This window comes from Rhodanobacter thiooxydans LCS2 (genome assembly GCF_000264375.1).
Lineage (GTDB): Bacteria > Pseudomonadota > Gammaproteobacteria > Xanthomonadales > Rhodanobacteraceae > Rhodanobacter > Rhodanobacter thiooxydans.
The window spans coordinates 1-48,223 of record NZ_AJXW01000062.1; the positions used below are offsets into that span (position 1 = coordinate 1).

A 48,223-nucleotide genomic window follows, 5' to 3' on the forward strand; every position below is an offset into this window, starting at 1 on the left:
GGCGAGTCCACGCGATTACGAAACTTACTGGAACATCGCCCGCGAGTGCACCCCTACAGCAGCCGGTTGACCAGCCGGTCCAGCCGGACACGGTTCACCCGGCGCAGCAGCCGGCGCACTTCGGCCGGGTAGCGCCGCGGGCTTTCCAGCGCGCGGTCATCGCTCAGCCGCGTGGCATGCCGGCGCAGCGCCGCCCACTCCGCCGCATGTTTCGCCTGCAGCAGGTGCGCGGGATCGCGCAGCACCAGGCCGTTTTCCAGGTCCAGCGACCAGGCGCGCGGGTTGAGGTTGTTGCCGGTCAGCACGGCCACGTCATCGTCGATGAACAGACCTTTAAGGTGGTAGCTGTTGTCGCCGTCGCGCCACAGATGCAGGTTGAGCTGGCCGCTGTCGAGCTGCCGGCGATGCGCCCGCGCGAAGCGGCGCAGGTTGTTCTCATACAGGTACGGCAGCAGGCCGATCGCCTTGAACGGCTGCCCCGGCGGAATGTAGAAATCGTTGGCGGTCTTGTCGCCGACCATGATGTCGATGCGGCAGCCGCGCCGCAGCAGCTGGCCCAGCAGCACCCGCACCGGCCGCGGCAGGTTGAAGTACGGCGTCAGCAGCACCACCCGCTCGCGCGCGCCGCGCAGCAGGTCGAGCAGCGTCGCGTTCAGCGCGTTGTCCGCGCGGCCGAAGCCCAGCAGCGGCGTCACCGCGACCTCGCCCGCGGCCAGCGTCGCCGGCGGCACCTCGTAGCCCGCCCGCTGCAGCTGCTGGCGGAATTCACGGATCGCCGGCTGCAACAGCCTCGTCGGCGGCACTCCGGCCACGTCCAGCCGCTGCACGGCGTCGCTGCCGAGGAAGTGCCGCTGCACGAACCGGGCCATCGCCTCGGCCAGCCCCGCATGCTGCAGCAGGTGGTAGCGATCGAGCCGGTAGCGCCCATGCCGCGCCAGGTAGACGTCGTTGAGGCTGGCGCCGCTGTACAGCACCGCGTCGTCGATCACGAAGCCCTTCAGGTGCAGCACGCCGAACAGTTCGCGGCTCTGCACCGGCACGCCGTAGACCTCGACGCCCGTACCGAACCGCGCGGCGGCCTCGCGGTACATGCCCGCATTGCCTTCGCTCTTCTGCTTGCCGATCAGGCCGCGCTGCGCGCGATGCCAGTCGACGAACACGGATACCTGCAGGTCCGGCACGCGCCGCTTTGCCTCATGCAGCGCCTCGAGCACCTCGCGGCCGCTGTCGTCGTCCTGCAGATACAGCGCCACGATCACGATGCGCCGGCGCGCTTGCGCGATCAGGCGCAGCAGCTCCCGCCGGAACGTGACCGGATCGGGCAACACGTCGATGGCCTCGGCCGGTACCGCGAAGAACGGCAAGTCTGCATGTGTTTTCGGCCTGCGCCGGAACGGCAGCATGCGGCGCGCGAGACGACCCGGTGCGGCTATCAGCTTGTTCATGGCGACATCGATGTGCAACAGCGCCCATCATCGCAAACCACAGCGCACACGCCTACCTGCAGCTCCTTGCTCGCATTGCGGCAACGTAGATGGCCAGCAGCGATTTGCCCACGAAGATCCACGCGCACCGTGCATTGGCAAGCCCGGTCAGCCAAGGCCAGCACGAGGAAAGCCGCTGCCGGTTCGGGGACGAGGATGGGGCGGGGCCGTGCCGCTCCTGCCCTCATACGCGGTGAACCCAATGTAATAGAACTGTGGCTGCCGACTTCCGGCAAGTTGCAATGAAGGGCATTCGACACAAGGGATCCGGCAGATGTCACCATCACCCGAACAAAACGCATCACTGGCGCTAAGATCGACGCTGGCGAAAAGCTTGCAACGGACTACGACACTTCGTGATCGACCCAACACTGCGCCGGAAGCGCCCGCCACCAGTGACCGGAAACTTCCGAAAACTCCCGCACCAGATCGCCGTGTCGACGGCGATATGCCTCGGTGCACTGCTCGGTGCGCCAGGCTATGGTGGAACTCCGCCAGCCGTGGGTAAATGCCCCTTGCTGGTCCTCGCCGCTTCGAACAGGGCACCACCGTCATCTGCGCCGGATGTTCCCGGCGGGAAGGGAAGCTGCCTGGTCAAGGCGCATGCGCTGGATAGCCACGGCACGGATATATTCGACCTGCGCGACCGGAGCCATTTTCTCGAATTCCATGTCCCCGGCGCCCGGCAGGCCACGATTACCGAGCTGGTCACCAGACCGGGAACAGGTAGCCGTCCGACAGTCGTCTACGACGGGGGGCGGTTCCGTTCTGATGCACTGCAGCTGTGCGACCGGTTGCGCCATGCCGGTTTCCATCAGGTGCACGTCGTCGACGGCGGCATCGCGGCATGGGCGCAATTGCACGGACTGCCCGAGGCGATGACGTTGAACCGCCTGTCCGATACCGACGTGGCCGCCGCTCTGGCTGAACCCGGCAGCCGACCAGTGGTGCTGGATGAATCGCTGCGTTCGGTACTGCCGGTTCCAGAAGATGCCGCCCCGGCCAGCGCCGAACGCGTCATCGTGCTCGTCACGGCCGCCACGGCGCAGTCTGCCATCCGAGCGCGGCTGAAGAAGGGCATCACCACGCTGTACTGGAGCGGCACTGCGGAGCGGCTGCGCCAATTGCTGGACACGCAATTGGCACAGAACCGGAAACGGCTTGATGGTCCCGCGGTATCGAAGGCCTGCAACGCGCTGTGAGTCAGCGCAAACCGGAGTCGACGGTGGCTTCGGGCGTCGCCCGGACCGGACTGAAGATCCAGTCGCTGTAGTGTTCGGCACCTTCCAACCCCGCGTCCTCTGGATCGAAACCAGCCACTTTCAACGGTTTGCGCTGCGACTTCGAGTACACCCCGATGATGCCACCGACCTCGACCACCACACCCCAGTCGCGCGTCCGCGTTATCGGGTCCGCGTAGATCTTGCGCAGATGGCGGCGCAGCACGCCCGCGCGGCGATCCAGCACGAGTTCATCCAACGAGGTCGGGTACGTCCGTGGCTCGACAGCGTTGCGATAGCTGGCCAGAGCATGCCGGAACTCCGCACCGACGCGCAGCAGTTCGACTTCGTCGGAGCGAACCTTGGCGTAATACTCCAGCGTGCCCATCGCCAGCATCGAGATCGCCAGCAGTGCGATCAGGAACAACATCAGCAGATAGGCGAAGCCGCATTCCCGCCGCACGGTCAAAGCTCCGAATACACGTTACCGCGCGGGTCGGTGCCCTTGGCCCCGCTGTGCACGTCGGCCACGCCGGTATCGCCGCCCAGCGTCTCCTCCACCGTCACCCATGTCTGCGCACTGTCCGTGATCGGGTCGACCGGCACGTCCCGCAGGTAATGCTCGTCGGCCAACACCTGCAACGAGGCAGGAAAGCGCGCCTTGTCGTCGTGGTAGCGGTCGATTGCGCTGCGCAGCACGCGAAGGTTGCTCTTGAGCGCCACCAGCTTCGCGTTTTCCACCGAGCCCTGGTAACGCGGCAGGGCAATGCTGACCAGCACGGCAATGATGGCCATGACGACCATCAACTCGATCAGGCTGAATCCGCTTCGTCGCAAGCGCATTTCACCAGTCCTTGTAGGGCACGTCGTTGAGACCGGTGCCGGCGGAAGTGCTGTACACATCGAATACGTCGTCGCCGGCAGCCGGGGCATCCGGCGGACTCGCATAGCTGCGCAGGCCCCAGGTGGCTGCGGGGTCCACCGCGGCGCCGACATACATGGGGTCAGCTGGCAGCCGGCGCAGGAAATAGATCTTGCGGCGATCAGGCGTGCTGACGTCGTCGACGCCCTCGGTCAGCACCGCCAGATCCGGTGGATAACCGCTCTGGCCGAGCTTGGCCTGAATGCGCCCCTGCTCGACCGCCTTGCGATAGTGGTCGATGCCGTCGCGGATGGTCGCCAGCGCCGAGCGCAGCTCCGCTTCGCGATGGCGCTGCGTCACCAGCCGTGCCGAGGGCACAGCCACCAGCAGCAACACGGCCATGATCGCCAGCGTGGCCAGCAGCTCGATGAAGCTGAAGCCATGCGACCGGCGTCGACCGACGAGATACAAGCCGCTCATCGGATCTTGATCACCGTGTCCGCCAGCTTCGCCTGGCCGGCCTGCTCCGGGTCGGGCGTGGCGGACAGCACGCGGATTGGCGTTTTGTCCGCCTTGGCGAGCGCCTTGAAGGTGATCTGCAGCAAGCTGCCCTGACCGGAGACTGCGGTGCCCTGACGGATTGCCGTTGCGCTGATCCTGCCGGCGGAGAGGTTGACTTCCTTGGTCAGCGAACTGTGGCCGCCGCCCTGTGCCATGAACTTGCCCTCCTCGATGCTCACCACCTGCAACACCTTCGGATCGAACCCCAGCATGAGCGGCAGCTGCGCGATGGCATTCAGCGCGCTGATGTTGAGCACCGCAGTGAACTGCTCGCCCACCTCCACCTCGGCCGGTGCGGACCAGTCGAGCAGGACGCCCTGCCGCGGGGCATCGGCTGCCGGCGCCGGCGCCGTGGATGCCGGTGCCGGTGAAACGTCGTTCGCCCCACTGTCTGTCTGGCCCTCGTCCCCCGCCACATCGGATGCGGCCTTAGCCGTACCGACGCTGGTTCCGCGCAGATGGTTGGCGGTGCCGCTCTCGAATTCCATATCGTCCATGCCCGCCCTGCGCACGCCACGGATCAGGTGCGGGGTGATCGACAGGACGATCTCCGTATTCTGCACGTCGTTCTTCCTGGACCCGAACAGATGGCTGAGCAGCGGCAGCCGCGAGATGAACGGCAAGCCATTGGCCGCCTTGCGGTCCTCCTTGTTGATCAGGCCAGCAAGTATCTGCGTCTCACCGTCCTTCAGGCGCAATACGGTCTGCGCATTGCGTGTACCGATCTGGTACGACAGCGTGCCCGACGCCGTGGTGATCTCGCGTACCAGGCTGCTCACTTCCAGGTTGATCTTGATCGATACTTCGTCGCCTGCGTACACGCTCGGCTCAACCTCCAGCTTGAGGCCCACGTCGACGTAGTTGACCGTCTCGGAAACGAAACCGGTGGAGGTCGAGGTCGAGGTGATTACCGGCACCTTGTCGCCGATCAGCACGCTGGCCTTTTCCTTGGTCTTCACCCGGATCTTCGGGTTGGCAAGGATTCGGGCGTCCGAGCGTTCGTCATGCAGCTTTACCGTGGCATTCGGCACGGTCGCATAGATGCTCGACGCATTGAGTCCCTTCAGTGCGTCGATCGAGAGCGCGGTGGCTGTCTGCGATGGCGGCAGTACCGACAGGCCGATTTCCGCCGGCAAGCTGATGCCCAGGTCCAGCAGCTTCGACTTCTTCACCTCCAGCACTTCGACGTCGAGCATCACCTCGGGCTCGCCGATGTCCCCCAGTGCGATCAGCCGCTCCGCCAGGCGGATCGCGTCGGGGCTGTCGCGCATGACCAGCATGTTGAGCTTCTCGTCGACCATGACCGTCTCGGTCTTCAGGATCGCCTTGAGCATCTCGGCAACCTTCTTGGCATCGGCATTGGCCAGGTAGAAGCTGCGCACGTTGAGCTGACGGTACTCGCCGACCTTCTGCGGCGTGTTGGGGAATACCAGCACCGAGTTGCCGTTGATCACCCGGGTTTCCAGCTGGGTGGACAGGCCGATCATGCGAATCGCATCGTCCAGCGGCGTCTTGCGCAGGAATACGGATACCTTGAGGTCAGGACGGATGTCCTGGTCGTAGATGAAATTGATGCCGGAGGCTTTCGACAGGACGTCGAACGCGACCTTGACCGGCACGTCGCGGAACTCCAGCGTCACCGGTTTCCTGAAACGGTCTTCCAGGCCATCGCCTGGCTTCGGCTTGCTGCTGTCCCGGGCAGCATGGATCCGTTCCAGGCTGTTCTGCGCGCGACGGTTGTCCGGATCCTCGGCCAGCAGGACGCGTACCATGCGCTCGGCCGGATCGAGCTCGCCCGCGGCGATCCACTCGTCGATCTTCACCAGTTGCTCGCCATGGCGGCGGGTATCGGAAATCCGCTTGATTCCATTGATGGCAAGCGCGCTGTCGGGTTCGATCTGCAACGCGGTCTGGTAAAGGGTTTCCGCTTTGGTGAGGTTGCCCGCCAGACGCGCCCGCTCGGCTTCGTGAGTGACCGTCTCGAACGCCTCCTGCCGCCTGAGCAGGTACTGCTGGCGGTATTCCACGTTCACCGGCTTCGCCTGTGCCGCGGCGCGGTATTTCTGCACAGCCTGGACGTACTCGCCACGATCGAACAGTCGATTCGCGTCGCGAAACTGCGCCATGCTGCCGCACCCGCCAACGGCCAATGCGATCGCCAGTGGCAGCAGGTACCGGCGCGGGCGGAGGCACCCGGTTTTCAGGATCGACATGGCTTCCTCGGTAACATCATTCGGACAGTGCGGGGTCGCTGACCGCGTACTGGCGGGCCTCGCCCGTGGGCAGGTAGGTGAATACGGCCTGGCCGCCACCGATCTTGTCGAAACGGTAGACGTCCTTCACCGACTGGGTCGGTGTCAGCGTGTAGTTTTCATTGCCGTAGGCGACGAACACGGTTGGCGTCGCGTCCGCCTGCATCCAGCCGAGAATCTTCAGATCGGCCGACGGCGCCGGCGCGATTGTCTCGACGGCAGGCGGAGCCTCCTCGGCCACCGTCTGGACAGCGGTGTCGAACAGGCTGGCGGCCAGTGCCTCCTCGCTGCGCACATGCAATACCGGTGCGCGGCTGGCCGGTCGTACTGCGGCTTCGGCGCGATGGGCGACTCGCGCCGGCAACGCGGCCACGCTGGCCGAGGGAACCGCCGGCCGACCGAAGATCGCCACGGCCAGCAGGATCAGGATGGTCGAATACGCCACCGGGCGGAACCAGCGCTTCATGGAGCCACCTGCACGGCGGCGTTGTCGTCCAGCAGGGCCACCGCGAGCTGGATGTCGGCATCGACCATGGCATCGCCCACGCTCTCGCGTGCCACTCGCAATCGGGCGATGTAGGCCGAACGATCCGCGGCCTGCAGCCTGCCAAGCAACCTTGCGACCTCGTCCCAGCGCGTCCTGACGGTGAAGACCGCCACCTGACGGGTTACCCCGGCCTCGGCGACATGTTCGAACTTGAAGCGGATCTGCTCGGGCGCGAAGCTCTTGTCCTGCAGCTCTTCCAGTATCCGCTGGGTAATCTCGAAGCGCCGCGCCGCCGACGGCAGGGGCAGCGGCTCGCGGCCATCCGCAACCGCTACTTCGACCGGTGTGCCATGCAACGCACCGGCCCGTGCCGCTGCCAATTCGGTACCGACGTGCCGCAGACGCAGTACCGTGACAGCCACGCTCGCGACCAGGCCAAGTACCGCAATCGCAACGGCCATACACGCCCACATCAGCACGCCATGGCGAAGGTGTCCACGATGCAGCGTCCACAGGATGCGCCGGAAAGTCAGTCGATCCATTGCGCACCTATCTCGAAACGAACGCCATCCGCATGCCGCTCCAGGCCGAGCAGACGCACCTGCCGCAACACGTCGGCCCGCTTGCTCAGCGCCTGGGCGTACGTGTTCGCGACCGTAGCGCTGTCGACGCGGCCGCTGATGCGCACCGCGCCGGTGGCCGGATCGACATCCATGCCAAGCAGGCGCACGGCATGGTCATGCGGTGCCAGCAGGCCCGACAACCGGGTCCAATCGCGATTGAGCAAGGCCATCTGCCGACCCAGCTGCTGCGCCGCTGCTGGCGACAATGCCGGCAGCGGCGGCTTGCGGCGGGGTGCCATGCGCGCAGCAAGCTCCTGGATCTGGGCGAGTTGCTGTCCACGCCGAGCGAGCTCGGTGTCGAGACGGTTCTTCCAGTACAGCAGACCGCCGACGACGATCGCGCCGACGACCAGCAACGCCAGCAGCAACCGCGACAAGCGGCGCACCAGCGTCCACTGCAGTTGCGGCAGTGGCTTCATAGCCATGCCATCACCACGCCGTGCCCCGCACGGATCGGTGCCGGGCCGACCAGCGGCAGCAGCGTGCCTGCATAGACCTCCGGCTTCTCCGCCGTGGCCAGCCAGCGCAACTGGCTGTCATCGGCGAAAGCGAACTGCTTGCGCGACGACCACACCTCGACATCATCCAGGCCGGCACCGCCGCCCGACAGGGTTTCTATCTGTACGACCCCGCCACCCTCCAGCGTGATGCCGGTAATGCCATCGTCCTCCGCATAGGCCAGCAGCGCCTGGCTGGCATCCAGCGCCCTGCCGTAGCGCCGCAGGATCGGCCCGATGCTGCTGTCGACCCCGGCCAGCACATGGCCGGACGCTGCCAGTCCATCACGCAATCCATCCACGATCGACAGCGGATAAGCCGCCGCCAGGACCGGCTCGCCGTAACGCGGCCAGTCGATCTCGATCCGATACGAGGCGGCCGTCACCCCCGCCGCCGCCGCGAACGCCTCCGCGACATAACGCCGGATCGCGGCGCCGGTGTAGCAGGAAGAGAGCCATGGCAATACCTGGTAACGGCATTGCCGCGCCGACAGCAGCAGCTGCACCGAGGCGTTGCCGAAATGCGCGCGCAGGGTTTCGCCCAACGCCTTCCAGTTGGCACCCGAGACATCGGCGTGCGCAGTCACCACCGGCGCCAGCACGCTGGCCCGTGCCGAGGTGATCGTGCCGGTGGCGGATACATACAGAGCGAGTGTCTTCTTGCCCATGCTATTCCGCGAAAGTGACCCGATTGACTTCGAGCAGGGTCGTCTCGCCCCGATAGAAAAGTTCCAGCGCCGCCGAACGCAAACTGCCACCGCCCTGCTGCGCTGCGCTGGCGCGCATCGCTGTCACCGGTGCCTTGAGCGCGATCAGTTCGCGCAAGGCATCGTTCATCACCAGGAACTCGGAAATGGCGCGGCGCCCCCTGTACCCCGTACCGCGGCACTGGCCGCAACCGCGACCACTGCGCAGGTCCTTGCCGGCCAGGTCGGTTTCGTCCAGTCCGGACAGCGCCAGCGTTTCCGCATCGGGCATGTACGGTTGCGCGCATTCGGAGCAATTCACCCGCAGCAGGCGCTGCGCCCACACGCCGACCAGCGCGGAGGCCAGGCTGTAGGGATCCACGCCCATATGCAGCAGGCGGCCGACCACGTCGTAGACGTTGTTGGCATGTACGGTGGTCAACACCAGATGGCCGGTCAAGGCGGCCTGCACGGCAATCTGCGCGGTCTCCTCGTCGCGGATCTCGCCGACCATGATCTTGTCCGGGTCGTGGCGAAGGATCGAGCGCAAGCCGCGGGCGAAAGTAAGCCCCTTCTTCTCGTTGACCGGAATCTGCAACACGCCGGGCAGCTGGTACTCGACCGGATCCTCGATCGTGATGATGTTTTCCTGGCCGCTGTTGATCTCGTCGATGGCGGCATACAACGTGGTGGTCTTGCCCGATCCAGTCGGGCCGGTCACCAGCACCATGCCGTAGGGCTGCGCGACCAGCTTGCGCAACGCACCCACCGAATGGGCGTCCATCGCCAGATCGGCCAGCTTCAGCATCTGCTCGCGGTTGCCGGTCAGCGCGCTGCGATCGAGCAGGCGCAGCACGGCGTCCTCGCCGTGGATGCTGGGCATGATCGATACGCGAAAATCCACCTGGCCGCCGCGTGCGGTGACCCGGAATCGCCCGTCCTGCGGCACGCGTCGCTCGGCGATGTCCAGATCGGACATCACCTTGATGCGCGAGATGATGCGTTGTGCGGTATCCACGCCGCTCACTTCCGACACCGGCACCAGCACGCCGTCGATGCGGAACTTCACGCTCATGCCTTTCGGCGTCGATTTCAGGTGGATGTCCGACGCCTCCTGTTTGAGTCCGTCATAGAGGATCGAGCTGACGACGCGCACGACCGGGCTGGCGTCGCCCTCGATCTTTTCCAGCGACAGCAGCTCGTCGTCGCCGACCACCACCTCGGCATGCGACAGGCCCTCGACACGCTGCTCGGTGGCGCGCACGCCTTGCTCGGCCTGGGCCAGGAAGGCACGGATTTCGTCCAGGTGCGCCAGCCGGGCCGCATAGGGCTCGCGCAGAGTCAGCTGCGCCCATTGCGCGGTGTCGTCCGAGAACGGATCGGCCAGCACCAGCAGCAATCCCTCTGCCGCGGTGCGCAGCAGCACGCAGTCGCGCCGCGCGCATTCCACGTAAGGCGCCAGCGCAAAGTCCGGTACGCCGGCGTACAACTCGACCGACGGCAGCGGCGCGATGCGCGACAACCCGGCCAGTGCGCCCACGAAGGACACCGCATCGAGTCCGCTGTCGTCCTGCAGCAAGGTCAGCCAGGACTCGCCACTGGCCATCGCGCGGCCGCGCGCCGCCCGCACCTGTGCGACTGAAAGCGCTGGCGCCGTCGGGACGATCTGGACGACCTGCGCGTTCACTGACCCACGCTCCCGACCAGGTCGAAGATCGGCGAATACATCATCAGCACGATCGCGCCGATCACGACGCCGATGAACGACATCAGCAGCGGCTCGAACAGGCGCGAGAACATGTCCACCCGGCGGTCCAGCGCGATATCCAGGAAGTCGGCCAGCTTGTCGGCCATGTCGGCGAGCGCGCCGCTGCGCTCGCCCACGCGCAGCAGGCTCTCGGCGATCGGCGGGATCAGGCTGGAACCACCCAGCGCCTCGGTCAACGGCTGGCCGGAACGCAGCCGGCCGATCGCCGTGGCCAGTTCAGCCGACTGCAGCGGATTGACGATGCCGCGCGCCATCTCCAGCGCCTGCAGCAGCGGAATGCCGCTGACCAGCAGCAAGGCCAGCGTGCGGTACAGCCGCGACAAGCCCAGCGTGCCGAAGATGCCCGACAGCACCGGGATACGCATTAGATACGTCAACGCGAGGCGCCGCCCGGTGTCGTTGAACACCAGCCATGCCGCCCCGGCGCCCAGGCCAAGCAGGACGGCGGCGAAGGCCAGCGGATGCTGCTGGATCGCTTGGCCGAAATGAATCAGCAGCAGCGTCATGGGGCCGGTGTGGCGGCCGCTGCCGTCGAGGATGGCGCTGAACTTGGGCAGCACGTAGGCGATCAGGAACAGGATCACGCTGCCGCCGACGCCCATCAGCAACAGCGGGTAGATCGCGCTGGCACTGACCTTGCGCTTGATCTGATTGATGCGCGCGTCATAGGCCAGGTAACGCTCCAGCGTCGAGGCGAGGCCACCGGTGGTCTCGCTGGCGGCCACGCCGGCTACCAGCACCTGCGGGAACAACGCCGGCTCGCGCAGCAACGCGTCGGAAAACGATGCGCCCTCGCGCAATGCCAGCAACACGCGTCCCAGCACCTGCCTGAAACCGGGGTTGACCTCCTTGCGCTCCAGCGCCTCGATGGCCTCGACCACGTTCAAGCCGGCCTTCAAAAGGGTCAAGGTTTCCTGCAGGAAGATCGTGCGCGACCAGGACACACGCAACGGTGCCGGCGCCGCTTCCACCAGTTCCACGCGCAACACGCGCGCACCGGAGCGCGCCGCTTTTGCGCTGGCCACGCCGGCGGATTCGGCGTCAATGTCCAGCCATTCGGACCGCCCGCCAGCTGAGATCAATACCCGATGCTTCACTTGCCGGTATCCATCCCCACGTCGGCATTCTCGCCCTCGCCACCGGGCTTGCCGTCCTTGCCGTAGGCGATCACGTCGTAATCGCCCTGCGCGCCAGGCACGCGGTACACATAGGGATGCCCCCACGGATCGGGCGGCACTCGCTTCTGCAGGTACGGACCGTTCCACTTGCTCTCGCCGTCCGGCTTGACCACCAGCGCATCCAGCCCCTGCTCGCTGGTCGGGAAGTGCCCCATGTCCAGCCAGTAGGCATCGATCGCCTTGCGCAAGGCATCGATCTGGCCGAGCGCGGCAGTGCGCTCGGACTTGCCGATCTGCTGGAAGTAGCGTGGTGCCACATAGGCCACCAGGATGCCGATGATCACCACCACCACCAGCAATTCCAGCAAGGTGAAGCCCGCCTGCTTCGACATGCCGCCGTGTTTCATCGCAATGCTCTCAATATCCAGTAGATCGTCGGCTGTTCACTGCCTATGTCGGTTTCGCTGACCAGAACGATTTCCGACGAGCTGACCACCGACTCGTTCTCGCCGACCGCACCGAACGTCGTGATGCGAACCAGTACGGTGAAACCGGGAGCCTTGTTGATCACCGCCCGCGCGCCTCGAATGGGGCCGCCGTTGTTGGTCAACACGGGCCTGTAGCGATACGTCCAGAGCTTGGTGACCGGGCTGCGCTGCTTGCTGACCAGCTGGTAGCTGGCCACCGCCAGGCCCATGTTGCGGTCGTGGTTCTGGTCGCGCACGGTGCCGCTGATCGGCGTTGCCGATACGCCGATGTAATTCGGGTCACGACTGCTGGCCTTGCCGATCGTGATGGTGAACGGCTGGTCGCCGTCCTTCACGCCGTCGTAGACGGGAATCACGGTGGCCGACTGCGGTGCCGACCAGTTGCTCGCGTTGAACACCAGCTGCCGCGGCGTGACATTTGCCTCGGTGGCATCGCTGCTGCTCAGCGGCACGATCACCTCCGCCACGGGCTGACTGGCCAGCGACACGGCGAAGTTGCCGGTATCCCTGCCCTCACGCAGACCCATGCTCGAACGTGCCGTGGCGCTGATCACGCCAGTCTGCGGCGAGGTGGGTACCACCACGGTGCCGGGCGCATAGCTGCGGCCCATGCCGCGATCGTCGTAGATCAAGCCGTAGACCGAGTAGGCGCCTGGCGCCAGGCCGGCGGTGTTCCACACATAGCTGCCGTCGTGGGTGCCCGCGTCCTGGCGCAGGCCATCGACGATGCGCGTACCGGCGTAGCCACTGCCGGTCTGGTCGTAGTACAGCGCGATGGTCGGCTCGATGTTCGGGCCGGTGCCGCTCCAGGCGATCCGCGGCGCGCCGTCGCGTGCGTCGACGAGGGTGGCCGGTGAGCTCAACGACATCGACGGCGCCACGTAGGTACCGGTGCTGACGAACAGCGTCGTCACCGGCGACCAGGCACTGACGCCACCGTCGTCATCCTCCGCGCGCACGCGCCAGTAGTGCGTGGTCTTGTCCAGCAATGGCGTGCCCGGCTGCCAGCTTTCGGTCGCACTGGTGCCGCCGGCCACCAGAGTCTGCAACGCCGCGTCGCGATAGACCTCGAAGCGGTAGCGCAGCGGATCGTTCTCCGGATCGGTCGCGGCGTGCACCTCGAAGCTCGGGTGCAGCGTCGAGGCCCAGGCGCGGTCGCCCGGGTTGGCCACCACCGGTACGGTCGGCGCCTCGTTGGTGGCGTTCATCAGGAACTCGCCACCGGACCAGGCACTCTCGGCGCGGCCGTCACCGGCCTTCACGCGCCAGAAGTAATGCTGGTTCTCGACCAGATCCACAGCCCGCCAGGTGGTGACGCCATTCGCGGTCGCCGGCACCGGTGCCGAGGCCTGGCGGTTGGACGAGTCGAAGGTGTTGACCGTATCGATTTCGAACGTATAGGTCAGCGCATCGCCGTCGGCATCCGTGCTGCCCTGCGCGGAAAGCGTGGCCACCCCGGCCGTGGTCACGTCGACACCGTTGATCGGACTGACCGCCAGTGGCGCCGTGGGCGCGGCATTACCGGTGAACACGGTGAACGGGCGCAGCGGCGTCATCGTCTGCGCACCGTGCTCGTCGGTGGCCACCGCACGCCAGTAATAGGTGGCGTGGTTGGTCAGCGGCACCATCACGGTCCAGCTGGTGGTGCCGCTGGGGTCGGGCGCCAGCTCGGTGATCGCCTCATGGCGCGTCGTCAGCGTGGTGTCGGTGAATACCTCGAAGCTGTAGCTGATCGCATCGCCATCGCGATCCTGTGCATTGGTCAGCGACAAGGTCGGCGTCAGGCTGTCGACTTCGGCGCCGGAGACCGGTGCAGTGAGATTGAAGATATCCGGCGGATCGTTGTACAGATTGACCCGGAAGTTGCCGTCGACCCAGGCGCTGTTCACGCCGCTGGGCGCCAGTGCGCGGGCACGCCAGTAGTAAAGCGTGTTGTCGTTGAGGTCCTCGGCCGGCGTCCACGCGGTCGGCTGACCGGCGGTCGGGTTCTTCACCACCGTGCCTTCGTCCAGTTTCGGGGTCAGTCCGGCATCGGCGTACAGTTCGAACTGCACCGATCCGGTGGGGTCGTTGCTGGCTTCCCCGGCGAGCACCTGCAGCTGCGGCCTCAGGCTCTGGATCTCGGCGCCAGCCAGGGGGGACACCAGTTGCGGAATCGACGGGCCGGGCGGCGGCTCGGCCGACTCCACCCGGATCTTGGCCGACCGCGTCGACGACAGGCTGCCGTCGCTGGCCAGGTAGTTGATGATGTAGGTGCCGGCCTGGCCAACCTCAGGCGTCCAGTCGAACACGCCGGTGCCGTCGCCCTGGTCGTGGAAAGTGGCGCCCGTGGGCAACGGTGCGGCGCTGAGCCGTACCGGCTTGTGCATCGGACTGGAAGCCTCGACCAGGAAGCCGACCTGCTCCTTCTCCTTCACCACCCGGTCCGGGATGAACTGCAGCACCGGTGCCACCGGCACGGTATCCGGGTTGCGGAACGCCATGTCGTACACGCCTGGCGAATTCGCGTCGAACACGTTGAACCAGTATTCCCACTGCTTGGTGTCCGGGTTCTTCGTCTTCGACAGCCACACGTTCTCCGTCGCCATGGTCTTGGCATCCGCACGCATGACGGTGCCCAGCACCTTCTGCCCCTGGTAGGGATCGGGCTTGCGCACGTAGATGAAACCCTGCGACGGAGGCAGCGCGAGGCGATAACCGGATGGGCCGGTGGTCAACGTGGCTTCGGCGGAACGATCGGTGACCGTGCTGTCCTCGCCCTCGGACTCGTACAGGTTCAGCGTGGTGCCATCGGTAGCCAGGAAGTCGCGAATCACATCGCGCCCGGGCAGGTCCACCCGCACGTCGCGCAGCAGCAAGTGCGCATTGGTCGCCTGCAGCAGCGAGGTCAGCGCACCGCCCAGCTCGTCGGAGTGGGTGAAGGTGGCGGTGAAATCGACGAACTTGCCCGCGATGTTGCTCTCCATCTGCCAGCGACCCATCTTGCTGGTGCCGGGCGCGATGTTGCCGAAGTCGATCAGCAGCGAATTCGTCGTCGGCTGGTCCTGCACGTAGCTGCCGAGGATCTGGAAGGTGATCGGCAGGCCCTGCTGGTTGTCGATGATCTTCGGCTGTGCCGAGTTGATCTTCAGATCCTTGGCCGGCGCCATGCCGGAATTCTTCACCCGCACGCCCAGCGTGTACGGCTCCGGCGCCTCGATCTCGGTGGTGAACGGGTCGTCCGCGTTGATGTCGCGGGTGAGGAAGTAATCCAGGGTCAGCGACGGCAACGGCTTGACCGTGATCGCGTCCGGATTGAGCTCCATCACGTGGGTCTCGTTGCCGAACGTGTAGCGCAGCGTGGCGCCCACCAGGTAGCGCTTGCCGAACGGTGTGTTACCCGCCGAGCCCGGTGCCGGAATCAACATCCAGTTGATCGTCGCCGTGGCCTGCGCCGCCACCTGGCCGGTGCCGTCGGTATTGTCGATATTCTGCTTCTGGGTCTGGCGCAGGAAGAACTTCGCACTGAGGTCGTTCGGATCGGTGGTGATCGTCACCGGCGCACCCATCTCGTCCGTCACCTTCACCTCGATGCTGATGTCGGTCAGCGGCGTGGAAGGCAGCGAGTTGGTGATCTTCATCTCCGCATCGAACGCCTGCCGCTCAAGCGTCAGCTCCTGCTTGATCTCGATCTTGACCCGTGCACAGACGGACTCCTGGGCAACGGCTTGCCCACAGACCAGCACACCCACCCACAGGGCGAGTGCGCAAACAGCGCTCTTCCATGCGATTTTTGGCACGAGAATCCCCTGAAAACCTTGCTGTTACTGCTTGCGGCGCTTATGCGTGAAGAAGACGAGCGGCGTCATGATCAGTGACGAATATTTTTACTTAGAAGATCATTTTGTAAGTGCGCCAAGATCACCTAGCATCATAAAATCAAATGAACCTGACCCCTTTTGTTAAAAATCCGGCCCCAGAAACGGAGTAAATCAACCTGACCCCTTTTGTTCGGCCTATCGCAGCTTGTTCGAGAACATGATCGCCCCGACGGATCTGGCGGCCATCCGGGTACACACCCAGCAGCAACGCGCCTGGGGCAGCGATCGTTTCCGGGCGCAGATGGAAGCGCTGGCGGGGCGCGCAGCCGGCATCAGACCCAAAATTCACCTGTACCCCTCCAAAAATCCAACCTCAGAAATCGATTAAATCAACCTGACCCCCTTTTTATTTACTATTTACTATAAATGTATATACCCAAGCGACCCCTGATGTCATTCGATAACAAAACGTATTTTTGTACCATCAGGAAGATCTCTTATCTGAGATGCTAGTTGCCCGCGCAAACGCATACCCCGCTCGGCATCCATAAGAATAAGATTTGACAGTTCAAAAGCACCGCCGCAGACAAACGGAACTTTCGGCACGAGTCTCTTACCCGCCGGAAGCGCACCATGACTTTGCTGCCAAGCTAGCGCCAGTGGCTGCCCTGTCAATACTCTATAGTCATCGAGTACTTCTTTAGCCCAAGCATCAAAGTTCTTACCAATAAACTGCATTTCTGCAGTCTCTGGATCAAAGGACCAGATCGCATTCGACTTTATGCAAAATTGCGACCCAAATAGATCTTCAGAGAAAAATAGGCAGCCATCAGCTAAATCGCCGTATTCTGAGCGCCACCCCTTATTGTCATTCCACTCATCCAGACCGACACTATTAGATGACGTCTGCGCGGGAAAGATATGAAGTGCCGAATGAAATATGTACGTCCCGTTTTTCTTGCGCAAGACTTCTACCAACTCCTCCGCCAGGGTACCTGCCAACTCCCGCAAGTGGGCCGCGATTACGACATCCTCGACACCAAGCCCAGGAGAGCCAAGATCGATCAATTTCAGAAAATTCTGTCCCAAATTGCTCATTAGTCTACAACCTCAATTCTCACCCGACTCCCGTTAGGGAGACCTCGACACTGTCCGCCAATGCATGCGCCTGACCCACGATTATCCGACGGATTGACGTGGCGCACACTCGCTCCACGCCCACCCTCGTCAAACATTGCCGGCGGGTACTCATCTCGATCATAGCCGGGCTTGGATTCTGTACCTTCCATTGATGCACGTCGATTTAAACCTGAACCAGGGCGATTGATTGTAAGTGTATCTGGATGCCCGGCGGCCTGCGCATCCCTGATATGGGCCGCCGACTCGGGATACTTTGCCGCAGAGATCCTGACAACTTTTACACTGTCATCAACCGCATTCGCGACATCTCTAGCCACGTCATCGGCAGAGCTGGCAACAGCGGAATCTGCCTCCGCACCAAGTCGCCCCACCAGTGCGCGGACGCCCTTGCCAACAAAAGGCCCTAGCACTTTAGCTACCTTGCCGCCAATAGCGCCAAGACCTGTGTCTATCAACATGGAACAGAAGTTGAAGCTGTCCTGCTTATGATTCAGGATCCGCAAGCCCTGTGTAGTGAGATTTCCCGCAAGCCCGCCAGCCGCGCCCGCCAACACAGGGTTGAATGTATAAAGGAAAACCTCACCCGCTACCGCGCCACTAACAGCCGCACCTGCGTAATTCTCCCAGCCACTGAATTCTCCATGATAGAGATCGATAGCCCCTTGTATGGCCATACCTATGATGGCGCCACCAATGATGGCAGTGGCGTCGTCGATACCTAGCCACAATCCATAGGCGTCGTAATAGATTGTCGGTGCTGAGTTGGCGTAAAGGTAGGTGTTGGTTCCCCCGGCTAAGCCAATCGGATCAGAACTGATATAACGACCCACCTGCGGGTCGTAATAGCGGTGCAGGTTGTAGTGCAGCCCCGTTTCGCTGTCGGAATACTGTCCGGGGAGGCGCCAAGGCTGGTAAATCGTGCTGCCGCTGGCCAATGTCGCCTGACCATCGACGGTGTAATCCGTAGCGGCCCATACGACCGCCCCCGTCTTGTCAATCACCCGCCAGGGCGCGCCCTGCACGTCATTCAAGTAGTAGTAATAGCTGCCGTTCTGGCGCGTGAAGATCGGCGTAGTGCCGTACTGCTCGCCAACCATCCAGCCATAGCTGCGCAGTACCGCGCCGGCCTGATCCGCTTCGGCCAGCACACCTTCGCTACCCTGTAGAAACAAGGTCAGCCCGGCCGCGGCCCCGGTAGCCTGAGCACCAGTTGCGGTGACCTCCTTGCTTAGCCGATAGCTGAAAGGATCATAGGTATAGCGCGCGATCGCCTCATTGTTGGCGTCGCGGACCTCCAGCAACCGGTTGTAAGCGTCGTACAGATAATGCGTGACACGTAGCGCGCCGCTGGACGCGCTGTCGGTCTTGCTGGTCAGGTTGCCGTCAACGTCGTAGACGTAGCTGACACTGCCGCGCTGAATCAGTCGGTTGGCATCATCGTATTGCCACGTACCGGAGGTGTTGCTGTCGCTGGTGCGATTGGCTGCCGCGTCGAGCGTGAATGCCCGATCTCCGCCAAAACCCGCCTTGTCGGCCCCGGTCAGGTGCAGCGCATCGTCGTAGGTATAGCTGGTGGACTGCTCGGCGATGCTGCGCCGAGTGAGTTCGCCCATCACGCCGTACTGGTAACTCTGCGACAGCAACGTCGCCTGATTCGGCGAGATTGCCCTGACCTCGGTGGTTTCGGAGAACGCGTTGTGCGAGACAGTCAGGCGGCTGCCGCCAGGAAACACGATCTCGCTGGGCATCAACCATTGTCGAGCCGTGACACTGATGGAGCCCGCGCCCGGCAGATCCATCCGATCGAGCTGGCCGTTGCCGTTATAGGCATAGGTTATGGTGTTCCCGTCTGGCCCGGTATAGCTCTTGACCTGGCGATTGGCGTAATAGGTATAGCTGCGACTCAAAGTGACGCCGCGCTGGGTTACCGCCTCACGAAGCAGGCCATCGTTGTCGTCGTAGCTCAACGTAGCGCTGGCGGTCGGGGTATGCCACTCGATCAGATTGCTGGACGCGTCCCAGCGAAAGGTGTCGTGACTTTCTTCGCTGCCATCGGCGCGTTTGGCGATACGCTCGACCAGCCGTCCGCCAGCGTCGTAAACCATGTTGATGGTTACGCCGCTAGGCCGGACCACACTGGTCAGACGCCCGCCAGCGTCATAGCCGTAATGCGTGGTTTGCCCCGCCGGATTGGTCTCCTCGATCAGTTTGTTGCGACGGTCGTAGGCCATCCTGGTGCGATGGGCACGCTGATCGGTAATACCCACCACGTTGCTGCGGTGGTCATAATCCAGCCCCACCGTATGGCCCAATTCATCGGTCTGCAATACGGCACGGCCTAGCCTGTCGTATGCAAATGCCTGGCTCTTGCCCTTCGCGTCGGTGGCGAGCGCCAGCGCACCGCGCGCATCGTACGAATACTGCGATGCACGCGTCTGAGCGTCTGCTATCGCCGAGCTTTGCGTCAGCCATCCGCGCGCGTTGTATTTCATCAACCGCGTCAGCGTGGGATAGGCCACCTTGGTGACCAGCCCGTTGCCGCGATCCTGTCCATCGCTGTCGGTGTAATCGAAAGTGGTTGCACTACCGATCCCGTCAGTCAGCTTCTGCATGCGGCCGAACTGGTCGTAGTCGATGCGCGCCGTCTGGCCCACCGCGTCGCTTGCCGCGACCATTTGTCCCATCGCGTTGTACTGCAGCTGCACGGCCGCCCCGTAAGGGTCGACCAGGCGCTGCATCCGGCCCGCGGCGTCGTAACTCAGCTGGCTCGTTTTGCCACGGGGATCGGTCACCAATAGCGGGCGATCGGTCTTGTCGTAGGTATAAGTCGTGGTGTTGCCGTTGGCATCGATCGTGCTCAGCACGTTGCCATTGGCGTCATAGGTGAATGCGGTGACATGGGCGTTGGGGTCGGTGATCCGGGTGATCTGGCCGAGCGTGTTGTAGGTGTAATGCCAGACTTGGCCCTCGCCATCTGTCAGCTGGGCAACATTGCCCGCCGCGTCGTAGCCGAGCTGCATTTGCGCATCGGGATCGGCGATGCCATCCGCGCGAATGCCTCCCTTACTTGTGATGCGCTCGGGTTCTCCACGCTGATTGAATTCGTACTCGCTGCGCTGAGCCTCAGGCAGACCGACAGCCACATCAATTGATCGCACATTGCCATGGGCATCATAAGAAAGCTGCGTCTTGACGCCTGACTCATCGACGGCTTCGGTCACGTCGAGCGAACCGGCCGCGTAGCGATAAGTCTGCTTCGTACCATCGGCCGCCGTGCGTTCGGTAACTTGATCGAATGCATCGCGTACGACCTGCGTGGTGCTTCCCCGCGCATCCGTGTAGCGCGCATTGCGCCAGTCGCCTTGCATGCTCAACAGCTGCTTGCCGTTGGCTTCGTAATTGACCAGTCGCCCTTCCTGATCAAGAACCATGAACTCACGCGAGCGCCCGGCAGAAGTCGCCGGGTGGCTCACACTGATGTTGAACTCCTTCTTGAGCTTGTCGTAACCGTACTCGACATCGGTTTGACCGCCGTCGGGGGCGATCATCCTGGAAATTCGGCCGGTGACGCCGTAAACCACCTGTGTGATGCGATTTTCCGCATCGGTCACTTTCTTGATCTTCAGCGTGGTGTCGACGGGTAGATTCTGATCACCACCGCTGTCGCCAGCGCCGCCGTAGTCGAAGGTGGTGACGTGTCCCAGAGCATCCACGACGGCATGCAGGCGGCCCTTGCTGTCGTACTGGTACTGGACGCGGCGAATGCTGCCATCAAGCGGAGTATGGTCACGCGCTTCCGTGATGAAGTCGCCATTGCCGCTGTACAGCAGCGTAAAGACGGTGCGGCCGTTGTCATCCAGCACCCGCTCGATCTGGCCATGGCTGCCGTACTGCATCCAGACCCGCACATCATTGCGGTCACCGTAACTGCTGATGCGACCAAGGTTGTCGTACTCGATCCATTCACCGCTGCGGTCGATCCAGCGGAAACCATTGACTTGCGTTGTAGCCACACCGCCATGCCCCGGCTTTCCGGCAGGCGGATGCGCATTGGGGCCAGCGCTGATCGGAAGAACGGGCACCATCTGCGGCCGCACGATGAATCGTGGATACTTGCTGCTGACGTAGGTGCTGCCGTCGGTGCTGCGCGAAAAGCCCACGCCCTTGCGCGCAATGGCCTGAAGTGCGCTCAGGTCGGGGAGTGGATGGCCCTCGGCGTCCCGCCCGAAAGCGGGGTCATTCGGGACTCGTGTCTGCTCGATCCTGGCGTCCGGCGCCTGGGGAATGACTGCCGCCACGCCCGATGACGCTGTGGTGTCGCAACTGTTGATGCCGTCGATGATGCTGCAGGTGAAGAACGCACCAATGGAGGCATAACTCGACTTGTAGAACGATGGATTGCCCAGCCCCGACCACTGTCGGTTGAACACCCACCGGTTGCCGTCGAAGTCGCGGTTGACCCGCACGAAGCCTCCCGGCACCTTCACCCGCAGGTCGTCCTGGGCGACGGTGAAATCACCGTTTGCGCTACCCAGCCCCATGCTGCCGTTGCTGCCCAGCGGATAGACCTGGGCGTGGCTGGTGAAAGCAAAGCAGGCGAGAAAGACGGCTGCCAACAAACGGCTGACATGCCGACGTGATCGAGCTTGAGTGGGCGACGGCAACATCCTGTTGTTCAAACGCAGTGTCATTATTGACCGCCCTCGTTGCCGCCACCGGATTGCTTGTTCTTGGGTTCGAAACAGTCGCCGCTGCCCTTGGTACACAACGGCAGACCGGGCAATGTGGATGTACCGGGGCCACCCGACCCACCCCAGCCGCTGCCACCACCAGCCGAACCGCTGCCCCCACTCCCACCTGTCGGATTGGTGCCCGCCGGGCAAGCGCTGGACTCGACGTAGAACCAGTTCGCCGAAGAACCGCAGTTGTTGCTTTCCGCGCCATTGGCGCAGGTGTAGTTGCAGGTCACCGGATAGCGTTTGCTGTAGGTGTAGCAACCGGCCGTCCCACTGACACCGGACGATTCCGATGCCGTGCCTGGGGCCGCCAGCGCCGTCGCACCACTCGTCAGGGTCGCCGTGCTTGGCGACATGGTCCGTGCGGCATCTGCGTCGGCGGATGGAATAAGCAACCTCGTTGAACCGCCATCCGCTTGCAACGCAACAGCCCCCACGGGGTCAGGCGAAGGCGTGGCCGCTTCGGCACCCCCATAGCTACGCAACGCAATCACCCGGTACGGCAGGCGCACGCGCTGCTTCGCCTCAAGCGTGGTCGGCGGCTGCACCAGGAACTCGAACTTGTAGTAGCCGTCGGCTTCCGGCGGGTGGGCCATCACGTTGTCGGCGCGAATCAGGCCGTAGTTGGTCAGGGTCAGTTCGCCCTGGAACACTTCGCCCGCCGCCATCTTCGGCAGGTTGATGCTGGTGGGTTGCAGCACCACCACCGGGGCTGGCACGTCAGTCTCGAACGTGGCGTTGAGGGTGATTTCGTAGCGGTCCTCGATGGTGATCTCGCGCACCGACCATTCCACCGAGATCAGCGTGTACTCCAGGAAGATCGGCTGATTGACGATCAGGCCCGGTTTGACCGAGAAGCGGCCAGTGCTGTCCTGATGGTTCTGTGCGCTGGCCTTGAACTTGTAGCTGCCGGCCGGCAGGTTCTGGAAGAACGCCTCGCCAAAGGCATCGGTGGTCAGTTCATAGGTCTGGCTGACCACGGCTTCGTTCTGCACGAAGATCCGCGCGCCGGCCAGGCCCGGGATCAGGTTGCCGTTCTTGTCGCGGGTGGCGGTATAGATGTCCGCCGCCTTGAACAGTACGTTGCCCTGGCCGGACTGGGTGACCGAGACGAAGACGTTGACGTCCTCCGCCGGCAGGTTGCTGCCGGCGATGCGCAGCCTGAACTCGTAGATGCCTTCGGCGACCTGGGCGCCGGGAGCGATGTTGAGATCGATGCTGCGCTTGTCGCCGATGCCGATGGTGCCGAGGTTCGGGTCGGACGCCAGGCTGATCCACGCCGGCGCCGCATTGCCGTCCTTGTCGAGCAGGCCGGCGGTGACGTCGTTCATGGCGACGAAGCCCTTGTTCTCGATCAGCACCTTCTCGATCGTCGACTGGCCCTGCGACAGGCCCGCCTGCACGTAGTTCGGCGTGGCGTACAGTGCCGGTTTCGCTTCGGTCAGCGTGTAATCCACACTCAGCAGCGTCAGCGGCGTGCTGCCGGAGCCGTCGCTGAACACGGCCAGCACCAGGCGCCCGCTGGGGGCCGCCGTGTTGTCGCCCGACACGCTCACCGGCAGCGACAGGTTCTGCTTCGGCGCGATGTTGATCGGCGCGCCCGGCTCGACCTTGATACCCGGCAGCAGCATGCCGCTGGGCTGGTATTCCGGCGCGTAGACGACGCGCAGGTTGGTGGCCTGCGAGCCGGTGCCGGTGGTCGCCCGGTAGTCGATCTTGTAGGCGTAATTGCGCGGCACGCTCAGCTTGAACGTGGACGGCCCCACGTTGACGCGATTGATCGTGAAGCGCGCCTGGTTCGGGCGATCGGTCATGTCCGGGTGGATCGCGCCGACCTGATATTCGCCGGCGTCGGTCACGGTGGGCTTGAAGATGTAGCGGAAGGCGCCGTCGACATCCGTGGTGACGTTGGCCACCCGCTCGAAACCTTCCTGGTTGATAGCGATCTTCAATGGTGCATTCGGCACCGGCGCACCGCTGTCGCGATCCAGCGCACGGCCGAGGATGACGACGTCCTCGGTGCCGCTGGAGATGACCGGCGATGCGCTGGAAACCTCGCCGTAGTACGGCGTGTTGCTCAGCGTCACGGTACGCTCGCTGCCCATGCCGGGAATCGAAACCGCGTCGTCCTGGCCGGTAGCGTAGTGCAGCTGGTCGACCTCCAGCCGCAGGCGCACCTGGTCGGGGCTGGTCGCCGGCACCGGCATCACGAAGGCGTCCGACAGATAGCGCTGTCCCGGCGCAATGCGAGCAATGGTCTGACCGGTGGCCAGGGTCACCACGCCGGCGCCGGTCGCCTGCTGGTACGGCGTGGTACCGAGCAGGTTGCCATCATTGTCGAGCAGCTTGAGGCGCAGTTCGTTGGAGGCATCGCGACCGTTGTTGCGCGCGGTCAGCAGTTCCACCTCGACATCGGAGGTGTTCTCCACGCTCAGGCGCACCTTGCCGCTGCCGCCGCGCACGAAGCTCTCGGCGTCCAGGCTGACCACCAATGCACTGTCGACCACGTCGACCTGACGCTGCCAGCCCAGCCGCACCCGTTCGCCCTCGTGCGGCACGCTTTCGATTGCCACGGTGACCGCGGCTGGGCTGGGCAGGTCCGGGTAGCCGCCGATCACCACCGGCGCGATACGCGTGGCATTGGGCTCCAGCGTGAACAGTTCGGACTTGAACGTACGCGTGCCGATGGACACCACCACACGGGTATCGAGCAGCGACGTGGCCGAGAAGTTGGAGACCTGCATGCCAAGCCGGTTCATCACGTTGCGCTTGAGCGGCAGGCCGGTCACGATCTGCGCGCTCGCGTTCGGCAGCGTCACGCTGCGCGCCATGCGCACGTCGTTGGCGTCGACCGCCTCCACCGTGTAATGCCGTTCGCCGCCGGTGAAACCGGTATCGACCAGCTGGTTGGCGGTGATCGGCGTCGCGGTCAGCTTGACCCGCGCATCGCCTTCACCGACATAGACGTCGTAGCCCACGGCGCCCTCGCCGTTCGGTGTCCATTGCAGCACCGGCAAGCCGCTGCCGATCTGTTCCACCTGCAGCGTCTTCACCGGCAGCAGGCTGAAGTTGAGGTAGACGGAATTGGAGATCGCCGATTCGTTGCCGGCCGCATCCACCGCGGTCACCACGTAGGCGTGCTCGGACTGCGACGGCGTGGCATCGACCGCCTGCGGCGTCTTGATGCCCTGGCGGATCGGGGCCAGGCCATCGACCGAGGTGATCGTGGCCGTGGCGGCGCGGTACAGCCGGTAGCTGGCCGGCGCAGTACCCACCGGCGGCTGCCAAGTGGCGATCACGCCCTGGCTGCCCAGTGTCAGCTCGAGATTCTGCGGCGCACCAGGTGCGTTGCGGCTGCTGCGCACCTCGGCCACGGCCGACTCGTCGCTCTGCGTTTCCTGGCCGTTCGAACTGCGCACCGATGCCACCGAGTAGGCGTACAACCCGTCGACCGGAGTCTGATCGGTGGCAGTTGCCGCAGTGCTGCGCGACAGCGGCGTCCGCTGCGTCTCGCCCGGCGCCTGGCGGAACAGCTGATAGGCGCTGGCGCCATCCACCGCCTGCCATGCCAGTTGCACCTTGCCGCCCGGCAAGGCCGTGGCCATCAGCCCCACCGGCACGTTCAGCGCGGGCAGCTCGCCCTGATAGACCTGGAACGCATTCGTCGTCTTGATCTGCGAGGACAGGTTGCCAAGTGCATCGGCGGCGATCGACGCAAAACCGAGCTGCTCGGCATTCGGCAAGCCGGCGTCGGCAGGCAGCTGGAATTTTGCGCGCCAGTGTGTGGCGTCGATGCGCTCGATGCCAGCCAGCGTGACCGGGGTTCGCGCTGCGCCCGACAGGTGGTACTGCAAGGCCGGCGTCTTGTCTGCCGGAATGGCCTCGTCGTAGGTGAAGATGGCGGTGACGTCGCGCGACGCGTCGACCTTGATCGGTGCGGCCGGATCGAGCGCGATGGCGATCAACGCCGGGCCGACCGTATCGATCTTCAGCGTGGCGCCTTCGCGCACGTCGACACCGCGATTGCCGGTCACGTCACGCGCCGAGAACAGCACGTTCGCCACGCCCGAACCGGCACCGGAGGCGAGGTTGAGACTGCCTTCGTAATGGGTGTCGTCGCGCTTGATCAGGTCGACCGGCATCGGCAGGCCGCCTTCCGGCACCACGCTCAGGTACGGCGTGCCGAGCAGCGGTTCGCTGACGGTGAGCTTGATCGCAACCGCGCCCTGGCCGTAGGTCGCCGTGGCCGCGTCGTAGGTACCCTGCGGCTGGTATTCGATGCGCACGGCATACGGTCCGGTGCGATCGATGCTGGCACTGGCCGAGCTACTCGGCAAACTCGGTACGTCGGCGGCATTCAGCGATATCACCCGATAGAAATAGCCGCCGTCGCTGGCCGGCACGTCGTCGTGCGCGGTCGTGGCGCGCGGCAGCCGCACCAGCTTCTGTGCTTCGCTGATGGTGCTGAACTCGCTGCCGGCACGATAGATCTCGTAGGCGAACGCATTGGGATCGCTCGATGCCGTCCAGCTCAGGTGGATCTTGCCGTTGACCAGCGCAGCGGCGAGATTGGTCGGCGCTGCCGGCACGGTGGTGTCCAGGGTGACCTGCACCGGCGCGGACAGCGCACTGCTGCCGTACTGGTCGGTGGCGGTGGCCTGGATCTGGTTGCTCCCAGGACTGAGGTTGAACGAGGCCGAGAAGCGGCCATCGACACCCGCCGTCACGGTGGTGCCCACGGGTTGCCCGTTGAGCAACACCTGCACCTGGCTACCAGGCTGTGCATGGCCGGACACCGCCACGCTGGCGTTACGGGTGGTGCTGCCACCAATTGGCGCATTGATCACCGGAGCATCCGGAACGGCATGGGCGACGGTCACTGCAAAGCTGGCGGTGGTGGCATTGCCCAGTGAATCGAGTGCGTGCAGGGCCAGCGTATGCGCACCGTTGGCGACGGCATCCAGGTCCAGGGCGACGGTGTAGCTCGCGTTGCCGCTGGCGGTGGCGACCACGACGCCGTCGAGCAGCAGCTCGATGCGCGAGATCGCGCTGCGGTCGGTCGCGGTGAAACTCAGACTGGTGCTGCGTGTGAACGTGGCGCCGTCGGCCAGGACCACGCCATCGACGGTGATACCGGCCAGCTGCGGGCCTTCGGTGTCGGGCACCGGCGCAGCGTGCGATACGGTGACGGTGACGCCATGCTCGCCAACACGACCAGCCTGGTCGGTGGCGACGGCCTTGATGAGGTAATTGCCGTCGGCCACTGCATCGGTGTTCCACGCGAAGCTGTAGGGTGCCGCGGTGCGCGTGACCAGCAACTCGCTGCCCTGGAAGAACTGCACCTGCTTGATGCCGGACACGTCGCTGGCGCTGGCCTCGATGGTGATCGGCTCGCGGATCAGGCTGCCGGCTGCCGGGTTGGTCAGCTCGACCGTCGGCGGCTGGGTGTCGACCAGCACGCCACCATCCAGGGTAGCGGTGACCACCGTCCCAGTCGGGTCACGGAATTGCGCGGTCACGGTCTTGCGACCATCGCCGTTGGACAGGGTGTAGTCGACGGCGGCGCGGCCATTGGGCAGCGGCTGGAATGCGACCCCGGAGAAGCCGCCGTTCTCGGCAAGGCGATACTCGGTGGCGTTCACGCAGGAGAGTTCAAGCGCAACAGAACTCTGTTCGAAGAATGGCGCGGGCGCGGCCAGGCGCACCGTCGGATTCAGCAGCGGCACCGCCGTGAGGAAGCCGGCGTATTTCACGCCCGCGGATACCGCGTCGCCCTGCCCCTGCGGATTGCCGACGGGATCCTTCGGGCCGCTGGCATGACCCCACCAGTTGCCAGTGGCCTGGATCAAGGTCGCCGGCGTCTTGTTGAGGACTGCCTCGCTGCGGTTCTGTGAGAACTGGGTACTGCCGATCACCGGTGCGCTGTTGCCATCGGCCTCGATGCCAACCGTGTTGCGCAGGAAACTCGACCCGCTGATCGTCGGTGACGCGGCGTCAAGCAGGCGCAGGCCCGTACTGGCGTCGGTCACCTGCAGGTACTGCAGCGAGGGGCTCACGCCGCGCAGCGTCAACGCCGCACCGGCTTCGCCGCTGCCGCCGTAGCGGATCAACAGGTCGTTGACGGTCGGCACGCCAAACGCGGCGGCCGACTTCTCGATACGCAGGCCGCGCCAGTCGCCGATCGCGGCAACCTGTGCAGTTGGGTTGGACTGGCCGCCGAGCGTATCGTCCTTCTGGCTGGTGAATGCGATGCCCTTGCCGCTCACCAGCTTGTCGCGGACGACAAGCTGCGCGTCCGCTCCGAACTTCACGACGACACCGTCGGCCAGGGTGAGATCCGCGGCGGCCAGAACGGACGGCGTGCACGCCAGCACGCCCACGCAAATCGAGCGCGCCGCCAGACGCCACAGCGACCCGCGGCGCATGAGCACATCAGCATGTTGTTTGAAGTGACTCATCGTGACCGCGCGTCCCTACTGCGTGATATCCCCAACCGCCCGGAGTCGCTGGCTCAGCCCCTGAAGCCGACCGCGCTCAAGGCTTCGTACGGCATCTCGAACGCCTTGCCGGAATCGGTGATCAGCCTTGCGCGCGCACCACCCTGCAGCGCCACGGTGACTTCGACCTTCTCGACACGCCCGTTCTGCGCCAGGCGCGAGAGCTTCTCGATGAGTTTGCGATCCTCTATCGAGGCCACGATCACCGTGTAGGTGGTGGTTGCCTGCAAGGTGCTGGGCCCCTGCGGCAGGACGATCGACACCGCGGCGGTGCCGGCCGCGGTGCTGCCGGTGATCGCCGGGCTGATCGCCTCGCTGGTCGTGCCATAGGCAGGCACCACACGCAATTGCACGGTGTTGCCGACCGGCACGTTGGTCGTCTCGAACGTGATCGAAACCGGGTCGGTGGTCGTCGCCGGCAAGGTGACGTCATTGCTGCCGGTCGGCACTGCCGGTACCGCGTGGCCCGCAACCGAGGCGATGCGCAAGGTCGGCGCACCGGCAATGAACACCGGGCCGACATCGCCACGGACGTAGGTGGGGCTGTTGGTGCCGGCGTAGCTGATCGCATCGCCTTCGATGCGGATGCGGCCGATGGAGCCGCCGTACTGGTTGTAGCTACCGTCGGAACCGCAATACTGGCGACGGTTGCCACCCGAATTGATGCAACCACCCACCGCGTACAGCGTACCGTTACCGGTGACATTGGATGCCAACAGGCGGATTGCACCACCCGAGCCACCGGCGCCTCGCCCGCCAGCACCGGTACCAGCCAGACCACCACCATCACCACCGATGGCGGTGACGCTGCCGGTGATCTTCAATGTGCCCGATGAGGCAATCAGAATCGCACCGCCACCACCGCCACCACCTGAGCCGGGGAAATTGGTGCCGCCAAGCCCGCCACCGCCGCCTGATCCCCCCACTAGTGGTTGCAAGAGCGAAGAGCCATATGGAAGCGCATGAATCACGGAAGCGTTGCAATAGGCCTTTGCATAATTTGCATATGCATCTGCGCCGTATGCTCCGCCGGCGCCGATATAGTGGTAGTAACCGGTGGCAGTACAGCCGTCACCACCTTCCACACCACCGATACCACCACCAGGGCCAAGCCCAGCACCTCCGCGAATGATTGCAGGACGCTTCGCCGCATCATCGCGACCACCTCGACCACCCGCAAAACCACCCGGACCACCCAATCCCGGCACACCATCGTCACCCTGCATGCCATCACCGTCGGTACCGGTTGCCGCGGCATCCTGGCCATTGACATCGATCGTGCCCGCAATCGTCACGTCGCCGCTGGCCAGCAGATACACCGGCGTGTTCGCGGCGTTGGGCTTGAACTTGACGGTGACACCGGCCGGGATGTTGACCGTGGTGTAGTTGAGGATGCCCGAGGCGGGCAATACGATCTCGGTGTTGACGGTCGGATTCAATGCGCCATCGGCGCCGGTACTGCCGCTGTCGACGGCCCAGGCCGGCGTGCAGGCCAGTGCCGCAACGAGAGCTGCCACCAGCGATATGCGCGAGGGCAGGCGGGAAAGCTGTTTCATGGCAAAACTCCTTGAACGAATGGACGGCGGCATCGTGTGGTGGTCGTCAACGGGCGAGAGAGGTCTTTCGGAAATCCGCTTCATGGAAAAACTCCGGCGGTCCGCGGTGGCCCAGTGGGGCGCATGGGTACGAAGGCCGTCAGGCGACTGACCTGTCTCGATGGCATCGGCGATCGCTGCATGCAGATCATTGGCGCGGCACCACGGTCAGCGTGTTGACGGCACTGGATGTGGCCGAAGTGGCGCCGCCAGGCACCAGCAACTGCAGTACCCGCGTACCGGGCGTTGCCGCAGCATCCAGTTTCACGGTGACGGTCAGCAGTTCGCCCAGCGAGTCCTGCGACCACTGCGGCTTGCCGACCAGTTGCGCACCATCCCCTGGCAGCAACACGGCGCCGGTCACGCTGGACAGGTCGTGGCCGCGAATGGCAAGCGTCGTGGTGTCACCCGCCGTCAACACGATCGGCGTCACCGAATCCATGCTCGGTACGCGGCCGATGCCGAACGCCGAGGAGTCGACGCGGGCCCAGGCTACTTCGCCGGTGGCGCTCCGCAGGTGCAGCTGGCGCGCGCCGAGTGCGGCGTCCTGCGCCACACTGATCGGCACGCTTAGCTCGGTACCCTGCAGATTGACCGACGGTGCATCGAACAGCACGCCGGTGGACGGCGACGCCGTCACCGAGGTCACGTCGCCCAAGGCGATGCCGTGGACCGTCAGCGTGCCCGTCGCCCCCTGCAGCCAGCCATCGGTCGTCATGTCGTTTGCCAGCGCGCCGACCAGCACACGCACCGGCGTGGCCATGGCCTGCGTATCGGCGCTGATCGGTGCCGGCACTTCCTCGGGAATCAGCACGCCCACGAGCGGTGCCGTCAGGATGCCGTCGTAGCTGGCCGGCCCTGGACCGGCACCCACCAGCACGCCGACCGTGCCGGAAACGATGGCCGGATAGGTGTTGCCCAAGGCGCTCGCCAGCGTCACCGTATTGCCTGGTACGCCCTCGTTGCTGGAATCGCCCGCTGCCGTGGTGACGATCAGGGTGCGAGGCCCGGGAGCCGCCGCCGCGTCGACCAGCACGGCGACACCCAGCGAACGACCGTCGCCGGAAGCCACGAACGGGCGATTGACCGTGATGCCGTCGGCGGGCACGAAGCGCACGTCGCTCACGTTGTCCAGGTAGCGTCCACGCAGAACCAGGTTCTGCGCCGTACCGCCCAAGGTCAGCACCAGCGGCGTGGCGGATTCGATCACCGGCAACGGCGCCGAGACCAGGAATGCACCATCCATCACATTGGCGAATGCCAGCGGTCCGTTCGCCGTATCCAGCACCAGCCGGCGCAACCCGATTGCGGCGGCGGAATCCACCTGCAGGCTGAAGCTGAGCTCGGTGCCGTCGGCATTGACTACCGGCGTGCCGACAACCAGACCTTCGGCGGGCACCATCGCCGTCGAGGTGACGCCTTGCAGACCCTGGCCACGTACCGTGACGCTGATGGTGGAGCCGATGATGCCGACATGCGGCACCACACCGGTCACCGTCGCGCCCACCACCACGCCGATCTGCGAGGTGAGTATCGGTGCGATCACTTGCGGGTCCGGTACCGGAGTCGCCCGGCCGACGACCACGCCGACCACCGGGCTGGTCGAGCTGTATGCCACCGGCTCGGTACCGACCACGGTCATGGTGTTCTCGCCGGCAGCCATTGCACTGCTGCTCCCTGCCGCCGTAGTGACGCGGACCACCTTGGCACCCAGCGGTACGGCCGCACCCACGCGCAGATTGGCGATCAGTTCGGTTCCGTCAGCAGTGATGCGTGGCTGTGCATCGACCTCGATGCCTTCGCCCGGAGCCAGTTCGAGATGCGCGTGCTGCAGGTTGCGACCGCGCACGGTCAGCGTGACAGCGGAATCGCGCGTGACCTGCAGCGGCGAAATCGAATCGATCCGTGGCAGACCGGCGGCCAGCAACACCGTTGCCTTGGCCGCATCGGCGAAGGTCAGCAGCGCACCGTTGTTGTCACGTACGACCACGCGTCGCGCGCCCGGCGCGGCATCGCCGGTCGCCGTGACCGGGACGCTGAGCATCTTGCCGTCGGTCGACACCACGACCACGCCGACGCTCACACCGTCGGCAGGAACGATGGCCACTTGCGATCCCTGCGGGATGCCTGCGCCACGGATCTCGAACGCCTGCGTCGAGCCGACCGTCCATGCAGCAGGCGCCAGGTCGTCCAGCACCGCGCCCACACCAACGCCGACCACGCCCTGCACGACGACCTCAGCCTCGGTGCCGAGGGACCCACCTTCCACCATCACGCCAACCGGCAATGCATAGCTGGTATTGAGTCCACGGAAATCCGGGGTGATGAACATCGGCACCGAGCTGTCGCCCAAGGTCGCCGAGTGCGCCTGCAGCGTCACCGAACCTTGCGCCAGCGGCGTGACGGTGACGCGTGCACTGGTCTGTCCCGCGACGATCGTCAACGATGCCGGGCTCACGCTGGCCTTGGTTGCATCGGACACCGAGAACTCGATCGTGTGATCGCGAAAGTCAGCCTTGGACAACCGCAAGGTGATGTCGTGCGGTTTGCCATCGGGTGGCATCGCGATCGGCGTGGGTTCGAAACTCACCACCGGTGGCACCGGCATCTGTACCGTCAAGGTCGTCGGGTTCGACAGCACGTACCCGCCGTTGTTGACGGCATCCGGCGTACGCACCTGCAACGGCAACGAGGCGGCGACAGTCTGGTTCGGCAGGCTCGCGTGCAGTTCGGTGTCGCTGACGAACTCGCCTGGTATCGCCGCCGAATTCACCAGCACTTCGGATTGCACGGTGAAGTTGCGGCCGGTGACGACGATGCCGGTTGCTCCGGTACCCGCCAGCACTGTACTGGGGACGATCGCGGTGATCGCAGGCATCGGCTGGGTGACGCTGAACATGCCGGGCAACACCAGCTCGCCAGCGTCGAGCTGCAGACGCAGCGTCGTCGGTCCAAGCTTCGCGTCCGCAGCAGCCTTGACCTGGAAATTCTGGCGGGTCGACGAGCCGCCGCTGAACGGCGTCACCGCCAATCCGTTGCTGTCGAAGGAAGCCGCGGCCAAACCGTCCAGGAGCACGCCTTCCACCGCAACGGTTGCCGTCTGACCTTGCTCGATGGCGGCCGGCGTGATTGTCGTAACGCCAGGCGAGCGGCCGACCGACACCGTGCCCGTCTCGACCACGTAGGGAATTCCGCGCAAGCCCCAGTTGACGCTGGCGACAATGTCGCCTGCAGGAACGGCTATGCCGTTCAGTCCATTGCCGCTGGCCTGGTTGCCCACGCCTGCCGGCGAGGCGGCCAGATCAATGCTGATCGCCGCACCGCGGTTGTTGCGGATGTCGAGATAGTTGAAGACCGGCGCCGAGCCCCTCGCGACAAGACCGCTGCCGTATTCAAACCGCACATGTTCAAGTTGCGTGTCGACAGAACCTGGACTGAACGTCCATGCCCGATAGTCACCCGGGGCAGCAACCAACCCGTTGCGCGACTTGTCCGAACGCACCAGCACTGGCAATGCCGCCGTACCCCGCGCCTGCACACTGCCGGACTGCACGGTCAGGCTGGCGTCTGCCCCCATGTAAATCTCGGTGCCGGCATCGATGGCCAGCACGGCGCCATCCTGGATAAGTACATCTCCGGACAGCAGGTAAGGGCCACCGGCGGCCGTCCAGTGCATGTTGACCTTGATTGCGCCGGATACGGCCGTCTGCGCGGCAGCATCCACGGCGCAAAGCGCCAGCAGAGCGGCAGCGACTAGGCAGCGGAGCAATCGGATCAGCCGTGCTGGCTGCCGCTGCCCGTAAGGCGCAGAGAGCATACGATTTTCCGGAGTGGTCGAAGGACACGGACACGCAGCGGGATGCCGCCAGTCAGTGACGACGTGGCGTAAATCCGTGGTTCAAAAGAGCTGGGTGTCTCGCGTCAGCGGTCAGTCATGTACCTGACGCGGCGTAACGGATCGTCCGGGACCTGGCCTCTCGCACAGCGGAGAGGCGCCACTGGCGCTGGCTGGGAAAAACGAACGCGCAGGCTCGTGCCTTGAGCGACAGGCGCTTTGCAATGATCAATCATGATTTCCCCTAAAATCCATTTACTGGCGTATGACCTCAAGACCTTCGTCCGAGGCATAGCGGGGCTGATCGTAATTTGCTGCGGTGAAGAAACGCAATACCTTGGCCGGCCGCCGAGAGCATTGCCAGCCACAAAATATGTCGACTGCGTCACAAAAATTTATTTGGATACTTTCACGACGGCACTCGCGAAGTTGATCCGGGTCAACCGCTCTTGATCGGGAATGTCTGTGCATCGCCCTTCGAGGCCGGAACCGGGTGGCGCCCGGCAGCGGGCGGTACCGCTGTGGCGCCGCACTGGTACGCGCCCCACGGCTGCGAGCCGTCGGCCGGTTCGGCCAGCGGCTTGATCGTGTCGGCGTGCATCTTGGCGGCCTCGTTGCGGGCCAGCACTTCCAGTTCGTCGCGCACCTTGATGTCGTTGCGGTCGACCGGGCCGACGCGGTCCATCACCGACACGGTGACCTTGCCCAGCTCGCGGCAGGAGGAGACATCGCCGCTCCAGGCCGTGCGCACGTTCTTGGCGGCATCGTCGAGCGTGATGCCCCAGCTGCAGGCGCCGAGCAGGAGGACGGGGACGAGCAACAGCAGGGTCTTGCGCATGAGTGGCTCCGCGACGGTGGCTTGGACATGAAGGAGGCCGGGCATGGCTGGCCCGGCCTCCATCCTAGCGCGGGGACGGTGGCGCGTCCCCCCCACCGATCCACAACGCGCGGCGCCGGCGCATGCCGGCGCCGCGCACGGGCTCATTTCACCGGCTTGCCGTCGGCGTCGAGCACCTGCACTTCGCCGAGCTTCAGGGCACGGATCGGCGCCTCGATCTTCTTGAGGTCGCCGACGATCACCCAGGTCAGCTGGTCGGGGTGGATGATCTCCTTCGCCGCCGCCTCCACCGAGGCGTCGGTCTGCGCCTCGATGCGCGACTTCAGGGTCTGCACGTAGTCGTCCGGCCGGTGGTACAGCGCGATGCCCTGCAGCGCGCCCATCACCGCCGTGGTGGTCTGGTAGCCGCCCGGCATGCTGCGCACGTCGCCGACCTTGATCTTGTCGATCTCCTGCGCGGTCAGCGGCTTGTCGCCGATCACGCCCTTCGCTTCCTTCAGCATCTCGGCCACCGACGGCGCGGTCTTGTCGGTCTGCACCGGCGCGTACAGCATGAACGGGCGCTGGCCCTGCGCATTCCGCAGGAAGCTGAAGGCGCCGTAGGCCCAGTGCTTGTCCTCGCGCAGGTTCATGTTGAGGCGCGAGGTGAAGGTGCCGCCGAACGCGCCGTTCATGGTCTGGATTTCCAGATCGTTCGGCGCTTCGGTCGACGGCGCCAGGCTGCCGGCGAGGATGAGGCTCTGCTGCGCGCCGGGGCGATCGACCAGGTACACGCGCACCTGCTGCGGCGCCGCGACCTTGCCGATGTTCTTGACCGGCACCTTGCCGACCGGTGCCTTCCAGTTGCCGAACGCCGCGTTCAACGACGGGATGATCTTGTCCAGCGTAGTGTCGCCGGCAACCAGGATCTGCATGTTGTCCGGCCGGATGAAATCGCCCATGAACGTGCGCATGTCGGCGGCGGTGAGCGACTTGATCGAGGCCTCGGTGCCGGTGCCGGTGAACGGGATCGCGTAGGCGTGGCCCTGACCGTACAGCAGCGGCGGCAGGGTGCGCAGCGCGATGCCGGTCGGCTGGCTCTTCTCCTGGGCGATGCCGGCCAGCCACTGGCCGCGCAGGCGGCTGATGTCGGCCTCGCGGAACGCCGGGTTGCGCACGATGTCGGCGAACAGGTCGAGCGATGGCTTCAGCTGGTCGTCCAGCGCGTTCAGCGTGGCGTTGCAGTAGTCCAGTCCGCAGCCACTGGCGATGACCGCACCCAGCCGCTGCTTGCGCTTGGCGATCTCGACCGAGTCGAGCTCCTTGCTGCCTTCGTCGAGCATCGCCATGGTGAAGCTGGAGGTGCCGAGCTTGCGGCCCTGGTCGGCGGCGTAGCCGGCGTCGAACAGCAGCTGCAGCTGCACCGCCGGCACCGTGTGACGCTCGGCCAGGATCACTTCGACACCGTTGTCCAGCTTGCCACGCTGCAGGGCGGGGAAGCTGAGGTCGGGGAAGGTGCCGACCGCGGGCACGCCCTTGCTGCGGTCGACGTCGCTCTTCACCGTGCGGTAGTCGCCCTTCGCCGACAGCACCGGCGCCGGCGCGCCGCTGGCCGCGGCACGGCCGGCCACGGTGGCCATGTCGGTAGCCTCGACTTTGCCCGGCACTACGGTCAACGTGTAGTCGCCCTTGGCGATCCACTTGTTCGCCACCGCGCTGACCTGCGCCGGCGTGGCCGCCATGTATTCCTTGAAGTCCTTCAGGTAGACGCCCGGATCGTTGCGGTACAGCTGGCCCTGGGCCAGGATCGAGGCCTGCGTGTTGACCTTTTCCAGCCCGCGCACGAACGAGGCGCGGGTTTCCGTCTTGACCCGCGCCAGCTCGTCGGCGGTCGGGCCGTCCTTCAGGAATTTCCGCCACTCGTCGGCGATCGCCGCCTCGACCTTGGCCGGGTCGGCGCCCTTCTTCACGTCCACCTGCAGATTGAACAGGCTGGCCAGCACGTGCTGTTCCACGTCGACCGAGACATCGTCGGCCAGCTTGTCCTGGTAGACCAGCCGCTGGTACAGCCGCGAAGTCTTGCTGCCACCCAGCACGGCGGCAGCCAGTTCCAGCAGGTTCTCGTCGCGGCTGCCGCGGCCCGGCACGTTCCACTCGCGGTAGATGCGCACCTGCGCCACGTTGTCGGTCATCGTGCCGCGGGTGGACTTGTCGCGGGGTGCGATCCACGGCTGCGGCCGCGGTACCTGCGGACCGGCGGCGATGTCGCCGAAGTACTTCAGCATCTTTTCCTTCGCCAGCGCCGGCGTGATGTCGCCGGACAGCACCACCACCGTGTTGGCCGCGCCGTAGTAGTCGCGGAACCACTGCTTGACGTCGCCCAGCGAAGCCGCGTTCAAGTCGTCCATCGAGCCGATGGTGTCGTGGTGGTAGGGATGGTTGGCCGGGAATGCCTCGGCCTGGATCAGCTCGCTGGCGCGGCCGTAGGGCTGGTTCTCGCCCTGGCGCTTCTCGTTCTGCACCACGCCGCGCTGCTCGTCGAGCTGCGGCTGGCCGATCGCACCGAGCAGGTGGCCCATGCGGTCCGATTCCATCCACAGCGCCATGTCGAGCGCGCTGGTGGGCACGGTCTCGAAGTAGTTGGTGCGGTCGAGCCAGGTGGTGCCGTTCTGGTCGGTGGCGCCGGCCAGCTCGAACGGCTTGAAGAATTCGTCCTTGTGGTTCTCCGAGCCCTGGAACATCAGGTGCTCGAACAGGTGCGCGAAGCCGGTCTTGCCCATCGGCTCGTACGACGAACCGACGTGGTACCACACGCTCACCGCCACCACCGGCGCCTTGTGGTCCTCGTGCACCACCGCGGTCAGGCCGTTCGGCAGGGTGAAGCGGGTCCAGGCAAGTTCGGGGATCTGCTGGGTTGCCGCGGCCGCGACAGCGCTGTCGGGAGCGGGAGCGGCCAGGGCCAGCGGTACACCGCCAGCGAGGGTGAGCAGGCCGGCGACGAGCAGGACGAGGGGCTTCTTTTTCACGGGTGAACCTCCTGTTTCACGGACAAGTTCACGCAGGCTAGCGGCGCCCCGACGGCATCGCAAATGACTTGCTGCACCAGGTCGCCGCCGCGGTGTCCGGCTGTCCGGTGGCACGGGCGCGAGTGTCCGCGGACAACCTGGCGCACGGCGCAGTCGATGTTATTTGTGGTTGAAAATCAATAATTTGTCTCTATATAGCGTGCTGGCACGGGGATTGCTGAACCCGCGGTGCAGGACTTCCCCTTCATCGGAGACATGAATCATGAAATTCGAGACCTTGATGCTGCACGGCCTGTTCATCGCCTGCCTGGCGGTCTGCGGCCTGATCTTCGGCGCGATGGTGACGATCACCCCGGATGCGGCGCAGCTCACCACCCACGGCAGCGTCGCAGCGATCCTGCTGGCTGCGCCGGCGAGCTGCGCGTTGCCGGCGGACGGCGTGGTCTGCCCGCCGGTCGACGGCTGAGCCTGCGACGAAACGTGCGCGCACACGCGATAATGGCCGGATGCTGCACGTCATCCTGTTCCGCCCCGAGATCCCGCCGAATACCGGCAACGTGATTCGCCTGTGCGCGAATACCGGCGCGGCGCTGCACCTCATCCGCCCGCTCGGTTTCGCGCTCGACGACGCCCGCCTGCGCCGCGCCGGGCTGGACTACCACGAGTACGCCAGCGTCGCGGTGTACGACGACCTGGCCAGCTGCCTCGACGCCATCGGCGCGCCGCGGGTGTTCGCCTTCAGCACCCGCGGCCGCGTCGACCACGTCGACGCCCGCTTCGCCGACGGCGACGCACTGCTGTTCGGCTGTGAAACCGCCGGCCTGCCAGGCGAGGTGCTGGAAACCATTCCCGCCGAACGGCGCCTGCGCCTGCCGATGCGCCCCGACAGCCGCAGCCTGAACCTGTCCAATACTGTCGCCGTGGCCGTCTACGAAGCGTGGCGCCAACTCGGCTTCGTTGGAGCCGGGAATAGGGAATAGGGAATCGAATAGGCGAGGGCAAAAGCGGTGGCGCCCGCGGCCCCCTTCAAGCTCGCGGGAGAGCGCTCTTCCGATTCCCTATTTCCCATTCCCTATTCCCGGCGGCGCCCGCGCCGCCCCGCTACAATCGCCGGATGAACGCCGCCACTCCCAACTCCTGGTTGCCGCAACCGCTGCGCAGACTCGCCGGCCGCGCGCTGGAAACCGCGCTGAACCATGCCTTGTCGCTCGACCCCGACACGCAGCAGCGGCTGGCCGCACTGAACGGTCGCAGCGTGCAACTGCACCTGCGCGGGCCGGAAATCGCGCTGGCGGTGACCGTTGACGACGCACGCCTGCGAGTGGACCCGCCGCAAGACGGCAGCCAGCTGAAGGTGACCGCCACGCCGGGCAGCTTGCTGGCGATGATGTTCCGCCGCGACGACGACAGCATCGCGCCGGGCAAGGTGGAGATCGCTGGCGACGCCGAGCTGGCGCGCCGGCTGGAAAAGCTGGCCGGCAAGTTCGCCCCGGATTTCGAGGAAGCGTTCGCGCGCACGTTCGGCGACGTGCTCGGCGTGCCGCTGGCGGCAGCCGTACGCAAGGGCTTCACCCACGCCCGCGAGACCGCCAGCCATCTCACCGAGGACAGCGCCGACTGGCTGCGCGATGAGGTTCGGGTGGCCATGGCGCCAGGCGAAGTCGAAGGGTTCCTCGACGGTGTGGACGACGTACGCGAACGCAGCGAACGGCTGGAATCGCGCGTGCGGCGCCTCTTGCAGCGCCTGCAGGACAACGCCGCGTGACGCCGCTGAAGGTGGTGCCGCGCCTGCTGCGGGTCGCTTCGGTACTGCTGGCGTACCGGCTCGACGAACTGGTCGACGCCACCCACCTGTATCGTCCGCTGAAGCTGTTGCGCCCGTTGGTGGCGCATCCGCGCATCGACATCCGCGGCCTGCCGCGCGGCGCGCGTTTGCGCCACGCGCTGACCGAGCTGGGTCCGATCTTCGTCAAGGCCGGCCAGGTGCTGTCGACCCGCCGCGACCTGGTGCCGGCGGACATCGCCGACGAACTGGCCCTGCTGCAGGACCAGGTCGCGCCGTTCCCCGGCAGCGCGGCGCGCACCATCGTCGAGCAGGAACTGAAATCGCCGATTGGCCGTCTATACACCCAATTCGACGAAACGCCTCTGGCCTCCGCCTCGATCGCCCAAGTGCACGCGGCCACCCTTCACGACGGCCGCGAGGTGGTGGTGAAGGTGCTGCGCCCCGGCATCGACGCGCAGATCGCCCGCGACGTGAAGCTGCTGCGCTCGCTCGGCGAGCTTGCGCAGCGCTGGCACCCGAACGCCGACAAGATCCGCCCGCTGGACGTGGTGGCCGAAGTCGAGAAGATGCTGGAGAACGAGCTGGACCTGCAGCGCGAAGGCGCCAGCGCCAGCCTGCTAAAGCGCAATTTCGCCAGCGGCACCGACCTCTACGTGCCCGAGGTGCACTGGGAGCTGACCAGCGCGCGCGTGTTGACGCTGGAGCGCGTGCACGGCATCAGCTCGGACGACATCGCCGCGATCGACGCCGCCGGGCTGGACCGCAAGGCGCTCGCCGCCAAGGGCGTGCGGGTGTTCTACGAGCAGGTGTTTCGCGACAACTTTTTCCACGCCGACGCCCACCCCGGCAACATCTGGGTCGACCCCGCGCGTACCGGCGAGCCGCGCTTCATCGCGCTGGACTTCGGCATCATGGGCTCGCTGCCCGAGGCTGACCAGTACTGGCTGGCACAGAACTTCATCGCGCTGTTCGAACGCGACTACGCGCGCATCGCCAAGCTGCACGTGGACGCCGGCTGGATGCCAGCCGACGTGCGGCTGGACGAACTGGAGGCGGCGGTGCGCACGGTGTGCGAGCCGTACTTCACCCGCCCGCTGGCGCAGATCTCGCTGGCCGAGCTGGTAGTGAAGCTGTTCCAGACTGCGCGCCGCTTCCAGCTGACCCTGCAGCCACAGCTGATCCTGTTGCAGAAAACCCTGCTCAATATCGAGGGCGTCGGCCGCATGCTCGATCCGGAGATCGACATCTGGGCGGTGGCGCATCCGGTGCTGAAACGCATCCTGCGCGAACGCTACAGCGTGCCGCGCACCTTGCGCGAGGTGCGCAGGCGGCTGCCCGAGTGGCTGCACGAAGCGCCGCAACTTCCCGAGCTGGTGCGCGACGCGCTGCGCCAGATCGCACGCGGCGATCGACAGGTGGTAAGCGATCCGCTGGCGCTGAAGCTGAGCCTGGACATCGCCCACCGCCAGCACAAGCTGCTCGCTTGCGGCTTACTCGGCAGCGCCTTGCTGATCGGTGCGATCCTCTTGGGCACACTCGCGCCACAACACGGCATCTGGCCCCCGCTGGGCGCGGGCATCGCGGGCCTGCTCGCGTTCGCGATCGGCTGGCCACGTTCACGCTGACCGGCACGTAACCCCTGGGGACGTAGGGCGGGCACTGCCCGCCGGCTCTTGACAGGCGGCGGGCAGTGCCCGCCCTACTTCGCTACGTCGCCCCGTAACCGCATCAACACCTCACCCGACGGGTCCGCATGCTCGACATTCTCTACCAGGACGATGTGCTGATCGCGGTGAACAAACCCGCGAACCTTGCCGTGCATCGTTCGAAGATGGTTGGCAACGCGGAGGAGTTCCTGATCGACCTGCTGCGCGAACAGGTGGGCGACAGCGTGTACCTGGCGCACCGGCTCGACCGCGCCACCAGCGGCGTGCTGCTGGTGGCGCGCAGCAAGGAAGTCGCCGCCGCGCTGGGCGAGCAGTTCATGGGTCGCCTGGTGCACAAGCAGTACCTCGTCGTGGTGCGCGGCTGGCCGGAACCAGCCGAAGGCGTGATCGACTACCCGCTGCCCGGTTCGCGCGAAACCGGTCCGCGCCGCGAGGCACGCACACACTACCGGCGGCTGGCCACGGTCGAGGTGCCAATCGCGCTGGGCCGCTACCCACAACAGCGTTACGCCCTGCTGCTGGCCGAACCGGAAAGCGGCCGCTTCCGCCAGATCCGCAAGCACCTGGCGCACATCCACCACCCGGTAATCGGCGACTGCCAGCACGGCCGCGGCGACCACAACCGGCTGTACAAGCAGCACTTCAGCTGCCACCGCATGCTGCTGCACGCTTGGCGCATCCGCTTCGCGCACCCGTTGAGCGACGCTGCGATGGAGATCGAGGCGCCGCTGGACGCCGCATTTGCGGGACTGCTCGATCGCTTCTGCTGGAAGCTTGGAGCAGGAGTGGAGAGAAGTGAGAAGTGAGAGAAAGGCCGGGGCCTGCTTCGGCTTTCTCTCTTCCCACTCCCCTCCACTCACTCCCCGCTTCTCCCCTACACTTCCCGCATGCTGACCATCAGCCGCACCCTCGCCCTGCCCGAATCCGAACTGGTCGAGCGCTTCCTGCGCGCGGACGGCCCCGGCGGGCAGCATGTGAACCGCACCGAGAGCGCGGTGGAGTTGCGCTTCGACGTGGCAAGCTCGCCCTCGCTGCCGGACGAAGTGCGCGCGCGGCTACTGGCCCGGCGCGATCGCCGGCTCACCGCCGACGGCGTGCTGGTGATCCAGGGCCGCCGCTTCCGCGATCAGGGGCGCAACCGCGACGACGTGCGCGAGCGGCTGGCCGAACTGATCCGCGGCGCGCTGCTGCCGCCAAAGAAACGCGTGGCCACCAAGCCGACACGCGCCTCCAAGGAGCGTCGCCTGGCCGGCAAGCAGCAGCGCGGCAAGATCAAGCAGACGCGTTCGCGCAAACCGGACCTCGAGTGAGGGGTCGCCTGTTCACGCCGGACCAGTTGCCGGCGCAAATGCCCAGGTTGCGCGACGGTTGGCAACGCAAGACCTGCCGCGCCGTGCTGCGCCTGCGCGGCTGGAGCCTGGCCGGCGATTTTCCCGATGTGCCGAAACTGGTGCTGATCGCCGCGCCGCATTCGTCCTGGTGGGACGGCGTGTGGGGCCTGCTGATCAAGGTGGCGATCGGTGTCGACGTGCACTTCATGGCCAAGCAGGAACTGTTCCGCGGACCGCTCGGCGGCCTGCTGCGCCGGCTCGGCGGGATGGCGATCGATCGCGGTGCCGCCAGGGGCGTGGTCGAGCAGATGATCGACCAGTTCCGCCAGCGCGAGAAACTCTGGCTGGGCATCGCGCCGGAAGGCACGCGCAAGCCGGTGAAACGCTGGAAGAGCGGCTTCTGGCGCATCGCCCGCGAGGCCGGGGTGCCGATCTTTCCGGTCGCGTTCCACTACCCCGACAAGACCATCCAGCTGGGCCCACTGTTCGCCACCAGCGCCGACATGGACGCGGACATGGCGCGTTTGCGTCAGTGGTATGCACCGTTCGAGGGCAAGCATCGCAATGTCTGACACGGTATCGGCGCGCTCCCCACGCCCGGCGGCCGACTCCATCGCCTGGTCGCATCCATGAGCCTTCCCCGTCTTTACGCCAGGACCATCGCCTTTGGCCTGTGCGCAGGCCTGTTCGCCATCCCGTCGTTCGCCGCCGAGGCAGGCGCGACGCCAGCCGCCAGACAGCCGACCGGTTTGCAAATGCGCCTCGACGCGCTGGCGCAGCGGGCACGTCCAGGCACGCTCGGTATCGCCGTGCTGGACCTGCGCAGCGGCGAGGCCTGGCGAGTGAACGCCCGGCAGGCGTTTCCGATGATGAGCGTGTTCAAGGCGCCCGTCGCCGGCGCAGTGCTGGACCGGATCGAGCATGGCGGGCTGTCGATGGAGCTGACGGTCGTCATCCGGCGCCGCGAGCTGTCTTCGGGGACGATCCGCGATCATTTCGAGGGCGAGCGGATGATCTTCACCGTACGCCAGTTGCTCGCCGACGCCGTCAGCCGGAGCGACAACACCGCGGTCGATGCGTTGCTCGACACCATCGGCGGCCCACGCGTGGTGACCGCCTTTTTGCGTTCCCGCGGCATCGACGGCATGCGCGTGGATCTGGGTGAACGCGACTTCCAGTCCGTATTCGGGAATCTCGAACCCGGTCAGAAGCCACCCGCGGATGAGACCGACGCGCAGCAGCTTGCGCGGCTGCAACGCGGTTATCGCGCCTACCTGGTCGACCCACGCAACCGCAGCACGCCTGACGCTGCCGCGCAGTTCCTGCGCAAGCTGTGGGAAGGGCAACTGCTCCCGCCCGAACCAACCCGACACCTGCTCGACCTGATGTACGCGCAGACCACGCCCAGCCGCCTGCGCCTCGGCCTTCCGCCGGGCGCGCGGCTGGCCGACAAGTGCGGCACGTCCTACACGCTGGAAGGCACCACGGCGGCTTACAACGACATCGGCATCCTCAGCTGGCCCGACGGCCACGCGATCGTAGTGGCTGCGTTCCTTACCGCCTCGGTCGACCCGAAGGGCGAACGCGATGCGCTGTTCGCCGACCTTGCGCGCACGGTGGCCGCTGCACTGCATCCCCAGCCGGATGCCGGACCTAGCGCGCCGAATGGCCCGGCTCGTCGTAGTCGCGATGAGTCAACAGGCCGGGGCGGATCAGGTCGATGAACGCGCGCGCCTCGGTGCTGAGAAACTTGCCCTTGCGCATCACCACGCCGTAGCTGCGCTGCGGGAAGTACTGCTGCATGTTGCGCACGGCGAGGCGCGCGTGGTCGGCCGCGGTGATGCAGATGCCGGTGACGATCGAGATGCCCAGGCCCATCGCCACATACTCCTTGATCACGTCCCAGCCGCCGACCTCGATCGCCACGTGGTACGGCACCTGGCGCTGCTGGAACACCAGGTCGACCAGGCGGTAGGTGGACAGCCGCTGCGGCGGCAGGATCAGGCCGTACGGCGAGAGGTCCTCCAGCGCGATCTTCTCCTTCGCCGCCAGCGGATGGTCCGGCGGCATGATCAGCATCGGGTCGTAGTGCTGCACCGGCGCCCAGGCGATGTCGTTGGGCACGTCCAGCATCGAGCCGACCGCGAAGTCGGCCTCGTCCGCACGCAGCAGCGCCAGGCCGTCCTTGCCGGTGACGTTGGCCAGCTGCAGTTGCACGGCCGGGTGCTGCTCGCGGTAGCGGCGTACCAGCTCGGGCAGCAGGTACTGGATGGTCGAGGTGCCGGCGGCGATGGTCAGCCGCCCGGCCTGCAACCCCTTGACCCGCGCCTGGAAGTCGCGGTCCAGCGTATCCCAGCCCTCGACCAGCGGCCGCCCCAGCTCGTACAGCGCCTCGCCCGCATCGGTGAGGTTGATGCGCCGCCGACGGCGTTCCAGCAGGCTCACCCCCAGTTCGCGCTCCAGCGCCTGCAACTGCAGGCTGATGGTGGGCTGCGACAGGTACAGCGCCTCGGCGGCGCGGGTCAGCGTGCCCAGCTTCACCACGCTGACGAAGGCACGCAGCTGTTTGTGGCGGTTGCCCTTGTAGTAGAAGCGGCCGGCATCGGCGGGCTCGTCGCCAGCACGCTTTTTTGTTGCGCTGCGGTGTATTTTTTTTGACTTGTTTGGCGTGCCTGTATGCTTTTTCATCGAATGCTTTCAGTCAATTGCGTTGCAGATTGATTTTATCAATATTAATGATTGAAACATTCACTTTGTCAAACACATGATTGCTGGCCTAGCTTCGAGTCACCCACGACACGGAGCAAACCCATGGCAGTCCCACAGGAACGGCTTGAACTCGGCACCGTCGAGATCCACGCCGACGCGGCCGGTTACGCAGGCATCCTGACCCCCGCGGCGCTGGACTTCCTGGCCCGGTTGCACCGCCGCTTCGAGCCCACCCGGCAGCAGTTGCTGCAAGCCCGGCGCGAGCGCCAGGCCGGTTATGACGCCGGCGGTCTGCCGGATTTTCGTGCCGGCACGGCGTCGATCCGCGCATCCGAGTGGACGGTGGCGCCGATCCCGGCTGCGTTGCAGGATCGCCGCGTCGAGATTACCGGCCCGGTCGAGCGCAAGATGATCATCAACGCGCTCAACTCGGGCGCGAAGGTGTTCATGGCCGACTTCGAGGATTCCTCGGCGCCCACCTTCGCCAATCAGCTGGACGGCCAGCTCAACCTGCGCGACGCGGTGAACGGCACGATCGGGTTCACCTCGCCCGAGGGCAAGAGCTACCGCGTCGGCGACAATCCGGCCGTACTGGTGGTGCGCCCGCGCGGCTGGCACCTGCACGACAAGTTCTTCGGCGTGGCCGGCGAGCCGATGGCTGGCGCACTGGTCGACTTCGGCCTGTTCGTGTTCCACAACGCCCTCGCGCTGCACGGCCACGACCGCGGCCCGTATTTCTACCTGCCGAAACTCGAAGCGATGGAGGAAGCCGCGCTGTGGGACGCGGTGATGGCGGCCACCGAGGAAGAACTGCAACTGCCGCTGGGCAGCATGAAGGCCACCGCGCTGATCGAGACCCTGCCGGCGGCGTTCCAGATGCACGAGATCCTGCACGCGCTGCGCCGCCGCGCGGTCGGGCTCAACTGCGGCCGCTGGGATTACATCTTTTCCTACCTGAAGACTTTGCGCGGCCACCGCGACCGTCTGCTGCCGGAGCGCGGCCAGGTGCAGATGACGGTGCCATTCCTGAAGGCATATTCCGAGCTGTTGATCCAGACCTGCCACCGCCGCGGCGCGTTCGCGATGGGCGGCATGGCGGCGCAGATCCCCATCAAGGGCGACGAGGCCGCGAACGAGGCCGCGCTGGCCAAGGTGCGCGCCGACAAGCTGCGCGAGGTCAAGGCCGGCCACGACGGAACCTGGGTGGCGCATCCCGCGCTGGTGCCGGTGGCGCAAGCGGTGTTCGACGAGTACATGCCCGCGCCGAACCAACTTGGCGTGCTGCGCGAGGACGTGCGGGTGAGTCGCGAGCAGCTGCTCGCCGCGCCCGCCGGCACGGTCACCCGCGCCGGCTTCGACAACAACGTCGAGGTCTGCCTGCGCTACACCGCCGCCTGGCTGGACGGCCTGGGCTGCGTGCCGATCCACCACCTGATGGAGGACGCTGCCACGGCCGAAATCGCCCGCGCGCAGCTGTGGCAGTGGCTCCATCACGGAGATCTCCAATTCCCCGACCACGCGCCGATCGACTTCGCCCTGTTCGACCACGCCGTCGCCGCGCACACCCATCGCCTGCGCGACAGCCGGCACCCCGGCGCCGCGCGCGCCGACGCCGCGGCCGCGCTACTCAGCGCAATGACCCATGCCGACCAGCTCGGCGACTTCCTCACCCTGCCCGCCTACGAACAACTCTGACGATTACCCCTTCTCCCTCGGGAGACAAATCGGCAGGACTGCCGATTCGCACGGCGCAAGCCGCCCGAAGGGTGAGGCACAGGGATGTGCCGAATGAAGGTGCCCGAAGGGCAGATGAGGGTACGCACGGAGCGAATCAGCACGCTTCGCCCGAACCCTCTCCCCAACCCCTCTCCCAGCGGGAGAGGGGCCTAAAACAACCGGAGCCACGCCATGAAGACCACCACCCTGCCCACCGCCGAACAGATCACCCTGGACTGGAACAACAACCCGCGCTGGACCGGCGTGCAGCGCAATTATTCCGCCGAGGACGTGGTGCGCCTGCGCGGCACCGTCGCAGTGGAACACTCGCTGGCCCGTCGCGGCGCGGAGCGGCTATGGAAATCGCTGCATCAGGAGGACTTCGTCAATGCGCTGGGCGCGCTCACCGGCAACCAGGCGATGCAGCAGGTCAAGGCCGGCCTGCAGGCGATCTACCTCAGCGGCTGGCAGGTCGCCGCCGATGCGAACGTGGCCGGCGAGATGTATCCCGACCAGTCGCTGTACCCCGCCAACTCGGTGCCACTGGTGGTCAAGCGCATCAACAACACCCTGCTGCGCGCCGACCAGCTGCACCACGCCGAGGGCAAGGATGACTGCGACTGGCTGGTGCCGATCGTGGCCGACGCCGAGGCCGGCTTCGGCGGCGTGCTGAACGCGTTCGAGCTGATGAAGGCGATGATCGAGGCCGGCGCCGCCGGCGTGCACTTCGAGGACCAGCTGGCCTCGGTGAAGAAGTGCGGCCACATGGGCGGCAAGGTGCTGGTGCCGACCCGCGAGGCGGTGGACAAGCTCAACGCCGCGCGCCTGGCCGCCGATGTCGCCGGCGTGCCCACCCTGCTGGTGGCGCGCACCGATGCCGACGCCGCCGACCTGCTCACCTCGGACGTCGACGCCAACGACCGCCCGTTCATCACCGGCGAGCGCACCGTAGAGGGTTTCTTCCGCGTCAGGCCCGGCCTCGACCAGGCGATCAGCCGCGGCCTCGCCTACGCGCCGTACGCCGACCTGATCTGGTGCGAGACCAGCAAGCCGAACCTGGATGACGCGCGCCGCTTCGCCGAGGCAATCCACGCGAAGTTCCCATGCAAGATGCTGGCCTACAACTGCTCGCCCAGCTTCAACTGGAAGAAGAACCTGGACGACGCCACCATCGCGAACTTCCAGAAGGAACTGGGTGCGATGGGCTACAAGTTCCAGTTCATTACCCTGGCCGGCTTCCACAGCCTGAACTACGGCATGTTCGACCTCGCCCACGGCTACGCGCGGCGCCAGATGAGCGCGTTCGTGGAACTGCAGGAGAAGGAGTTCGCCGCCGCCGAGCGCGGCTTCACCGCGGTCAAGCACCAGCGCGAGGTGGGCACCGGCTACTTCGACCAGGTGACTCAGGCGATCCAGCAGGGTCAGTCCTCGACCACCGCGTTGAAGGGTTCGACCGAGGAGGCGCAATTCAAGCAGGCCTCGGCCGCCTGACGCCAGCCGGAACCCGGTAGGAGCCCGCTCG

At 65.5% G+C, this 48,223-nt stretch carries 33 protein-coding genes; 12 read left to right on the forward strand and 21 right to left on the reverse strand.

Annotated elements, in window-relative coordinates; translation table 11 throughout:
- Positions 1–53 precede the first annotated feature (53 nt).
- The gene (gene pssA, locus UUA_RS12725; protein WP_039954006.1) at positions 54–1,445 is read right to left on the reverse strand and encodes a CDP-diacylglycerol--serine O-phosphatidyltransferase; all 1,392 of its coding nucleotides are present in this window, start codon (positions 1,443–1,445) and stop codon (positions 54–56) included.
- 554 nt (positions 1,446–1,999) lie between these two features.
- Between pssA and UUA_RS18925 the strand changes: the two genes are divergently transcribed.
- Entirely contained in the window at positions 2,000–2,686 is a 687-nt protein-coding gene (locus tag UUA_RS18925; protein WP_161940588.1) for a rhodanese-like domain-containing protein, read from the forward strand.
- A gap of 1 nt (position 2,687) precedes the next feature.
- Here the strand turns inward: UUA_RS18925 and UUA_RS12740 are convergent, their stop codons facing one another.
- From UUA_RS12740 to UUA_RS12795, 12 genes are all read right to left on the reverse strand, one after another.
- Complete coding sequence (locus UUA_RS12740) at positions 2,688–3,167, reverse strand: hypothetical protein (protein ID WP_063107796.1); 480 nt, start codon at positions 3,165–3,167, stop codon at positions 2,688–2,690.
- 2 nt (positions 3,168–3,169) lie between these two features.
- Positions 3,170–3,547 carry a type II secretion system protein gene (locus UUA_RS12745; RefSeq protein WP_008437517.1) on the reverse strand — a complete coding sequence of 126 codons (378 nt, stop codon included), beginning with the start codon at positions 3,545–3,547 and terminating at the stop codon, positions 3,170–3,172.
- A gap of 1 nt (position 3,548) precedes the next feature.
- Positions 3,549–4,046, reverse strand: a complete 498-nt coding sequence (locus tag UUA_RS12750) for a type II secretion system protein (RefSeq protein WP_008437518.1) — start codon at positions 4,044–4,046, stop codon at positions 3,549–3,551.
- Positions 4,043–6,253, reverse strand: a complete 2,211-nt coding sequence (locus UUA_RS12755; protein ID WP_161940589.1) for a cohesin domain-containing protein — start codon at positions 6,251–6,253, stop codon at positions 4,043–4,045. Before UUA_RS12755 ends, UUA_RS12750 begins: the two co-directional genes overlap by 4 nt.
- A 103-nt stretch (positions 6,254–6,356) precedes the next feature.
- Complete coding sequence (locus UUA_RS12760) at positions 6,357–6,845, reverse strand: hypothetical protein (RefSeq protein ID WP_008437521.1); 489 nt, start codon at positions 6,843–6,845, stop codon at positions 6,357–6,359.
- On the reverse strand, positions 6,842–7,327 hold the full coding sequence (locus UUA_RS12765; protein WP_008437523.1) for a hypothetical protein: 486 nt from the start codon (positions 7,325–7,327) through the stop codon (positions 6,842–6,844). Before UUA_RS12765 ends, UUA_RS12760 begins: the two co-directional genes overlap by 4 nt.
- 68 nt (positions 7,328–7,395) lie before the next feature.
- Positions 7,396–7,914 carry a hypothetical protein gene (locus tag UUA_RS12770; RefSeq protein ID WP_153022907.1) on the reverse strand — a complete coding sequence of 173 codons (519 nt, stop codon included), beginning with the start codon at positions 7,912–7,914 and terminating at the stop codon, positions 7,396–7,398.
- Positions 7,905–8,654, reverse strand: coding sequence for a hypothetical protein (locus UUA_RS12775; protein WP_008437525.1), 750 nt, complete (start codon positions 8,652–8,654; stop codon positions 7,905–7,907). The genes UUA_RS12770 and UUA_RS12775 overlap by 10 nt, the downstream gene beginning before the upstream one ends.
- A 1-nt stretch (position 8,655) precedes the next feature.
- Complete coding sequence (locus UUA_RS12780; protein ID WP_008437526.1) at positions 8,656–10,359, reverse strand: GspE/PulE family protein; 1,704 nt, start codon at positions 10,357–10,359, stop codon at positions 8,656–8,658.
- Positions 10,356–11,522 (reverse strand): type II secretion system F family protein, encoded by a 1,167-nt coding sequence (locus UUA_RS12785; protein ID WP_039954001.1) that lies wholly within the window; start codon positions 11,520–11,522, stop codon positions 10,356–10,358. Before UUA_RS12785 ends, UUA_RS12780 begins: the two co-directional genes overlap by 4 nt.
- A gap of 11 nt (positions 11,523–11,533) precedes the next feature.
- Positions 11,534–11,950 carry a type II secretion system major pseudopilin GspG gene (gene gspG, locus UUA_RS12790; RefSeq protein ID WP_153022909.1) on the reverse strand — a complete coding sequence of 139 codons (417 nt, stop codon included), beginning with the start codon at positions 11,948–11,950 and terminating at the stop codon, positions 11,534–11,536.
- An 11-nt stretch (positions 11,951–11,961) separates the two neighbouring features.
- A complete protein-coding gene (locus UUA_RS12795; protein WP_153022910.1) occupies positions 11,962–15,825 on the reverse strand; it encodes a fibronectin type III domain-containing protein in 3,864 nt (1,287 codons plus the stop codon).
- 238 nt (positions 15,826–16,063) lie between these two features.
- Between UUA_RS12795 and UUA_RS19830 the strand changes: the two genes are divergently transcribed.
- Positions 16,064–16,234, forward strand: coding sequence for a hypothetical protein (locus UUA_RS19830; RefSeq protein WP_167316986.1), 171 nt, complete (start codon positions 16,064–16,066; stop codon positions 16,232–16,234).
- A gap of 65 nt (positions 16,235–16,299) precedes the next feature.
- Here the strand turns inward: UUA_RS19830 and UUA_RS18930 are convergent, their stop codons facing one another.
- From UUA_RS18930 to UUA_RS12830, 7 genes are all read right to left on the reverse strand, one after another.
- Positions 16,300–16,944, reverse strand: coding sequence for an SMI1/KNR4 family protein (locus UUA_RS18930; RefSeq protein ID WP_201029827.1), 645 nt, complete (start codon positions 16,942–16,944; stop codon positions 16,300–16,302).
- On the reverse strand, positions 16,944–21,677 hold the full coding sequence (locus UUA_RS12805) for an RHS repeat-associated core domain-containing protein (RefSeq protein WP_081491563.1): 4,734 nt from the start codon (positions 21,675–21,677) through the stop codon (positions 16,944–16,946). Before UUA_RS12805 ends, UUA_RS18930 begins: the two co-directional genes overlap by 1 nt.
- Positions 21,677–28,147, reverse strand: coding sequence for an Ig-like domain-containing protein (locus UUA_RS12810; RefSeq protein WP_008437534.1), 6,471 nt, complete (start codon positions 28,145–28,147; stop codon positions 21,677–21,679). The genes UUA_RS12805 and UUA_RS12810 overlap by 1 nt, the downstream gene beginning before the upstream one ends.
- Before the next feature lie 86 nt (positions 28,148–28,233).
- A complete protein-coding gene (locus UUA_RS20235) occupies positions 28,234–29,775 on the reverse strand; it encodes a hypothetical protein (protein ID WP_155943273.1) in 1,542 nt (513 codons plus the stop codon).
- Between the two features lie 187 nt (positions 29,776–29,962).
- Positions 29,963–33,538 (reverse strand): IPT/TIG domain-containing protein, encoded by a 3,576-nt coding sequence (locus UUA_RS12820; RefSeq protein ID WP_008437537.1) that lies wholly within the window; start codon positions 33,536–33,538, stop codon positions 29,963–29,965.
- Between the two features lie 550 nt (positions 33,539–34,088).
- A complete protein-coding gene (locus tag UUA_RS12825) occupies positions 34,089–34,487 on the reverse strand; it encodes a DUF4156 domain-containing protein (protein WP_008437538.1) in 399 nt (132 codons plus the stop codon).
- 143 nt (positions 34,488–34,630) lie between these two features.
- Positions 34,631–37,492: a M16 family metallopeptidase gene (locus UUA_RS12830; protein ID WP_008437539.1), complete on the reverse strand. Its 2,862-nt coding sequence runs from the start codon at positions 37,490–37,492 to the stop codon at positions 34,631–34,633.
- 262 nt (positions 37,493–37,754) lie between these two features.
- Here UUA_RS12830 and UUA_RS12835 point away from each other — a divergent pair, with 262 nt between their 5' ends.
- From UUA_RS12835 to bla, 8 genes are all read left to right on the forward strand, one after another.
- A complete protein-coding gene (locus UUA_RS12835) occupies positions 37,755–37,958 on the forward strand; it encodes a hypothetical protein (RefSeq protein ID WP_008437540.1) in 204 nt (67 codons plus the stop codon).
- A 40-nt stretch (positions 37,959–37,998) separates the two neighbouring features.
- Complete coding sequence (locus UUA_RS12840) at positions 37,999–38,472, forward strand: tRNA (cytidine(34)-2'-O)-methyltransferase (RefSeq protein ID WP_008437542.1); 474 nt, start codon at positions 37,999–38,001, stop codon at positions 38,470–38,472.
- Positions 38,473–38,606: 134 nt separating this feature from the next.
- A complete protein-coding gene (locus UUA_RS12845) occupies positions 38,607–39,257 on the forward strand; it encodes a ubiquinone biosynthesis accessory factor UbiJ (RefSeq protein ID WP_008437544.1) in 651 nt (216 codons plus the stop codon).
- Positions 39,254–40,903 (forward strand): ubiquinone biosynthesis regulatory protein kinase UbiB, encoded by a 1,650-nt coding sequence (ubiB, locus tag UUA_RS12850; protein WP_008437546.1) that lies wholly within the window; start codon positions 39,254–39,256, stop codon positions 40,901–40,903. Before UUA_RS12845 ends, ubiB begins: the two co-directional genes overlap by 4 nt.
- A gap of 128 nt (positions 40,904–41,031) precedes the next feature.
- Entirely contained in the window at positions 41,032–41,751 is a 720-nt protein-coding gene (locus UUA_RS12855; protein WP_008437548.1) for a pseudouridine synthase, read from the forward strand.
- Between the two features lie 81 nt (positions 41,752–41,832).
- Positions 41,833–42,255: an alternative ribosome rescue aminoacyl-tRNA hydrolase ArfB gene (arfB, locus tag UUA_RS12860; protein WP_008437549.1), complete on the forward strand. Its 423-nt coding sequence runs from the start codon at positions 41,833–41,835 to the stop codon at positions 42,253–42,255.
- On the forward strand, positions 42,252–42,848 hold the full coding sequence (locus tag UUA_RS12865) for a 1-acyl-sn-glycerol-3-phosphate acyltransferase (protein WP_039954004.1): 597 nt from the start codon (positions 42,252–42,254) through the stop codon (positions 42,846–42,848). The genes arfB and UUA_RS12865 overlap by 4 nt, the downstream gene beginning before the upstream one ends.
- Positions 42,849–42,905: 57 nt before the next feature.
- Complete coding sequence (gene bla / locus UUA_RS12870) at positions 42,906–44,000, forward strand: class A beta-lactamase (protein WP_081491566.1); 1,095 nt, start codon at positions 42,906–42,908, stop codon at positions 43,998–44,000.
- Here the strand turns inward: bla and UUA_RS12875 are convergent.
- Positions 43,930–44,964, reverse strand: a complete 1,035-nt coding sequence (locus UUA_RS12875; protein ID WP_008437553.1) for a LysR family transcriptional regulator — start codon at positions 44,962–44,964, stop codon at positions 43,930–43,932. The genes bla and UUA_RS12875 overlap by 71 nt on opposite strands.
- A gap of 123 nt (positions 44,965–45,087) precedes the next feature.
- On the opposite strand from UUA_RS12875, the gene aceB reads away from it, so the two are divergent.
- Entirely contained in the window at positions 45,088–46,680 is a 1,593-nt protein-coding gene (gene aceB / locus UUA_RS12880) for a malate synthase A (RefSeq protein ID WP_008437555.1), read from the forward strand.
- A 213-nt stretch (positions 46,681–46,893) separates the two neighbouring features.
- Positions 46,894–48,192 carry an isocitrate lyase gene (gene aceA / locus UUA_RS12885; protein ID WP_008437556.1) on the forward strand — a complete coding sequence of 433 codons (1,299 nt, stop codon included), beginning with the start codon at positions 46,894–46,896 and terminating at the stop codon, positions 48,190–48,192.
- The last annotated feature ends 31 nt before the right edge of the window (positions 48,193–48,223 follow it).

Bases quoted from the DNA above. Each gene is read 5' to 3' on its own strand.
- pssA (WP_039954006.1), bottom strand. From the start codon at position 1,445: ATGAACAAGCTGATAGCCGCACCGGGTCGTCTCGCGCGCCGCATGCTG.
- UUA_RS12745 (WP_008437517.1), bottom strand. From the start codon at position 3,547: ATGCGCTTGCGACGAAGCGGATTCAGCCTGATCGAGTTGATGGTCGTC.
- UUA_RS12750 (WP_008437518.1), bottom strand. From the start codon at position 4,046: ATGAGCGGCTTGTATCTCGTCGGTCGACGCCGGTCGCATGGCTTCAGC.
- UUA_RS12755 (WP_161940589.1), bottom strand. From the start codon at position 6,253: ATGGCGCAGTTTCGCGACGCGAATCGACTGTTCGATCGTGGCGAGTAC.
- UUA_RS12760 (WP_008437521.1), bottom strand. From the start codon at position 6,845: ATGAAGCGCTGGTTCCGCCCGGTGGCGTATTCGACCATCCTGATCCTG.
- UUA_RS12765 (WP_008437523.1), bottom strand. From the start codon at position 7,327: ATGGCCGTTGCGATTGCGGTACTTGGCCTGGTCGCGAGCGTGGCTGTC.
- UUA_RS12770 (WP_153022907.1), bottom strand. From the start codon at position 7,914: ATGGCTATGAAGCCACTGCCGCAACTGCAGTGGACGCTGGTGCGCCGC.
- UUA_RS12775 (WP_008437525.1), bottom strand. From the start codon at position 8,654: ATGGGCAAGAAGACACTCGCTCTGTATGTATCCGCCACCGGCACGATC.
- gspG (WP_153022909.1), bottom strand. From the start codon at position 11,950: ATGTCGAAGCAGGCGGGCTTCACCTTGCTGGAATTGCTGGTGGTGGTG.
- UUA_RS19830 (WP_167316986.1), top strand. From the start codon at position 16,064: ATGATCGCCCCGACGGATCTGGCGGCCATCCGGGTACACACCCAGCAG.
- UUA_RS18930 (WP_201029827.1), bottom strand. From the start codon at position 16,944: ATGAGCAATTTGGGACAGAATTTTCTGAAATTGATCGATCTTGGCTCT.
- UUA_RS12805 (WP_081491563.1), bottom strand. From the start codon at position 21,677: ATGACACTGCGTTTGAACAACAGGATGTTGCCGTCGCCCACTCAAGCT.
- UUA_RS12810 (WP_008437534.1), bottom strand. From the start codon at position 28,147: ATGCGCCGCGGGTCGCTGTGGCGTCTGGCGGCGCGCTCGATTTGCGTG.
- UUA_RS20235 (WP_155943273.1), bottom strand. From the start codon at position 29,775: ATGAAACAGCTTTCCCGCCTGCCCTCGCGCATATCGCTGGTGGCAGCT.
- UUA_RS12825 (WP_008437538.1), bottom strand. From the start codon at position 34,487: ATGCGCAAGACCCTGCTGTTGCTCGTCCCCGTCCTCCTGCTCGGCGCC.
- UUA_RS12835 (WP_008437540.1), top strand. From the start codon at position 37,755: ATGAAATTCGAGACCTTGATGCTGCACGGCCTGTTCATCGCCTGCCTG.
- UUA_RS12840 (WP_008437542.1), top strand. From the start codon at position 37,999: ATGCTGCACGTCATCCTGTTCCGCCCCGAGATCCCGCCGAATACCGGC.
- UUA_RS12845 (WP_008437544.1), top strand. From the start codon at position 38,607: ATGAACGCCGCCACTCCCAACTCCTGGTTGCCGCAACCGCTGCGCAGA.
- UUA_RS12855 (WP_008437548.1), top strand. From the start codon at position 41,032: ATGCTCGACATTCTCTACCAGGACGATGTGCTGATCGCGGTGAACAAA.
- arfB (WP_008437549.1), top strand. From the start codon at position 41,833: ATGCTGACCATCAGCCGCACCCTCGCCCTGCCCGAATCCGAACTGGTC.
- bla (WP_081491566.1), top strand. From the start codon at position 42,906: ATGAGCCTTCCCCGTCTTTACGCCAGGACCATCGCCTTTGGCCTGTGC.
- UUA_RS12875 (WP_008437553.1), bottom strand. From the start codon at position 44,964: ATGAAAAAGCATACAGGCACGCCAAACAAGTCAAAAAAAATACACCGC.
- aceB (WP_008437555.1), top strand. From the start codon at position 45,088: ATGGCAGTCCCACAGGAACGGCTTGAACTCGGCACCGTCGAGATCCAC.
- aceA (WP_008437556.1), top strand. From the start codon at position 46,894: ATGAAGACCACCACCCTGCCCACCGCCGAACAGATCACCCTGGACTGG.